Here is a 57,671-nt window from a genome sequence, read left to right on the forward strand (position 1 = left end):
TTTGGGAAAAATTAAACGAAATGCGCTCTGCCCTTGCGGAAGCGGAAAAAAATATAAACATTGCTGTGGCCAAAAGTCAGGCGGAGAACAAACGTCTGAGCTTGTGTTTAAGGAAGCTGTACAAGTTCAAAAGGATTTAATGAATTATGCTTTCTCTAAGCATCAGAGAGCGATCAATCAATTCATTAATGAGTTTACATTTCTTGCGGATATGGATAAAGAAACGCAACAAATCTCAGTCTTTCATTTGAGTGTATGGGGCATCTTCTTCCGCCCATTAACTGATAAGAAAGAAACCATCTTCCATGAATTCCTGACAAAGAAAGCAGAGGATATTACCCGTCCGAAAACAAAACAAGTGGTTCAATCTTGGACAGACATGGAACCATCATTGCTTTTATTAAATGAAAAAGCAGGCGAGTCTCTTTACTTTGAGAATATGGTGACATCGGAGAAGGTTGAAGTTGATGTAAAACCGGATCAAACAGTGCTGCCAGAGAAGGGGAGTCTCGTGCTTGGTTTCCCTGTTCAGTTTGAAGAAAAAGCAGAGTTTTTCATTCAATATACGATGTTTGCGAAAGAGTTTACAGATACCCTTCTTCTTCAGGTTCGCCAGCTCGTTGAAGCATATGAAGCAAATGGAGGAGCACGCAGCACATTTATGAGAGAATCATTCCCAGAAGTGCTGAAGTGCATGTTTGCAAAGCAAGAGGTAGAAGAAACAGAAGCACCTGCTCAAACGGTAGGCGGCACAGGCCTATCAGCAGATCGTATGGACTGGGCAAATGACGTTCAGCTGGAGACAGCCAAGCTGATTGAAGACGGGATGAAGGAGCACGGTGATCAAAGCCTGACAGATGGCGCTTTAACAGTTTGGAAAGCCTATTGTGATCAGAAATCACCTGTAATCCGTAAAGCAGCGTCGTTTGCTGCGGGAATCGAATACTACATTCATTCACTTGCAAGTGATGCTCCACTTTCTCAAGCACAAGTAGCGAAAAAGTATGGCATCAGTGCGTCTACTGTATCGAGCCGTTTTAAAGATATCGAAAAAGCGGTCAAAGAAGAGCAAGAGGCGACTGTATAACGTAATGAAAAAAGACGCGGCACCTTCAAGGGGCCAGCGTCTTTTTTGTTTCTTATTATCTCGTTTTAATAAAGCCGCTCATGTACTGCGCTGTATTATAATCGTTGAGGTCAATTTTCCACTGACCATCCCCATTACGTTTCATTTTCACTTCATATTCAGCTGGGCTGGAGACTGGAGGAAGCTTTTCGAATTCAGATGCGTACATGCTTAAGCTTTTCTTATACAATTCTTCTTTAGAGCGGATTTTGCCGTTGTAAAACTCATCTCTTTGCTTGTCTAGCTTGTCTTTTAAGTTAGACGCATCAATGCCTGTTACTTGTGCGACAACCTTAGCTTCGTCATCTGAGATGGTTTTCACACTTGTTTCAACTTTGGCTTTATCCTTCATCGTGTTTTGAATGCGTTTGTACATGGAAAGAATATCACGGTCACTGACTTCATTTCCATAAATTCCTGCACTTCTCTTGAAATCTTTCACAAACATTTCATGATATTTATTGACGACATCTGATTGGTTGTCGCCCGTTAATTCTGAGAATTGATCGTTCTTTTTGTCAAAGACAATAATGTCGGTATAAGCGGATAGCGCTTTTGCTGGGTTATCCAGTTTTTTCGCTGTATCGAGTATCTTTTTGCCATCAAGTTCAATTTCGATAGAATCACTGTTTTTCTTGATGCTGTCGTGGTAGACGAACTGATATTTTTTACCTTTGTCCACTAGGAAATAAAGCGCACCTGATAGTGACTTTCCTTTGTTCAATGAACCAAGGTCAAGGCGGTCTTTACTGCCGTAGAATTTCAAATCAGATACTTTGGCATCGTCCTGATAAAGGGAGAAGTCAGAGTTATATAATGAAAGGGCTTTGTCACCTTTGTTTGTGATCGTTAGGTTGACTTTTAACACCATTTCATTGTCTCGTAAGGTAGTTGTTGAGTCTTCTGGTAACGTATATTCGTAGCTATTGACTTTTACCTCTGCTGTTTTCGTTGATTTTTGATCAGCATCGGTTGATTTTGCTGAGCTCTGGCAGGCTGCAGAGATGATCATCACGAATGAAATCATGAGGAGTGCACTTATTTTTTTAAGATTCACAGTTGATGCTCCTTTACTTTTCTTTCGTCATTTTATTCCCGCTATCTGACTAAGAAAAAAGAAACAGATAGAATGGTATATTCGGGTGTTAAAGGGGAAAATCTCCTTATGACGATTTGCACTATTCATTCTATCGAAATTCATTCAGGATACGGAATAGGTTTTAGTCCCTATCTTTGATAGATTTTTACACAAATACCTATAAAAAAAGGAATTTTGTGAGCATAATATACCGGTTAATAAGAATTAATTTATCGATTTATCATGGGTTTTAGATGTTTTTTTTATGAAAATCTTGAAATGAAGGTGTTGAATACGTCGCAAGAATCTAATTTCGAAGACAGCTTAAATGAATTTATCATTCGTACCATCTATTTCGCAGCGTCCATCCCTTAAGAGAGCAGTATACTTGAATTTTGAAAATGATTCGTGGGAAAATAAGGATGATTAAGCAGATAAGGGAGATGAGCTTTTGAAAAAGGTAACGCTTGGACGAACTAATTTACAGGTGAATCCGATAGGGCTTGGTACGAATGCGGTAGGTGGGCATAATTTATTCCCGAATCTGAGTGAAGATGCTGGACGGGAGCTTGTGGAAACGGCTCTTGATCAAGGTGTCAATTTCTTAGATTCTGCCTTTATTTATGGGCTGGGCCGTTCAGAAGAATTGATCGGTGAGATCATTGCCAAAAGAGGCGGTAGAGATGAGCTTGTCCTTGCGACAAAAGGAGCTCATAAAGAAGTAAACGGGCAAATTGAACTCGATAATAGTCGTGATTTCTTAAGAGAGCAGGTCGAAAATAGCCTGAAGCGACTGCAAACAGATTATATTGATTTGTACTATATGCATTTCCCAGATGGGCGCACGCCGCTGGAAGAAGTAGCAGGCACATTAAAGGAATTGAAGGACGAAGGGAAAATCAAGGCCATTGGTGCATCAAATCTTGATTTTGAACAGCTTCAAGCCTTTAATCGAGATGGTTACTTAGACGTGCTTCAGTCGGAGTATTCTCTGCTGAAACGTCAGGCGGAGCAGGATCTTCTTCCATACTGCGTTGAGCATGGTATTTCCTTTATTCCTTATTTCCCATTAGCATCAGGCTTGTTGACTGGGAAATTTACAAAGGATGCGACATTTGATGATATTCGAGCAAAGGACCCGCTTTTCCAAGGCGATGCGTTCCTTCAAAATCTCGAAAAAGTAGACAAGCTGAAGGCCATTGCCCAATCGAAGAATGCAGAAACGGCACACGTCGCACTGGCATGGCTTTTAGCGCAGGACGGCATTGATGCCATTATTCCTGGTGCAAAACGAGCAGAGCAAGTCTTGCAAAACCTAAAAACAAACGATGTTCAATTAACAGAAGAGGAAATCAACCAAATCGACCAGATCTTCTCTTAATATATAAAAAAATAAGGTGCTCAGCTGCACCTTATTTTTTTATGTCACCCGTGAGAGGGATTTTGATCACGAGCCGAAAGTTTGGAGAACGGTAAGTGAAATCAAGCATACCGTCTGCTTTTCCAACAAGCTGATGGATAATATAAGTCCCCATTCCTTGATGCTCGCCGCCTTTTGTGGAACGGCCAAAGGTTTTGAACAAATGATCTAATACGTGTTTCTCCATTCCTTTTGTGCTGTTTTCACAATGGATTAAAAATAGCCCGCTTCGAATAGAGGTCGTAACCGAGATGCTGGCCTCTTTCCCGGCTTGCTTCGCTTCAATTGCTGCATCAAGGGCATTGTCAAGCAGGTTGCCAGTAAAACTAACCTGATCCGCCTTTGAAAAGGGAAGCGATGAAAAGGGTGCTTGAAGATCTAGTGAAAGTGCAATGTCCTCTTTTTCAGCCCGCTGGAAAAAGGGATGAAGGGTTGAGGCCAGATAAGCGTTTTCCCCTTTGATCCAAGGGAAATGTTTCACGTATTGCTGAATCAAATCCTTGATCTCATGCTCGTCGTTCGACGTGGAAAAGGCATTTAAATGTCTGGCTGTTTCATGATGTTTACTGCGCAGCTCAAGCAGCAATTCATTGGTTCTTGATTCTGCGTTTGTCAGCTCTTGAAGCCGCCCGTTTAACCGGTGCTCCGTCTGCATCATCTTCAATGAAAGGAGATCTGCTGTGATCATGATCATGAAAGCCAAAAGATGGCCCAGCCCGTTCCCTTGAGGGAGAAAAAGCGAAAGCCCTGCGCATGTGATCAGCACAAAAGCGCCTAATATCACGTATCCACTGATACTAGGCCAAAACCTTTTGTAAATGAAGAATGTATAAAGACAAATGACACAAAAAGTGAGGAGCCACAAAACAACAGACGTCAACGGAAGAAAAGCTTCAGCAGTTGCTCGAAACGAAAGACCTAGCCATATGAGAGCATATATGCGGAATCCAAGATAGAAAGCGTTCACGTTCGTTCTCCTTAAAAGTAGTATTTCTTAAAGTATTCTAATTGCTGCTTGGTCATCATGGCTTTTTTATCAGTGCCTTCAAAAGACACGATAAATGAATTTTTGGCATACGCCGAAAAGTTTTTAATGTAATGAATATTGATGATAAACGAGCGGTGGGAACGGATAAAATCCTTCTCAGCTAAATCGCCCTTTAACTCGTTTAATGTCTGGTATGTTTGGATATCTCCTGTTGTTGTGACAATGGTCGTTGACCGGCCGGTTCGTTCAACAAAAATGACATCCTTCTTCTGTAGCACATGGATATCTGACTGTTGCTTGATGAGAAGCCGTCCGTGAATGCTTTTCTCCTGCTTGGTTGACATGTAACGCTCTAAGGATTTGGCGATTCGATCGGCATGGTAGGGCTTCATAATATAATCATGTACATTCAAATCAAACGCATGGACAGCATATCCGCTGTTTCCTGTCACAAATACAACATCGACATTCAGTGCGTGAGAGTGAATGAGGTCCGCTAGTTCATAACCTGACATTCCGGGCATTTCAATGTCTGCAAACAACAGATCAATGTCTCCTTGTTTGACCTTCTCATAGGCATCCTCTGCTGACTGCGTGACAAAGACAATGTCAACAGCCTCCATTCTGCCTACAATGGCGTGCAGTTTTTCTAAATCTACTCGGTAATCATCAACGAGACCTACTTTTATCATAAAAATCACCTATGACTCTTCTTATTATTTGTCTATTTTACCATTTGTTTTTTTAAAATAGATCATTTCAAGACAGAAAAAGGACGTTTCGCGACATTTTTATGTCAGGCAAGCGTTATTTTTTCTATCATAGACTTAGGAAGTCGAAAGGGGCGAACCAAATGATTACTCTCAGCGATTGCAGCTGCTGGTTTAAAGATAAGAAAAAAGTCGTGAAAGCAATGAAACATATGACGTTCTCTGTGAAAGAAGGGGAAGTGGTTGGCATCCTAGGAGAAAATGGTGCAGGAAAAACCACATTATTGCGTGCGGTGGCGACTTTATTGGAGCCTACTCATGGAACAGTTAATGTAGCGGGCTTTGATACAGTGAAAGAAGCAACAGAAGTGAAAAAGCGAATTGGTGTCTTGTTTGGCGGAGAGACGGGGCTTTATGACCGTTTGACGGCTCGAGAAAATCTTGAATACTTTGGCAAATTATATGGCTTAGATCAGCATGAAATCAAAGCAAGAATAGAGGATTTAGCCAAACGTTTTGGGATGAGACAATATATGGATCGCAAGGTGAAAGGTTTCTCACGGGGGATGAAACAAAAGGTGGCGATTGCCAGAACATTGATTCATGATCCTGACATTATCTTATTTGATGAACCAACAACAGGCCTAGATATCACGTCGAGTAATATTTTCAGAGATTTTATTCATCAGCTCAAACAGCAAAATAAAACCATCCTATTTTCAAGCCACATCATGGAAGAAGTCAGCCTGCTTTGTGACAGTGTGATGATGATTCATCAAGGAGAGCTTGTGTACAAAGGCACACTCCCAGAATTATATGCACAGGAACAAAGTGAAGACTTGAATTATATCTTTATGTCGAAGCTCGCAAGGGGGATTTCATAATGTGGAAAACCGTATTTTTAAAAGAAATGACAGATGCGCTAAGGGACCGGAAAACGTTACTCTTAACAGTGCTGATTCCTCTTTTGACGATGCTTGGGCTTGTGTTCTTTTATGAAAGCATGATCGCAGATCCAGGGGATGAAACCTATACGGTCGCAGTCAATGAAAAGCTTCCATCCGACATGAATCAAATGATCAAAGTGGTCAAAAACATCAATCTTGAAACATTTGATGACCCGCAGCAAGCCGTCAAGGATGGTCAGGCAAATGCATACCTAGAAATGCCGAAAGATGCGGACGAAATGCTTCAGCATCAAAAGTCATTTGCAATTAAAATCCATGGGCATACAACGGACGATGATTCGGTCATAACGGTTCAAATGCTGCAATCATTGCTGGAGCAGTATCAAAACCAAGTGGTGGAAAAGCGTTTAGCAAACGATCAGATCAACACGTCCGTGATTCATCCGTTTGAGGTACAGTCCGTTGATGTAGAAGAAGGCGAAGAAGGGGAAAATGGAATGACCGCTATGCTTTTGTCGATTCTCCTTCCGATGATTTTGGTAACTTCCGTCATCTCTGGCGCTTTGCCAGCTGCGCTTGATATTGTAGCGGGTGAAAAAGACCGGAAATCCATTGAAGCGTTGTTCCTGACACCTGCCAGCAGACTCCAGATTCTCATCGGAAAATGGCTTGCTGTCTCCATGTTCGGTATTTTAAGCGGAATTGTGGCGATCGGCATGCTGCTTTTATCCACGCTGCTCTTTACAGAAAAGCTAAAACAAGCACTGAACTTTGGTGATCAAATGTGGAGCATTATCGCCGTCATGTTTGCGGCGCTTATCATCTTCTCCTTCATGGTATCCATGATTGAATTGCTGCTCAGCGTGATTTCTGGCTCAGTCAAAGAAGCGCAGTCGTACATGTCCATGATCATTACACTAGGTGTGATCCCAATGTTCTTTACCATGAGAGCGGGTGCTACGCAGCTAGATACGTATTACTTTGCGATCCCATTCCTTAATATTCACGCACTGTGTAAACAATTGATGTTTGGTATCATCGATCCAATGTCCATCACCTTGACACTCGGTTCCTCGGCTCTCGCAGTCGTCATCTTGTTTGTCATCGTGAGAAGCTTGTTTATGAAAGAAAAGTGGATGCTTGCCAAATAAAGAAACGCCCTCTATCTTAGAGGGCGTTTTCAGGTGAATGTCGATCACCGTATTTTTCAGTTTAAGAAACCGAATTGATCCAAGTTCTCTAAATAAAATTGAAAATACTCGTCATGAATATCAACTGGATATTCTTCTAACCCATTTTCAATAATTGCACCTACAATTAAAGCATTTATATACCTATCAAGCTTTTCGCAACTAGCTCTTACTTGAGATTCTGAAATATATAACCCATCTTTACTTTCTAAAATGATATCAATTCTTCTACCTTCTTGTTCATCACGCAATAAGTGATTATACTCCCAATCTTTGACTCTTTTAGGGTTTAACGGATGAAGACGATTATAAAGTATGTCTTCATGTTGATTCTTTTTTTCCTCATTCGAAAACAATTGAATCAATATACTCGGATCATCAATGACAAAACATTTATATATCTTAGTATATTCAAAGTGATCATCATTCACTAAATCTAAAATCTTTGTTTTTGAAAATTCTCTAGCTTTAAATTTAGACGTTATCATCTCAACGACTTGTTCTTTAGTAAAAATCAATTGATCTTTTTTATATAAATACTGTTTGTATAGCTTTTCGTAATTATACATTATTCACCTCTATTAACTATTTAACAGGCCCTCCGTAGAAAGCATGAGCTTTTGGAGTCCTTTTATAGGGATGCCAGTGATAATAATAACTTTTCTTGGGCTTACCATCGTATTTATCTACTTCATTTATTGGTTTACCATTTCGATTAGCTCCAGCTGCAACACCTTTTGCCTGATTAGAAGAAATAGACCAAATATCCTTTTTTGACTTCATTCTAGCGATTACCTTAAAAAATGATTTAATTTCATGGTAAATTTTCTCTTTGAAGTGGTTACTAATTCTAGCATAATCACAATGATAAAAAAGTTTAAAATTACCTTAAAATAAGCATAAAGAACCTTTTTTTGAATATTTTATAAAAATGGAATTATTTATATTTCGAAGAATTTTATTAAGGAATAACTTAAATAGAAAAAAGAGTTGGTGAATGAAAATGATGGTTTACTTTTATAATGAGTTAGGAAAGAAGCTAGATCTATAATATAGTTCAATAGAAATAAAGAATGAGGAGTACATTTTTTTACTTTGAGTTTACATTTCATCTTTAACACAAATAAGCAGAAAAACATCTTAAGTACAAAAAAGAATAATCAGGATTGAATATCTCATAGTGATCAAGCTAAAGAAATGGAACACTGATTATAGAAAGAAATGTTGTCAAGGGTAAGATAACTTGACTATATTCTGTCTTTTTATGATAGAGGGGGTTTACGTTCGCCAAACCAGATGATAAATCATAACAAAAAAACCCCCGGGACAGGGGGTTTTTCTTTAGTTCTTGATGAACTTCTCAACTAATGAGCTTGTTTTGTAATCGTTCAAATCAAGTTTCCATTGGTCGATATCATTTTTCTTCATGTTGACTTCTACTGTTTCTTCAGAAGAGGATGGTCCTAATTTTTTAAACTCTTCTGGATAGATAGAAAGTAAATATTTTTGTGCATCATCGTAAGACGCTGTACGGTTTTTGCTGTAGAACTCAGTTGCTTTCTCTTTCAAACGATCGACAAGCGGGCTTGCATCAATCGGTGTGAGGGTTACAGTCACGACTGCTTTATCACCACTGATGGATTTTGTTTTTGTTGATACTTTTGACTTTTCAGCTAATGTTTCTTTCACAGCTTTTAGAAGCTTATCAAGGTTTTCGTCCTTCGCTGAGCTAGAAGAAATACCTGAGGAAGAGATATAGCCTTGTTTGAATGATTTATCAAATTCGTTCACAACTGTTGATTTGTTATCGCCAGTTAATTTTTCGAAATCTTCGTTTTTCTTACCAAAAATCATGACATCAATATAAGAAGAAAGAGCTTTTGCAGATGCTTGAAGCGTATCTGCCTTTTTCATTAAGTCTTTTCCTTTAATATCGAACTCTAGTGTTTTGTCATCTTTTTTCGATCCACTGCCTGGCTCTGTGTAAACAAGCTGATAGTCTTTATCTTTATCAACAACATAGAAAAGACCGCCTTTTGATACTTTGTCTGCATTTAGAGAGCTTGAAGATAATACTTCGTTGTAGTCATCTGGAGAAATCGTAGACACCTGTGCGTCATCTTGGTAAAGCGTAAAGTTGCTTTTATCAACATTCAGAGGTTCTTTGCTGATGTTTTTTACAGATACGTTCACTTTTAGTACATACTGATCATCCTGTACAGATGTATCGTATTGAGGTGGTAATGTGTACTCAGCACTTTCTACCTTTACCTCTGCTGCATCAAGGGATTTTTTTGTATCGTTTTCTTTCGCAGCTGTTTTGTCTTTTCCACCACTACAAGCAGCAGCGATAACAGTTACACACAACATTAGAAGAAACAGGGATAATTTCTTTTTAAACATGACATGTTTTCCTCCTCGGGATTATGATGAATTTCATTGGAAATCTTTAGTTCATATCATTCTTTTTGCACAAAAAGAAAAATACTGTATGTTTTTTACTGTAGAATGAAGCGAAAGTACTGTCAATACCTCAGTGCGTTTCGGAGGATGATGAGCTTCAAGTAGTAAAAATGACACTAAGTTGAGAGGAGAAATGTGTATTTTATCGTTTGATATCTCCTGTAAAAACTCAACATTTTATATTTTAAGGTTTTGAGTCGGATTATTGAATAGGTTCAAATGACTGTTTTTGAAGAAGGTGTAGCAATTAGAAGGATTTTTATGACTTGTAAATGAGTCTATGGTAATGAATATTTTTTCCTGCTATGTGTATGATTACTTGGTTTGTGTGTTGTTGACAGATAGACACATGTCCAGCGAAATTTTGAGATGTTTAGACAGGCTGTCGACACTGAACGTGCTTTTTCATGCCAAAATGGCAGTCATCTACACAGAAACGCCACATAAAATAAAAGAGAAATGAGAAGGAGGTGGATGTATGGCAGTGGTAAGAGCGACAAGCTCTGATATCGATTTAATGGCCAGACTGCTGAGAGCGGAAGCGGAAGGTGAAGGGAAGCAAGGGATGCTGCTCGTAGGAAATGTGGGCATCAATCGTTTGCGTGCCAACTGCTCTGACTTTAAAGGGCTGCGTACGATTCCACAAATGATTTATCAGGAGCATGCGTTTGAGGCAGTCACGCATGGTTACTTTTATCAGCGGGCACGAGAAACTGAAAAAACACTTGCGCGGAGGAACATTAACGGAGAACGATTTTGGCCGGCAAAATTCAGCCTTTGGTATTTTAAACCGCCTGGAAATTGTCCACCCACTTGGTACAATCAGCCGTTTGTGGCAAGGTATAAGTCGCATTGTTTTTATCAGCCTACAGCTGAAACGTGTGAAAATGTCTATAACACTTTTTAGATTGATGAACAGCACAATCCTCTCGGAACGAATAGAGGGGATTGTGTTTTTCTTTTTTTATAAATGGGTAACCATTGTGTATCAACAAGATGAAGCACGTGATTGGAGGAAATGAAGATGTATCAAGATTTAAAAGGGAAAACAGCCATTGTCACAGGTTCTTCTAAAGGAATTGGACAAGCGATCGCCTTGCGGTTTGGTCAGGAGCAAATGAATGTGGTTGTGAACTATAAAGGTGATGAAGATGGAGCTGAAGAGACGGTACAAGCCATTCAGCAGCACGGAGGTCAAGCGGTGAAAGTACATGCTGATGTCTCCAAAGAGGAAGGGATTCAAGCCATAATGGATACGGCATTGGAACATTTCAGTGCAGTGGATGTGTTCGTCAACAATTCAGGCTTTAATGGCGAAGAAGCGATGCCGCATGAGATGACGCTGGACCAATGGCAAAAAGTCATTGATGTGAATATCACAGGTGCTTTTTTAGGGGCAAAGGCTGCAATCGCCTATATGATGGAGCATGACATCAAAGGATCGATTTTAAATATATCAAGTGTACACCAGGAGATTCCGCGCCCGTTCAATGTTCATTATTCCACTTCAAAAGGCGGAATGAATATGATGACGAAGACGCTGGCTCTTGATTATGCTGAAGCGGGCATTCGGGTCAATGCGATTGCGCCAGGTACAATGGCAACCGAATCGAATGATGATTTGCAGGATGAACAGAAAAAACAAAAGCAGCTCGAGAAGATTCCGATGAGAGCCTTTGGTGATCCGAAGGAGATTGGGTCCGCCGCTGCATTCCTCGTATCCAAAGAAGCTGCCTATATCACAGGCACCACATTGTTTGTAGATGGAGGAATGACGCTTTATCCTTCTCAAATGAATGATTAATAGAAAAACATCCGCCCGATTAGCCGGCGGATGTTTTTTGCTCGTAGCGGTGTGCTGCTTTGGCTGGTTTGCCGAGCAGCATAGGATACTTGGTTAGGAAGGAGATGCATGGCACCATGAGCAGCAATGTGCCGATCGTATAAAACAGTGTCCAAGAGAGCTGCGCTGTATCAGCGATATTGATGCCAAGTCCATAATAAACAAATGCTTTCATGATATCGATGCCGGCAAACTGCAAGACGAGAATGACAATGGAATTTCGTCCGAGATACGTCAAAATAGGGGATGTTTTCAATTTAAAGCTTAAATAAATAACAGCAGCTGAACCGAGCAGTGCACATACATAGAAAATAAATAGATCGCCATAGTCGTTCACACGCATATCGATCCGTGAATTAAAGCTTTGCATGTAAGCCGTCAGCACAAGCAGACCTGTACATAACAGAAGAGTTGGATCTGTTTTTAATTCCACAAACCATTGCTTTGCCAAAAATCCAATTGAATAAAACACAACAGCCGTCAAGGCAACATTGGCATTCCAAGGAAGACTCTGATCTAAAAGCAACGTAGAAGCATATCCAGCACCTCCGCAAAGAACAGTCAGGAAGATCAAGGCGGTGGGTTTTCCTTTTGTTAGGCGGTGCATAAAGAAAAAGAAGATTTCCACTAAAAAGAGCGTCGTTAAAAACCAGATCGCTGGGTTATGTGTCAGCCTTGCTTCATCTGCATTGGATATAAAAATACCTGTAAATGGAACGAAGGGATCAATATCCGTTTGCCCTTTGAATGCGAAAAAACGGGTAACGGAGAACCAGAAAACATACGTAATGATGGAGAAATAGAGATAGGGCAAGAGTAAGCTTTTGGCTTTCTTCTGAATAAATGACATAGCAGGGCGTGAGGATGATCGAAACATCATGCCTGATAGTAAAAAGAAAAGCGGCATATGAAAAGAGTAAATGAATTGCTTTAACAAATCTGGAATGGGTACATGTGCCATGACTACCAGCAGAATGCCGATTCCCTTTGCCGCATCTACCCAATCGAGTCTATTTTTCATTGCCTATCATCTCCTTCCTTCTCAGCATCGTAAACCGTTCATTCAATATGTACCTCTACTATATAAAAGGTACACCTTTCATGCGTTTACAGTTCGCTAACGATTAGAAGACACATTTGCGATCAGATGACAGACGGAAGGATTTTGACATCTCTATGTTACATTTCCCATTTTTTATGACAATGTAAAAAGAAGCCAAGAGGATTGGCTTCAAAATAGTTCTGCTATTCGTTTGAAGGAACGCTGTTTTTCTAGTGGATCAAATGAATTGTTCAGAATCATGATGTCATCCGTTTGATAGCGATCCATCAAGATCTGTAATTGCTCTTTCACGGTTTGCTTCGAGCCAACAATCATTCGCTGGCGGTTTTGTAACACTTTTTTCTTTTCCTGTGTGGTGTAGTGATATTCAGCTGCTTCTTCTAAAGAAGGAACGCGGCTATCTAGTCCCTTTTCAACACGAAGCAGCCATAAATCTGTACTGCTGGCGATCCGGTCAGCCTCCTCATCTGTTTTACCACAGATCACAAAGACAGCAAACATAGATTGTGGCTGGCGGGAAAAAACAGACGGAGAAAAGTGTGACCGATACGTCTCAAAAGCCTGCTTGCCACGTGCAGGGTGAATAAAGTGGCCAAAAATATAGTTGATGCCAAGCGCCGCTGCCTGCTTGGCACTATTTTCTCCTAGTCCAAGCAGCCAAACTGGCGGATGAGACTCAACAAGCGGAGCCGCTTTCACCCCTGCATGCGGATGACCGGAAGGCAGACTGTCTGATAAGTAAAAAAGAAGATCCCTCAGCTGGCGGTCAAACTGAGACAGATCTTTATTCACGCCGTCCGTCAAAGCGAGTCTTGTCCTTTCAATCCCGCCTGGAGATTTGCCGACACCGATCTCAATCCGTCCAGGATAAAGGGCTTCAAGCTGCCGCGTGACCTCTGCTACTTTAAAAGGACTGTACTGAGGAAGTAAAATGCCGCCAGACCCGGTACGCAAGGTTGATGTATGCGCCGCAATATGAGCCATTAATATTTCAGGCGCCGTACTAGCGAGCCCTCTTGTGCTGTGGTGTTCAGCGAACCAATAGCGCTCATACCCAAGTGTTTCAGCCAGCTGAGCCAGCTGCGTTGTGTGAATCAAAGTCTCCTGCGCTGTCTGACCCTTAGGAATGGCGACTTGATCTAATATATGAAGTGATGGCATCATCAACATCCTTTCATCAACACGTTGAATGTTCTCTATTCACAAGTATAAAGAAATACATGGATGGAAGGAAACGAAAGGGTTTATCCTCCAAACGAATGCAATGATATTTTCTATATCAACATATGAAACCTTGCCCACACTCCGTTCATCAGTAAAGACTATTTACCGGAAGCATTCGACAATGTTTCACATGAAACACTTCGTTTACGACATGGATATTTCTTTAAAAAAATATTATGTTGTTGAAACCTATCATGAACATAGATCGTATATACTAGTAAATAGAAAAAAGAGTAAGAGGCTCCAATGTCATTTCATGAATTTTGTCGAATTTTCATGTATGATGATTTTAATAGGGTCCATCGCTTAATAAATAGATTTTTATTATGCTGGAGGAGTGATTGATTTGGCGATTACATTAGAAAAAGGTCAACGTATTGATTTAACAAAAGGGAAAGCAGGACTAACGAATATTCTTGTTGGACTTGGCTGGGACCCTGTATCACAAGGCGGCGGTTTTTTAGGAAAGCTGTTTGGCGGAGGAGGCGGCGCTGATATTGATTGTGACGCTTCAGTGCTCATGCTGAAAAATGATAAGTTTGTTGAAAATAAAGATTTGATTTATTTTGGCAACTTGAAAAGCAAATGCGGCAGTGTCGAGCATACAGGTGACAACCTGACAGGAGAAGGAGACGGAGATGACGAACAAGTCCTCGTCAACTTAAGCAAGGTGCCAGGCAATGTGAATAAATTGGTGTTTGTGGTGAACATCTATGATGCCCTTAGAAGAAACCAGCACTTTGGTATGATTCAGAATGCTTACATTCGCATCGTTGATCGTTCAAACAATCAAGAATTAGTGAAATATAATTTAAAAGATGAGTATGCAGGAAAAACATCATTAATCGTCGGAGAGCTTTATCGTCACGAGAATGATTGGAAGTTTGCGGCTGTTGGAAATGGTACAAATGATGCGAAGCTAGCCGATATTACGAGAAACTACATTTAACCAGAAGGGAGAGGTTCCTAGTGGGAATTTCTTTAGCGAAAGGTCAAAAAATTGATTTAACAAAAACGAATCCAGGTTTAACAAAAGTGGTAGTAGGTCTTGGCTGGGACGTAAATAAGTATGACGGCGGACAAGACTTTGATCTAGACGCAAGTGTATTCCTTTTAGATGCGGCAGGTAAAGCGAGCTCTCCATCTGACTTTGTCTTTTACAATCAAACAACTGGTGGAGGCGGGAGTGTCGTACATACAGGCGATAACCGCACTGGAGAAGGAGACGGAGATGACGAGCAGGTCAATGTCGACCTTTCAGCTGTGCCAGCGAGTATTGAGAAGATTTCATTTGTCATTACGATTCATGATGCAGAAGCACGCAGTCAAAATTTCGGACAAGTGTCTAACGCATATGTACGTATTTTAAATGCGGCATCAAATGAAGAGCTCATTCGTTATGATTTGGCAGAGGACTTCTCAATAGAAACAGCGATTATTGTAGGTGAATTATACCGTCATGGCGGGGAATGGAAGTTCTCAGCTGTCGGTTCGGGCTATCAAGGCGGACTTGCACGTATTGCAACGGACTTCGGCTTAGATATCGGGTAACGACTAGTTTTCATATTTTCAAAGACAGGAGAGAAACGAATATGGCGATTCAGCTTTCAAAAGGACAACGTGTCGATTTAACAAAAACCAACCCAGGGCTGACAAAAGTAATGATCGGACTTGGCTGGGATACGAATAAATATTCTGGCGGAGCCGAATTTGATTTGGACGCTTCGGCTTTCTTAGTGGATGCAAACAATCGTTGTCAGCAAGATACAGACTTTGTGTTCTATAATAATCTTCAGCATCCGAGCGGCAGTGTCACTCATACAGGTGATAACCGAACGGGTGAAGGAGATGGAGATGACGAGCAAATTCTCGTTGATTTCTCAAAAATTCCTGCTAACATTGATCGTATCGGAATTACAGTTACGATCCATGATGCAGAGACGCGCAGCCAGAATTTTGGACAAGTCTCGAATGCATTTGTTCGTGTTGTAAATGAAGAGGGCGGGGAAGAATTGATTCGCTTTGATTTAGGGGAAGACTTCTCAATTGAAACGGCTGTCGTGGTGTGTGAATTGTACCGACACGAAAGCGATTGGAAGTTTAACGCAATCGGAAGCGGATTCTCTGGCGGACTTGCAGCTCTTTGTCAAAATTATGGGTTAGAAGTGTAAAAAAGAGAAACAAATCAATTCGAGAGGCGCTGCCAATGACTCATATGAGGGCCTTTTCCAAAGTGAGAAAGAAACAGCGATCAAGAATAGCAGCAGGCGAAAGCCTGCTGATGCTTCTACACTTATAGGAGGAAAACCAGTTGGACATTTTGAAACATATGTTGGACACGTATGCCTCGTTTTTTGATTGGCATATGTGGGCAGAGGTATTATCAGACCCTGTCTCTTGGGGGCTCATAGGGACCCTAGTTGTGCTTGAGGGATTGTTATCAGCAGATAACGCACTTGTACTAGCTGTCATGGTGAAACATTTACCAGAAAAGCAGCGTAAAAAGGCATTAACCTACGGATTAATTGGCGCTTATTTCTTCCGTTTTCTATTCATTGGCGTAGGGATGCTGCTGATTAAGTTTGCTTGGGTGAAAATCCTAGGAGCTGCATACTTAGCATGGCTTGTCATTAAGCACTTCTGGTTAGGTGATGGAGATGACGAAGCGAAGGAATTGAAAAAAGAAGGCTGGATGATACGTGTATTTGGTGTCTTCTGGGCAACCGTTATTTCTGTAGAAATTATGGACCTTGCGTTCTCGGTTGACAGTATTCTTGCTGCATTCGCTGTATCTGAGGAAGTATGGATTCTTCTATTAGGCGGAATGCTTGGCATTCTGATGATGCGTACAGTAGCACAGTTATTCCTTGTTCTCATTGACCGTATACCAGAGCTTGAGAATACAGCGTTTATTCTCATTGGGATTATCGCAGCCAAAATGGCATTGAGTGCTGCTCATATTGAAATCCCGCATCTCGTATTCTTTGCGATTATCATCTTAGCCTTTATCGGAACGTTTATTGTTCATAAAATCAATAAGAAGAAACATCAAGATGTGACAAACGAAGCTGCGGCTTCAAAAGAAGAATAGGACCAAAAAAGGAATGGAGTTGACTAGCGGCTCCATCCTTTTTTGAATCATCAAGTCATTTGATCAATTTTCTCTAACAACAGGAGGTGGCACAGCATGCGATATTTTCGGTTTTTATCAGAGGCGAGGCAGCACGATATTTTTTTGAAGCGGCCGGCGGCGATTCATTCATTGACGCCAAAGCATGTACTTGCGCATGCACTAGGTGCTACTTTGTATATGCCTGCGACAAGACAGGATGTAGCAGACATGCTGCTTTCGCAGAAATATGAAGCGCTTTGCTCTGTTGTGTTTTGTTTAGAGGATGCCATCGGTGATCAAGAAGTGGACATGGCCGAACGCAATGTAGTGGCACAATTGGCCAGTCTCAAGGAGAAATTAACTCATTGTCCTGAAACGGCTGAACATTTGCCGCTTTTATTTATTCGGGTTCGTTCGCCGAAGCAGCTGCTCAAAATGGCAGACTTGCTCGGTTCATCTCTTCATTTACTTACGGGTTTTGTGTTCCCGAAGTGTTCCGTTCATAATGCAAAGGAATATTTGGACAGCCTGAAACGGGCTTCGGCACAAACGAAAATGAAACTTTATGGAATGCCCATTTTGGAAACACCCGATTTATTAGAAAAAGAAACAAGATATGCGGTGTTGTCTGAGTTAAAGCAGATCATGCTGAATGACGAGGAATATATTTTGAATATTCGCATTGGGGCAACGGATCTTTGTGGATTATATGGCATTCGCCGTGATCGCGAGACCACTATCTATGAGATCAGGCTCATTGCTGATTTGATCACAGACATCATCAATTATTTTGGCCGTTCTTTTGTGGTATCTGGTGCTGTATGGGAACATTTTGGCCCGGTACGAAAAGAACAGAAGCCATTCATCCGTGCGCTTTCTAAGGGCGTCGAGTCTTTTTCATCTGAGTTTGATCATGTACAAGGCTTACTCAAAGAGACAAGGCTGGATGTAGCAAACGGCATACATGGAAAGACAGTGATTCATCCAACACATCTAAAGCCAGTTCAAAGCATGTACGTTGTGACAAAGGAAGAGTATATGGATGCATTAAGCATTTTGGAACATGCAGATGGTACAGTTGGCGTGATGAAGAGTGCATTCTCTAATAAGATGAATGAAACGAAGCCCCATTATCGATGGGCAGAGCACATTTTAATTAAGTCAGATATTTACGGGGTGTTTCATGAAAATAGAAGCTATATCGACATACTCACAGAAGCAGAAGCAGCATACGCTGAACATCTTGGAACATATGGAGGTTGACCTTGACCTCAAAGAAGGTGTGCTTCAGCTGGAAAAAGAGCATCTTTTTGAGATGGCGGCAAGGGTGAATAAAAAACGAGCCTTTTTATTTGTTAGTAAGGTGCTCGGTAAACATATTCCCGTTCATCCAGTGAAACCGCTCCTTGTCTCGGGTCTTTTGGCAATGGCTTATGCAAAAGAGCAAACGGGCAAGACGCCCCTGCTTCAAGACCGTCTAGTAGAGGCACTCAAGACAGAGGATCACACGACGTTAACCGAAGCCTATGAAGCGCTTAAAAAAGAGAAGCTTTCGGCAGGCAAACAGCCTATCGTGATCGGTTTTGCTGAAACGGCAACAGCACTTGGTCATGGTGTGTTTGACGTGATAGAAGGAGCATCTTACATTCATACGACACGTGAACAGCTGCTAGATCTTGATCCTGCATTGGTATTTGAAGAAGAGCATTCGCATGCAACGGATCAGCTTTGTTATGCCGACGAAGCATTACTTCGTACAGACCGCCCCATTGTGTTAGTGGATGATGAAGTCACGACAGGCCGCACAAATATCAACATCATTCGGGACCTTCATGCAAAGTACCCGCGGAATTCTTATACCATTCTTTCCATTTTGGATTGGCGGACAGAGGAGCACGAGGAAGCCATGCGTCAGCTTCAAGAAGAGCTTGGTATTCACATCACAGCATTGTCTTTATTAAGAGGGCAGATGGTTTTTCGAGGCAAAACACTAGATGAGCCTGCTTATTCATATGAAATCACTGAACAAGAGAATAGACCAGATCTCTCTTTTCATTCCCTTCAATCCTTCTTTAGGCAAGTTCCTTATTCACTTTCTCATGCAACAAATTTGGCTGGTCATACGCCATATATACATGAAACAGGTCGTTTTGGTTTAACCGCAGCGGATACGGCAGCCATCGACCAAGCAGCTGCTGAGGTTGGGCTGAAACTAAAGCAGGAGCGAAAAGGGAAACAGACACTCTGTTTAGGAACAGGTGAGCTGATGTATGTGCCGATGAGACTGGCCGCACATATGGGGGAAGGCGTTCTCTATCATTCAACGACGAGAAGCCCGATCCATCCGGTCGAAAGGGATGGATACGCTGTTCAGAATGGGTTTGCCTTTGTGAGTCCAGAGGATGCTCGAATTCAGCACTACGTGTACAACATACCAAAAGATCAATACGATGATGTATTTCTTTTTTTCGAGAAAAAGGTCTCTCAGGAGGCATTGCTTCCGCTTGTTCACTTATTTGCCGAGCGGCATGTAAAGCATGTGCATATTGTGACTTTATCAGACGAGGTGAAGGTGAATGGCTAATGTGTATACAAAAATGGGGAGCTATCCAGAGCAGGATGTAACCTTCTTACTCAAGGACTTATCATCAATTGAAATGGAGAAAAGTACTGAGGAGCGAGAACGTTCTATTCAGAGCGGTGCGCATTATTCAGAAATGCTGCCAATTGAATATAAGCCGACGGCATCTTATATGACCTTATTCTATCAATCTCTTGAAGAAAGTAAGCATAAGGTAGCGGAAGCAGTAGCCATTGTGGCAGAACAAATTGTGAAAAAGCGAGGTTTCCAAACCGTGCTTTGCAGCTTGGCGCGGGCTGGTACACCGATCGGGGTACTTATCAAACGATATATTCGCAAGACGTATGGTCTCAATCTGCCTCATTACAGCATCTCTATTATTCGAGACCGAGGAATAGACGAGAATGCGCTGCATTATATGCTCAAAGAACATCCAGGCTTTGAGATTGCCTTTATTGATGGCTGGACTGGAAAAGGTGCTATTTCCAAAGAGCTTCAAAAAGCTGTGATTGATTTTGAAAATAAATATGGGATTCGTCTTTCTAGTGAGCTGGCTGTACTGGCTGACCCTGGCTATTGTACAAATGTTTACGGAACGAGAGAAGACTTCCTCATTCCAAGTGCTTGCCTGAATTCGACGGTATCAGGACTTGTTAGTCGAACGGTATTAAACAACCGCTGGATTCATGCAGATGATTTCCATGGAGCCAAATATTACGAAGAGCTGCTGGATGAGGACGTGTCCAATCTGTATGTGGATACGATTGAAGAAGCATTTTCTTGTCTCGGACCAAATGTAAAAGAAAAAGCAGAGACCATTCTCGCGCAAGGGGCGCCTGCTGACTGGCAGGGGATGACATCTATTGAAGCAATCGGTCAGGAATTTGGAATTGAAAATACACATTTGATTAAGCCAGGTGTTGGTGAGACGACCCGTGTGCTGCTCAGAAGAATCCCTTGGAAAATCCTGATTCAGCCTGGGTCTCAGGAGAAGCTGAAGCATATTTTGCTTTTGGCAGAGGACAGAGGCGTTCCAGTCATTGAATATGCGAATATGTCTTACACGTGCTGCGGATTAATTCGCCCAATGGAGCAATCGTCATGAAAACATTTGCGTTTGCCAGTGATTTAGACCGGACGCTGATATACTCACATCGAATGCTTGAGCAGTATGCGTATGAGGGATCATATGATTTAGTTGAGGTGCTAGATGAACGGCCGCTTTCCTATATGTCTGTTGAAACGAAGAATTCCTTACAGAGGATTCATCAAACAGGCTGGTTCATCCCAGTGACGACAAGAACGACTGCACAATATGAACGGATCACCTTCTTTCAACAAGAGCTCAAACCGGAGTATGCCGTCACGACAAATGGCGGCTGTATCCTCCATCACGGTAAGCCGCTTGAGGATTGGCAGGCGATTGTAGATGAGAGACTCAGAGAGTGTATGTCAGTTAGAGATATGCTGCGAGCCATCTCTGAACTTCCGGTTGCGGCATGGGTCAAGCGCACCCGGACAGCGGAAGGAAGATTTCTTTATTTGATCATGAAAGACGAGTATCTTTCTCACATTCCGCTTGCTGAATTGAAGCTGTGGGGCGAGGAGAGAGGCTGGCAGGTTTCACTTCAGGGCCGGAAGCTCTATTTTATTCCACAGCCGCTCAATAAGTGGGCTGCTGTTGCTTTTCTAAAGGAAAGGCTTCCGCTTGAATACGTATATGGTGCAGGCGATTCCCTGTTAGATGCAGATCTCATACGTCAGGCCGATACGGGCTTTGCCCCAAGGCATGGGGAAGTTCTCGACTTTGACCCATCACTTGAGCCGACGGCAGCATCTGGCATGGCTGCGGCAGATGAAATCACCGCTTGTGTCATCAAGCAGATGAACACTGCAAAAAAGCCTTCGATTCGATAGCAGAAGAAGAAGGCTGAATGATATGATAGTAGTAGCAATTGAAAAAATATAGGAGAAAGGAAGGAGCGGCGTGAGTTATAAAGAAATCAATGTTACCCATACACGGGCGGATCAGGAAGCCTGGAAAAACGTGCTGAAAAAGCCGCTCTCTGAACGAGATGGCTATATAAAGGACGAGCATACGTTATCCTTGCCGCGTCTCGCCGCCCGGGTCCTTGGAACTCCGCATGATGCAACCGATTATTTTATTTATTTACATGAATTATTTGAAACAGATGGCATGCATATTTTAAGTGAAACACTCAATCGCCATATTGAGCCGGAGCACTTTCAAGCTCTCCAACGGATTCATTTAATTAACCAAGAAGAAAAGGGATTGTCCGTGAATCGCTTTGTGGCTTTTTTAGATGGCGAACAGCTGATTGTACGCCATCCAAATCCTGTGATGAACAGGCATATCCGCCTTTCTTTGATCAAGGTGTTTGAGCATTTCAAACAACTACATGAGGGCGGATTTCAGCATCCCGATTTTCGCCGCGTCCTACTAGATGTGGTGAAGTTTTCAAATAACCATCTAGGACCATGGCTGAAGGAAGTAAATGTAGAAGAAAAAATGCCGGCAGTCATTTGGTATGGAGAGGCGAATAAAAGTCAGCTTTATTTTCTTTATTATGTCATGCTGATTGGCTGTGATGTTGTGTTATTTCATCCAGAAGGCAAGGATCCGTTCCGCGAATTAGATCCAGAAGAAAAGCTGACTTTTATTGATCAGTATCCGGGGACTTCAAAGCTTGAACCGTTCCCTACTGAAAAGCCTGAGAGGAAATCCACGGTGGCGTACCGCTCAACAAGAGAGCTTGAAGAGGTGCTTCACACAGAAGATTCAATGCTGTATAAGCCGTGGCAATTCAGAGATCATACACCTCATTCCATTACGTTAAAGACAACGTATGACGAGCTGTTTTTAATTGCGAAAGAACGATCTTTTATCCGCCCTAATTTCAAAGCAGACCGGGACACGATACAGATTCCGAATCTTTTTGCGAAAATGATGGGGGTCACGCGAGACAAGCGTGAATACTGGGATCGTATCCACACATTAATGGAGGGAAAAGAGACAAAGATCATTCGCCATTTCCCTTTTACGAAAGAAGTGTCCTCGAATTATCAATTTCATTATCAGCATGCACTTTCTCCTGCGGGAGAGATTGATCCTGAATTATTAATGAAAAGCAATGTGTGGCAGTTTTCTCAATTATATGAGGGCACGCAGCGTGCGATGGCAGAGGCGATATCTCGAATCTGTCAGCATCCGAAGCTATTAAAAGAAGGCCAAGAGACCGAATTAGATGTTCGTATTTATTTATTCAAGCAGGTTCTGCATATTAGCCAGGACCTCATTGAACTCATTCAAACCTTTGATTATGCACAAACCGTACCGAAAGTGATTTTATACCATACGGAATACAATGGTGAGCTGACTCGTTCTGATGCGGCTGCCCTGATTTTTCTGAATGAAATGGGTGTGGATCTCTTCGTGTATCATCCGGCGGGATATCAGTGTATAGAGCGGTATATAGATGACCAATTATTTGATATACATTGGCTCGATGAAATGGTCATGAACCAAGAGTTTAAAGAGCCGTCCATCGTCAGAAAGTTATTTCAATCCATTAAAAACCGATAAGGAGATCAAAGCTTATGACAAATACAAACGGAAATGACATCATTTCAATTGATAAAGAAGAAATCAACATTGAGAAGGCAGACGACATTCGTGTTCAGCTTCGAAATGAACCAGAAGTACAGAACATTGCGAGACAGATTGATGCGAAAAATCAGCTGGAGCTGCTTGAATACGGAAAGCAGCCTGCTGTCGAAATCTCTAAGTTCTCTGACCGTATCCTTTCCATGATGCGTTCAACAAGCGTTACAGACTCAGGGACGATGCTTACGCAGCTTGGAAAGATTATGGATCGTTTTGATAAAAATGATTTTGATGAACCAAAGGGTGGTTTATTGTCAAAAATCTTTAAGCGTGGCGGCGGCATGATTGAAAAGATTTTCAGTAAATATCAAACTCTCGGTACAGAAATTGAAAAAATCAATGTGGAAATCAGTAAATATAAAGACGAAATGACCAAATCGACTGTGACGCTTGAAGAAATGTACGAGCATAACATTCAATACTATATGGAGCTTGAAAAGTATGTCGTAGCAGGTCAAATGAAAATCGAAGAATTAAAGCAATTGGTTCCTTCTTATGAAGAAAAAGCGGCTAGTGGAAACCAGCTGGCACAAATGGAGCTGGATACGCTTCGTAATGGTATTCAAGCGCTTGAAGAGCGTGTATATGACCTTGATATGGCACGGATGGTGGCTCTCCAAACGGCACCGCAAATCCGTTTACTGCAGCGTGGTAATACGAAATTGATCGGAAAAATCAACTCTGCCTTCATCATCACCATTCCAATTTTCAAAAATGGAATCATTCAAGCTGTCACAGCGAAGAGACAAAAGCTTGTGGCTGATTCAATGAGTGAGCTGGACAGAAGAACAAATGAAATGCTGAAGCGAAATGCTGAAAATATCTCTAGTCAAAGTGTTGAGATTGCCAAGTTATCCGGACGTCCAAGTATCGACATTGAAACGATCGAATCTTCCTTTAATACGATTGTACAAGGGATGAAAGAGACGAAGCAGATCGAAGAGGAAAACAAACGATTACGCGAAGATGGAACAAAACGTATGCTCGAGCTTCAAGATAATATTAAGCGGGCTGCCCTAGAGTCCTAAAAAAATAAGCTGTCTGTAACAAAAGTTGCAGGCAGTTTTTTATTCATTTGATTAAAATTTGAGAGAAAAGGTTTTTATGTGACCATTTTCGGGTAAATCCTGTTCAGAGGAATGGTTCACCCATGAATGAAAAAGTCCGGTGTCATGAGCATTCGACTTATTTTTTAGCATAATTAGGAAATTCCAGTAAAATATTGTCTGATGAGAGAAAATACCCCGTAAAATATGTAGTTTATGAAGCATTCTATAGGATTTAAGAGTAATACGGCGTATAAACTCTAATCACCAGACCTCTATATGGAATTCATACATATTGTGCGGAAATAAGCGAATTCTAAAGATTGTTCGCATCATAACGCTTATGTTACGGTTATAAAGATGCTAATTTGGAGGGAAAATATGAATTCTGAAGAGAGAAATATCAAAATCAAGATAAATAATGTATCTAAAATTTTCGGTAAAAATGCTAAAAAAGCATCTCAAATGCTTGAAAAAGGGAAAACAAAAAGAGATATCCTTAAGGAGACCGGCGCAACTGTTGGTGTCAATCGAGCAAATTTTGATGTTTATGACGGCGAGATATTTGTCATCATGGGGCTATCAGGGAGCGGAAAGTCCACACTTGTGAGGCTGCTAAATAGGTTAATCGAACCAACCTCCGGAGAAATATATATTGATGGGGATATGATAACAAATATGTCAAAGGATCAATTGCGTGAAGTGAGACGGAAAAAGATCAGCATGGTCTTCCAAAACTTCGCATTGTTCCCGCATCGTACAATTCTTGAGAACACAGAGTACGGACTTGAATTGCAAGGTGTAGAGAAAGAAGAGCGCCGGTCTAAAGCGCTTGAATCTCTAAAACTTGTTGGACTTGAAGGCTTTGAAGAGCAGTACCCAAATCAATTAAGTGGTGGGATGCAGCAGCGTGTTGGATTGGCACGTGCACTAGCAAATGACCCTGACATTTTATTAATGGATGAAGCATTCAGTGCACTAGATCCATTAATTCGTAAAGATATGCAGGACGAATTGCTTGAGCTTCATACGTCTGTAGGAAAAACGATTATTTTCATTACCCATGATCTAGATGAAGCGCTTCGCATTGGCGATCGCATTGTTCTCATGAAGGATGGAAATATCGTTCAAATTGGGACACCAGAAGAGATTTTGATGACCCCTTCTAACGAATATGTTGAACGTTTCGTTGAAGATGTGGATCTTTCTAAAGTATTAACCGCTGGTCATATTATGAAACGTGCAGAAACAGTTCAGATCGACAAAGGGGCACGTGTTGCGCTCACGCTCATGAAGAACCTTGGAATTTCGTCTATCTATGCAGTGGATAAGAAAAAGCATTTATTAGGTGTCATTTCTGCACAAGCAGCGAAAAAAGCGGCAGAAGCGGGCGCGTCACTTGAAACGGTTCTTGATAAAGAATTCACGACGGTATTGGAATCGACGTATTTGACAGAGATCTTTGATGCGGTGTCTGATGCGGCAAACATTCCAATTGCAGTTGTAGATGAGAAAAACAGAATGAAGGGTATTGTGGTCAGAGGTGCATTGATTGGTGCATTATCAGGTAATGATGAGTATATCAACATGTCTGACAACCCAGAGGAAACCAAAGCACAAGAGCCTTCTGCACAGGAGGTAGAATAAGATGTTTAGTATGAGTGATTTACCTAGAATTCCGTTCGCGGATTATATCGATCGATTTGTTGACTGGTTAACATTAACCTTTGGTGGTTTCTTTGATGGGATCACAAATGGATTAGCAGGAACGGTTAATGGGATTGTCGCAGCACTTGGCGTGATTCCATCCATTATTTTAACACTTATTTTTGCCGGAATCGCTTGGTGGATCAGCACAAGAGGAGTTGCTCTTTTCACACTTATTGGATTTTTGCTGATCGACTACTTAGGCTACTGGCAGCCAATGCTTCAAACTCTTGCACTCGTTCTGACAGCTGTGGTCATTTCCATCGTGATCGGGGTTCCGATCGGTATTTGGGCATCACAGAAGGAAACTGTGCGTAAAGTTGTGACACCTATTTTAGATTTAATGCAGACAATGCCTGCGTTCGTCTATCTATTACCAGCGATCTTCTTCTTTAACATTGGAGTTGTTCCTGGGGTTGTGGCATCGGTTATTTTCTCCATGCCGCCAACGATTCGTATGACGATTCTTGGAATTAAACAAGTACCAGCAGATTTAATTGAAGCGACAGAAGCGTTTGGTTCAACGACATTCCAGCGTTTATTCAAAGTTCAGCTTCCGCTTGCAACAAAAACCATCCTAGCAGGGATTAACCAAAGTATCATGCTTGCCCTATCAATGGTCGTTATTGCGGCAATGGTAGGTGCACCAGGACTTGGATCTGAAGTATACAGTGCTGTGACACAGCTGAAAACAGGTATTGGTTTTGAAGCTGGTATCGCCATTGTCATTGTTGCAATTACACTGGATCGTATTACACAAAACATTAAAACGAAAAAAACCAGGGGGAATGCTTAATGTGGAAAAAGTCTCTCTACATTGGGATGACCGCCCTGCTCGTCTTTTTACTAGCCGCTTGTGGTGCACAATCAGATTCAAATTCGAGTGCAGCACAGCAGGTCAATAAAACCATTATCGGGATTGATCCGGGTTCAGGTATTATGGCTCTAACGGATCAAGCGAAAAAGGATTACGGCTTAGAGGATTGGACGGTTGTGTCTGCATCAAGTGCAGCCATGACAGCGACGTTGAAGAAATCTTATGATCGTAAAAAGCCAATCATCATCACTGGCTGGAATCCTCACTGGATGTTTACCCGCTATGATTTAAAATATTTAGATGATCCAAAGAAATCTTACGGTGAAGCGGAAGAAATTCATACCATTTCACGTAAAGGATTTGCAAAGGATCAGCCGGAAGCTGCCAAAATGCTTAGTCAGTTTAAATGGTCTCAAGATGACATGGGCGAAGTCATGATTGATATCCAAGATGGTACCAATCCAAAGGATGCCGCCCTTAAATATGTGAAAAAGCATAAAGATCAAGTGGCTAAATGGACAAAAGGCGTGAAAAAGTCAAATGGTGACAAGGTCAATCTTGCCTACGTTGCGTGGGATAGTGAGATTGCAAGTACCAATGTTGCAGCAGAAGTATTGCGTGAACTTGGTTTTAAAGTGACCTTGACTCAGGTTGAAGCAGGTCCAATGTGGACAGCAATTGCAACTGGAAGTGCTGATGCATCATTATCTGCTTGGCTGCCAAATACGCATAAAACGTATGCAGCGAAGTTTAAAGGAAAATATGATGATCTCGGTACAAGCATGAAAGGTCTTCGAATGGGTCTAGTTGTTCCGACTTATATGAAGAACGTGAATTCCATTGAGGATTTGAAAAAATAGCTAATTATGTGATCGTTCCCTTATAATAGAAGGGAGCATATGGAAAAAGCAGTCTGCTCAAAAAGCGGCTGCTTTTTTCTTATACATAAGGATGGTGGAAGAGTTGTCGATGATGGATAAGCCAATCATGATTTTCCTGCATGGCGGAGGAGTAAGCAGTTGGATGTGGCAGGAACAGATCGAAGCATTTAAAGAAGGATATGATTGCTATACCCCTGATCTCATCGGTCACGGGACAAGAGCAAATGAACAGCCGTTTTCTATGAGAGAAAGCGCCCGTGAGATCATCTCATGGATTGAGGAGCATGCGCACGGCCGTACAGTCATTCTCGTTGGATTCTCTCTAGGTGCACAGATTGCCGTTGATGTGTTATCGAGAGAGCCAGACATCGTAGACATAGCCGTGATCAATAGCGCCCTTGTGATGCCATTGCCGTGGCTCTATTTGATGGTGAAGCCTATTTTACCTCTTACGTACCCGTTATTAAAGAAAGATTGGTTTATCCAGCTCCAAGCTGAAAAGATGGGAATTCCAAGTCATGTACTGGAACATTATGCGGCTGATTCGAAACATTTGCAAAAGGAAATCCTTCATACAATGTTTCAAGAAAACCTTCATTACAAGCTCCCAGACACGTTTCAGCAAGCGAAAGCACGGATTCTTGTGACAGTGGGAGAAAAAGAAAGAGGCATCATGAAACGGTCAGCGAAAAAAATAACGAATGCACATCCAAAGGCAGCAGGATTCATCGTTCCAGACATTGGACATACGTTTACTTTTGAAAGGAAAGACCTCTTTACTGAAATGATCAAATGCTTTGTAGAGGCGCGTGAGTTACCAGCAGAATTAAAAGAAATCAGGTAGTCATGCTATGAGGAAGTGAAGACAGGCATAAAAGGGGCAACCGTGTCTTAGAACTTGTATGATATAGGTATAAAACGCTTACAGCTGAGCAGTTGTACGACTGGAAGCTCGTGAGCCATAGAAGGAGGAGCTAATAATGAGTAAAAACTATATCATATTCGGTGCAAGTCAAGGATTAGGGGATGCTTTTGTGAAAGGTCTTCCTTCAAGTGGAGATACAGTTTGGATTGTGTCGCGAAGTGAACCAAGCAGTTTGAATATAGATGACGGAGTACATAGAATTTGGCTGAAAATCGATTTATCAAGCCAAACACATATCCCTTTTATGCTCGAAGCATTGGAGAACAAGACCATTGATGTACTGATTTATAACGTGGGTTTATGGGAGAAACGAGGCTTTGAAGACGATTATTCTTTCGATCAGGACCAGCCAGAGGATATCGCTCATTTAATCAATGTGAATGTTACCTCAACCATTACCTACATCCAAGCATTGCTTCCGCATGTAAGGAAATCTGAGAATGGAAAAATCATCGTGATTGGCTCGACTGCGGGACTCGACCATACGAACCTGCCACAGGTTTCCTTTGTAGCGTCTAAATTTGGATTGCGTGGGATCGTGAATGCACTTAGAGAGCATGTGAGAAAGGATAAAATATCCGTCACCTGTATCAATCCAGGAGAGCTGGCGGCGGAAGTCCCATATGAAGATGGAGTGGAAAAAGCCATCACCCTATATGATGAAACGAGAATACCTGTACAAGATATTGTGGAGCTTGCGAGATGCGTGATTCATTTATCAAGGGTATCCTGTGTGAAAGAAATCAACGTCCCAGCGATGACAGATTTGAATGCTTAAATGATCGTGATCAAGTAAACCACCCGCTTTAAGAAAAGACGGGTGGCTTTTTTATTTTACGATGAATGCTGCTGAAGCGTTTTGTATACAGCCTCAGTCAAAATCTCAATGCCGGTAAAGATAGCAGAGCGATCGAATGTCATATAAGGATGATGAAGCCCTGGCTTTAAATCACAGCCTAATCCGAGCATCGTGGATTTGATATGCGGGACTTCTGCTGCATAAAAGTGAAAATCTTCTCCGCCTGTTGTCACGATCGGTGGATCGAGATGTTCTTTGCCTAAAACGTGTTCAATCGCATCAGACATGATCAGGACGGCATCCTCATTTAATGTCGCAGCAGGCAAACGATGATCTGTTGAAAGTGTAATAGAAGCGCCAAAGGCGTCCGCTACAGAATGACATGCTCTTTCAATTTCCTTTTCTAGTTCATCCATCACTTCGTTTGTTTGTGCCCGCACATCTAATGTAAAAGAAGCCTTTCCAGGTATGATGTTCGAGCTGCCGCCGCCTGCATTCAAATTGGTCATTTTCACAGAATGTGCTACTCTTGGATCGACATGTATATGCGCTAGTCTTTGCACGAGGGTAGCAGCGACTTCAATGACGTTGATACCGAGGTGTGGGCGTGCACCGTGCGCTTCCTCTCCAATAATTGTCCCGATGTAATGATTACTGGACCCGTGTAAAATCGCTGGTGCGCAGCGTCCGTTTAATGTTTCTTGAATTGGGCGCACGTGCACTCCGTATAAGTAATCGACATCTGCTAACACACCTTTTTCAATCATCTTCAGAGCGCCGCCGCCTCTTTCTTCAGCTGGCTGAAAAATGAACCGGATCGTGCCGTTCGGTCGTTCTTTTTCCTTTAATGCCATGAAGGTGCCGAGCGCCATCGTCATGTGCGCATCGTGGCCACATGAATGATTGGCTTGAAACTCACCATCTACTTCCTGCCAAAGTGCGTCAATATCGGCTCTCACAGCGACCACTGGTACGCCTTCTCCAATTTCACCGATCACCCCTGTACAGTCTTCAAATGTTCGTGTCTTGCAGCCCATTTTCTTTAATATGTCTTCGATATAAGCAGTTGTATTCGTCTCTTCCCAGCTTATTTCTGGGTGGGCATGCAGGTGTTCAAAGATGTCTGTCACGGTTTGTTTCATTTCGTTTGTCAAAGTTGTCATGCGAAGCCTCCTTGCTGACAGATAATCTGCCAAAACATTCTTTTAGTGAAATAATATTGATCTTAAATATCATCAGTGTTTATAATATAACACATCATTTGATTATTCAGAATATTAAGTGAAATTTCGATCGGGACAAAGGGGTTTTGACAGATGAAAACAGCGACAGTATCAGCACCTAAGAAACAAAAACGAACACTTCAAATGCCGGATGCCTATGTGCTCTTATTTATGATTGCACTAATTTGTACCATTGCAACATATTTTGTACCAGCGGGAGAGTTTGACCGAAAGACATCAGGGGAGATCACAACAGCCGTTCCTGGCAGCTATCACCGCATTGATCAATCACCAGTGAGTGCGGTTGGCTTTTTCACAGCCATTCAAGAAGGAATGGTGGGGTCATCTTCTATTATTTTTCTGATTTTATTTACTGGCGGAACCATTGCAATCTTGGAGAAGACAGGTGCAATTAACGGGATGATTCACCATGTCATCAGCCGCTTTCAAACGAAGCAATTATTGTTCATTTGTATTGTTGGAGGACTATTTTCGGTGCTTGGGACGACCGGAATTGTCGTGAACTCTGTCATTGGCTTTATTCCGATCGGCATCATTGTGGCACGGTCCTTGAAGTGGGACGCTGTGGCGGGAGCGGCGGTCATTTACATCGGCTGTTATGCCGGCTTTAACGCAACGATTTTATCCCCATCTCCATTAGGTTTGTCTCAAACGATTGCAGAACTGCCGATCTTTTCTGGTATTGGCCTGCGTGTCATTATTTATCTTTGCTTTCTTATTTCTAGTATTGTGTACATCTATTTATATACAAGACGCCTGAAGAATAAAGAAAAGGGAAGCCTTCTTGGGGATGAGTGGTTTCCTGCTAAGGGGCTTGGAGGAGCTGAAGCGGAATCAGTGGACAAGCCTGCCTTTACCAGCAGACATAAGCTGATTTTAGCGGTGTGTGGTTTGTCGCTTGGAGGCTTTTTATATGGCGCGCTTCAGCTTGGCTGGACCGATAAGGAAATGGCGGGTGTGTTTATTTTTATGGCGATCGCTGCTGGACTGCTCGGCGGATTAGCAGCCAATGATATTGCGAAAACGTTTATTGTTGGCTGTCAAAGCCTTGTATACGGTGCACTTATTGTCGGGATGGCGCGCTGCATTTCAGTCATTCTAGAAAACGGTAAATTGCTTGATACAGTGGTCAATGGTTTGGCGAGTATGTTAACAGGATTTAGTCCAATTGCTGGTGCGATCGGGATGTATATTGCAAGTGCGCTTCTTCATTTTTTGATTTCATCAGGGTCCGGAGAAGCTGTTGTCTTTATTCCGATTCTTGCGCCGCTGGCTGATTTAATGGGCATCACTAGACAAGTAGCTGTAGAAGCGGTCATGCTCGGTGAAGGAGTAGTCAACTGTATCAATCCTACTTCAGGTGTGTTGATGGCTGTGCTTGCTGCAAGTGGTATTCCTTATGTGAAGTGGCTGCGTTTTATGGTGCCGCTTGCGCTCATTTGGTTTGTCATCGGTCTTGTGTTTATCTGTATCGGAGTAATGATCAACTGGGGACCTTATTAAATATGTATTACGCTGCCGAAGAGAGTTTGGCAGCTTTTTTCTTATGGAAATATGTATGGAGACAGCGGTTTGAAACCACAATAAGTGTGTTCACAAATTCGCTACATATTTTTTTAAAGCAACCCCCTTGCAAAAGTTTGTGAAGTATTGCACAATAGAAATGTGAAATACTTCACAAACAAAAAAGCAACCTAGTTTTACTCAGGAGGATGAGATAAATGACAAACGAAAAAGTAAACAAAGTAGCACTTATTGGAGCAGGTTTCGTCGGCAGTAGTTATGCCTTTACATTAATAAATCAAGCGATCACAGATGAATTGGTTGTGATTGATCTGAATCAAGACAAAGCAATGGGTGACGTAATGGATTTAAACCACGGGAAAGCATTTGCCCCGCATCCTGTGAATACGTGGTATGGAGATTATAAGGATTGTCAGGATGCAGATATTGTGTGTATCTGTGCTGGAGCGAACCAAAAACCAGGTGAAACAAGACTTGATCTTGTTGAGAAAAATTTAAATATCTTTAAAGGCATTGTAGACAATGTGATGAAAAGCGGATTCGATGGCATTTTCTTAGTTGCCACAAACCCTGTTGATATTTTGACATATGCAACTTGGAAATTCAGTGGACTTCCAAAAGAACGAGTGATTGGTAGTGGGACCACTCTTGATACCGCAAGATTTAGATACATGCTAAGTGAGTATTTTGAAGCAGCGGCACACAACGTGCATGCGTACATCATTGGAGAGCATGGTGATACAGAGCTTGCTGTTTGGAGTCATGCGAATATCGGGAGTGTACCGATTACAGAATTAGTGAAGAGAAATGATCAATACAAACAAGAAGATTTGGATGAAATCATGGAAAATGTGCGTCACGCCGCTTATCAAATCATTGAGAAAAAAGGTGCCACTTACTACGGCGTCGCGATGAGTTTAGCCCGCATCACAAGAGCGATCTTGCACAATGAAAACAGCATTTTGACTGTCAGCACTTATTTAGATGGAGAGTATGGAGCAGAAGATGTCTACATTGGTGTACCTGCCCTTGTGAACAGAAATGGTGCAACAGAAATTATGGAGCTTGCACTGAACGAGACGGAAAAAGAAAAGTTCGCACACAGTGTGAATGTGTTAAAAGAGATTTTGGCTCCTCATTTTTAATCAATCAAAGGCAACCTATCTGAGCAGAAAAGGATGAATCACTATGTGGCAGCAAATATATGATCCGTTTGGTAATGAATTCGTGAGTGCATTGGTCGCAATGCTTCCAATCTTGTTTTTCCTACTTGCATTAACTGTATTTAAGTTAAAAGGTGTTTTAGCCGCTTGTTTTACCTTAATCGTCAGTTTTGTGACAGCTGTTTTCTTCTTTCATATGCCAATTGAAAAGGCACTATCTGCTGTACTGCTCGGTATATCTAATGGGCTTTGGCCGATTGGATATATCGTCATCATGGCCGTATGGCTCTATAAAATTGCTGTGAAATCTGGGAAATTTGATGTCATTCGTTCTAGTATTGCTGGAATCTCTCAAGATCAACGTCTTCAGCTCTTATTAATTGGTTTTAGTTTTAACGCATTTTTAGAGGGAGCAGCTGGGTTTGGGGTACCGATTGCGATCAGTGCCGCTCTTTTAACAGAGCTTGGATTTAAACCACTGAAAGCCGCAATGCTCTGTTTAATTGCCAATGCTGCGTCTGGCGCGTTTGGTGCAGTGGGCATCCCAGTCATTACAGGGGCGCAAATGGGCAATATGACGCCGCTCGCTTTATCTCAAACCCTTGTGTATACGATCCCATTTATTTCTTTCTGTATCCCGTTTCTACTCATTCTGATTGTAGACGGCTTCAAAGGGATCAAAGAAACGCTGCCAGCCTTGCTTGTTGTCAGTGGAAGCTATGCGATTTTGCAAGCTGTGACGATGGTGACGATGGGCCCTGAGCTTGCCAACATTATTTCAGCCTTAGCAAGTATGGGAATTTTGGCTTTATTTCTTCGGAAATGGCAGCCAAAACACATTTATCGTGAAGAAGGAGCGCCAGCCATTGAACAAAAACAAACGTATCGCGGAGTTGAAATCCTGAAAGCATGGTCTCCGTTCTATATTTTAACTGCCGTTATTACTGTATGGAGTCTGCCAGCATTTAAAGCATTGTTTGCTGTAGGAGGACCACTCAACTGGACGACGATTTTAGTGAAAATGCCGTTTCTACATCAGCAAATTGTGAAATTACCACCAATTGCACAAACAGCAACCCCCATTGATGCGATCTTTAAAATAGATGTCATTAGTGCAACAGGTACTGCTATTTTGATTGCGGTCATGCTGACAGGATTGTTTAGCAGACATATTAGGTTAACAGAAGGCGCTGCCTGCTTAAAAGCAGCGGTGAAGGAGCTGTGGGTACCTGTTCTCACCATTTGTTTTGTCATGGGCTTTGCCAACTTGGCAAACTTTGCCGGACTTAGCTCTGCAATTGGTCTTGCGCTTGCCAAAACAGGCGATTTGTTCCCGCTTGTCAGCCCGGTGCTTGGCTGGATCGGCGTGTTTATTACTGGGTCTGTCGTGAGTAACAATGCATTATTCGGTAACCTTCAAGCGGTCACTGCTTCTCAAATCGGATCACAGGCAGGTTTGTTAATCGGGGCGAATACGACCGGTGGTGTCATGGCGAAGTTAATTTCTCCACAATCAATCGCCATCGCTACAGCAGCCGTTGGAGAAACAGGTAAAGAATCTGAGCTATTCAAAAAGACAGTGAAGTACAGCTTCATCTTGCTTGCCATCGTGTGTATATGGACATTCATTCTTGCTCAATTTGTATAGGTTCATAGATAGGTTTTAAAAAAGACTGAGATGGCTCTCAGTCTTTTTTTGTTTATGTAGATTCTCTTGTCACGAGCCGAGTAGGCAGTTGGATATGATCACGCTGTAATGGTTTTTGGTCTTGCAGAAGCTGGATCATTTGCTGCACAGACCGCTGGCCAAGTTCTACGATCGGGATGTCAATGGTGGTGATCGTTGGGGCCATCACCTCGCAAATGTCTTGGTTGTCATAGCCGATAACCGCTAGATCCTCGGGGATTTGATAACCATATGAAATGGCCTGTTTAATGAGCCCTGCTGCGACTTGATCATTGCCGGTAAAAATGGCATCAGGTGTATCCGGCATGCCATGGATCAAATCCATTAAGCGAAAGCCGTCTTCAATGGTAAAGGCCTCCCCAAACAGCCAATCTTCATTTAGCGGCAAACCGTGAGCAGAAAGCGCATCCAGATAGCCCTTTCTTCTTTGTTTCTGTGCCTCACTACTTTCTGTATCAAAGCAAAACCCAATCGATTTACGCCCTGACCGAATCAAATAGTCAACAGCCTTATAGGCGGCTTCGCGCTCATCGTATCCAATAATCGGGATATCTGCTGTTTGATGATATTCATTTGCCATGACAATGGGGCCGTTTGATAAAAATGGCTCGATCTTTTCCCACTTATTTTCTAATGCCCCCAATATGACGCCATCTACTTCTTTTCTTTTTAATAATTGAAGCCCTTCAAGCTCTAGTGATTCTTGGTAAAACGTCTGGAGCACGATAGCTTTATACCCTTGATCCAGTGCTTCCTTTGAAATGCCTTTAATCAATTGTGCAAAAAAAGGATGGTCCACAGCCGGGACAGACACAGCAATGGTCTTTGTCTGATGTGAACGAAGGGTGCGAGCCGCTGAACTCGGTGTATACTCCATTTCCTTCATCACCTGTAAAATGCGCTGACGCTTTTCCTCTGACACATATGGATGATGATTCAGCACCCTGGAAACAGTGGTGGTTGAAACCCCGCAGCGCTTGGCAATTTCATAAATTGTACACATATTAACAAATCCTTTACACAAAGTTATTGTTCTGAAATCGATAACATCATTTACAATGTGAAACAAGTTAAATATTAACAAATGGAATTGATTAATTGGAGGGAATGGAATGCAAATATTGACGAAGATATCAGGTAAAAGCAAGGATTATCTACCTTTGCTGGATATGATCAATCAAGGTGTTCAAGTAAAGTCTGATTCAGTAGAAAAGCATCTAGCGAATGAAAAGCTGGTGACGTTCCTTGAACAAGATATTGAGCACACAGGTTTGGAAAAAATTCTCTTCCATTATAAACAAAATAAGGAAAAAAAGATACCGTTCCTGCCAGTTGATAAACTGATTTCAGAGGATGAGATCGATGATATTATGCAGGTACTGAAAGAAGTATTGAATTCTGGCCGTTTTACTTCAGGGCCATATATTCCACGTTTTGAAAAAGCGCTCGCTGAGTATTTAGGGAAAAAATATGTCATTGCCACGTCAAGTGGGACAGATGCCCTCATGATCAGCCTCATATCAGCAGGCGTCCATCCAGGAGACGAGGTCATTCTGCCAGCCAATAGCTTTGCTGCAACAGAAAATGCAGTGCTTGCTATTGGGGCTGTTCCAGTCTATGCCGATATTGACCCAGATACCTACTGCCTGGCACCGAGTGAAATAGAGAAGCATATCACGGATAAGACGGTATGCATTCTGCCGGTTCATTTATATGGAAAGCAAGCGGATATGAAGGCCATTTCGGCGATTGCGAAGCAGCATGGTCTAAAAATCATTGAAGATGGCTGTCAGGCGATTGGCAGCAGCAGCCTTGGGGCATTTGGAGATGGACTTGTTCTCAGCTTTAACCCATACAAAAACCTTGGAGTCTGCGGAAAGGCAGGAGCCATTGCCACAAATGATGAAGCCTTAGCCGAAAAATGCATGGAGATCAGCTATCATGGGTTTGAAGTAGGAAAGAAAAATGTCAAACGCAGTGACTACGGCTTTAATTCCAAGATTGATAACTTGCAGGCAGCGATCGGACTAGAACGGATGAAGTATTTAAGTTTGCAAAACTTTAAGCGTTTTTACTTAGCAAAGCGATACATTGATCAGCTACAAACGCTTGAGGATGAAGGAACCATCAAGCTTCCGAAGCTGACAGATGATCATGTATGGCACCTATTTCCTATCAGGGTGATCAAAGGAGATCGAGATGAGCTGGCGGAGCAGTTGCTAGAGCTGGGCATTGAGACCGATGTCTATTACCCAATTCTATCGCATCAGCATCAAACAAATCTTGTCTCCCAAAAATATAAACAAGCGACGCTTCCGCATACGGAAAAAGCAGCACGGCAGTTGCTCCATTTGCCGCTTTACCCGGGAATGCCGCTGCAAGACCAGGAGAAAGTCATCGAGGGGGTCCATCATGTTATCAAATCTTCCATTCAGTAAAAAGCTGCTGAATCAGCCGGAAAACCCGCAGTGGATCGTCTTCTGTGACTTTGATGAAACCTATTATTCTCACGGAATGACAGAGAAGCAGAGAAAGGATGTAAAGCATCTGGAAGCATTTGTGGCAGAAAAGAGCGAAGCAGGACAGCTCATACTGGGCTGGGTGACCGGGAGCAGTCTCGATTCTGTCACGAGCAAAATGGAAAAAGGCGGCTTCAGCCAATTTCCGCATTTTATTGCGTCGAACTTAGGGACTGAGATTGTGTATACGTCGGATGCTCATTTCGGACAGCCTGATGCGAAATGGATGAAACGGCTGGATGCGCAAGGCTTTTCAGATGAAAAAATCGAAGAAATCCTGCAAACCGTACGTGAAAAGGGGATTACCCTCAGGCCTCAAACACAGCTGGGCAGCTCAGGATATAAGAAAAATTTCTATTATCAGGAGCAGGATGAACGGACAGATCTTCATCATCTCTCGTTCATACAAACACTTGCCAAAGAGCGGGGTGTGGCGGTCAACATCAACAAATGCAACCCGCTCGCAGGGGACCCTGCGGATTGCTATGATGTCGACTTTTTACCAGTCGGGACAGGGAAGGATGAAATTGTCCGCTTTATGCTGAGTCAATATGATCTATCAATAGACCAAGGCTTTGCCTTTGGTGATAGTGGGAACGATTTGCGTATGCTTCAATCCGTCACGCACGGGTTTCTCGTCCAAAATGCGACGGCCGAGGCCAAACGGCACCATCACCAAATTTGTCATCATGGGTATGCAGAAGGAATCTACGAAACACTGAAAACAGTGATGTATAAACATGAGGAGGCACATTCATGAAGAAAATCGGAATTGTTGGAGCAGGGAATATTGCAAAAGCACATGCAAGAGCTTTATCAACGATCAAAGGTGCAGAATTATCCGGCGTCTATGATTTGCACGAATCAGTAGCACAGGGATTCATTAAACAGTACGGCGGACGGGTGTATTCAAGTATCGATACGCTAGCCGATGCATCTGATGGGCTGATTATTGCTTCCCCTAACTTTTGTCACAAGGACCATGCCCTTCAGGCGCTAAGAGCGGGACAGCCGATTTTATGTGAAAAACCGATGGCTGTCTCGTTGAAAGAAGCGAAGGAAATGGTGGAGACAGCCAAACAGTTCCAGGTTCAGGCCGGTATGGGCTTTAACTATCGTTACTTATCCTTTGTGAATATTTTGAAGAACTTGATTGCCAATGGTGAATTGGGCCGAATTTTAACGGTTAGAACCCATTTTAAGAAAAATAGTGCCCTCAGAAGAAAGACATTTTCATGGAGAGACAGCGGCGAGAGTCTTCGAACAAGCGGTGCACTAGGGGATCTTGGCATTCATTTGTTTGATATGCTGTGGTACTTATTTGGCAGTGGAATGAAAAAAGAATCTCTTAACACGAAGATGCTGACACATGTAAAGGAAAAAGAAGAGAAAAAGGTAGAGGTGGATGATCATACCGAAATTTTTGGGCAAATGGAGAATCAAGTGTTCTTTCATTTGGTGACGTCCAAAAGCTCGCAGCCTGAGGAATGCGGATTTAGTGTAGAAGTGATTGGCCATGACAAGGTATTCAAATACCATACGAACATGAAAAACGAATATGAGATCACTGATGGCTTAAGTGTAGAACGTCATCAAATGCCGCAAACCCTGCTGACTGATCCGCCAAATGAATTTTATGGATGGTCCGATACGTTCCGTGATCAGCTGATGCATTGGGTGAATACAGATCCATATCCATCTCATATGAAGGTGGCTGATTTTGAAGATGGATTTCGCGCGCAGGCTGCGTTAAATACATGCTTCGAGAGGGAAGAGGCTGTCGTCTCTGCCCAGGCATATTAAAGAGGTGGAGCGGAGAATTTCAACTCCGCTCCTTTTTAGAGGAAGTGAAAAGATGAAAAAGGTGTTTTATTTTGGCTGTGTCTTTTATTTTTTTATTGGGACCATTCATGTGTTTTTTGGAAGCTTAACTCCTTATTTGCTGTCTAGTTATGATAAGGGTCCCGGGGAATTATCTTCTTTAATCTTTTTTCAGTTTATTGGTTTTTTGACAGGTGTTCTTTTATCCCCCATTCTTGTGAGAAAAAAAGGCTATGGCGCTGTTTTGACCATGGGACTGCTGCTCATGATTGGTTCACTTCTCCTTGGGCTTTTGGTGCCAGGCTGGACGACGCTTGTGCTGGCAGGTTTTTTTCTTGGGAGCGGTGCGGGCAGTCTTGAGACAACAGCCGGGGCGTATGTGATTTCAATGGCAAACAGTGCAAAGCGAATTAGCATCATGGAAGTCTTTTTTGGATTAGGTGCACTGCTATTCCCTCTTTTGATTCTGCTGACCGTCACAGAACAGACGTGGCATTATGTGTTTTTATTCCAGGTAGGTGCGCTGACATTTTTCCTCATGCTCTGGCTTGTCTTTATGAGTAAATTGCCTCGTGGGCAGATGGCTGCTCCTTATCATGAGAAGAAGAAACCGTCTTTACTTGTTGATCGCAGCAATCGAATGATTGTCGTGCTCATGATATGCTTTGCTTTTTTCTACGCAGGAATTGAAACGAACTTTGCGAACTTTTTGCCGTCGATCATGCTGGAAAAAGGGGGAGACAATTGGGGTCTCTTTGCTGTCTCCACTTTTTGGACGGCGATTGTCATCGGCAGAACCGTGATCGCGAGAAAAGCAGATCAGCTGCATCCGCTGCGTTTTTTAAAGCTAAGTGCGGCTCTCATGATCCTGCTGCTCGTTGTATTTGCACTGACAACCCACATAGCCGCCCAGCTGATTCTCATCTTTTTCATTGGTTTGTGCGCAGCTGGCATGTTTCCAATCGCGCTGACTGCCTCTGCATTAATGATTAAAAATGCTATTGACGAAGCAACGAGTTATTTTATTGCTGCTGCGAGTTTAGGTGGAGCCTGCTTGTCCTTTTTCATTGGATTTAGTCTTGAATGGGCAGGAGCGGCAAGTGCCGTCTTTGTTTTCGCCTTCTTAGCCGTTCTTCTGTTTGCAGCTGCGATTCAAATGAATCGCTCCAGGAAAAAAACGGACCTTCCGCAACAGTCGGCGCTGAAAGCAGATCGGTAAGCAGCTTATCCAATTTGCTCGTCCTTTCTTTTTTAAGTCCAACTGAAAAGATGACAAAGGACTTGTACTAAAACACAAAAGGTTTGAATAACATGTACAAGTCAGCATCAAAAGGAGGACGTCTATGTGGCGGTGTTTTTTGGTTATATCTTTTTAGGGTTGTCACTTTCAGCGCCTGTTGGGCCAGTCAATGCAGCCCAGATTGACAGAGGGATTAAAAGTGGATTTTGGCACGCATGGATTTTTGGTGTGGGGGCTATGGCTGCGGATATTGTCTATATGCTCCTCATATATTTTGGTGTCGCCCAGCTTTTGACCGCACCTCTTGTGAAAACTTTTTTATGGCTGTTCGGTTTTTTCGTTCTGACCTATACCGGTATTGAAAGCCTACGTAAAATCAATTTGCAGGAGAGCCCGAAAAAGGACGGAGGAAACACATCGGTCGGACATTCGTTCATGACGGGGTTTTTCATTTCCCTTTCCAATCCGCTCAGTATTTTATTTTGGCTTGGAATCTATGGCAGTATTTTGGCCAATACGATCGAAAAGTATGGGGCTTCCCAAATGCTGATGTACAGCATCGCTATTTTCATCGGCATGCTTCTATGGGATTTTTGTATGGCACTACTGGCCAGTACGTTTAGACGTTATTTAAGTGAACGGGTCCTTCATGGTTTATCGGTTCTTGCAGGTCTATCTTTACTCGGCTTCGGTGCCTATTTTGGATATCAAGGCATCATGGCGTTGATTGGTTAGAAGGACTACAAAAAACAGACTGACACGTTCAGTCTGTTTTTTTGTAAGGATTGACAGACATAGAACATTCTTGAATAATAGTGGAATATAAAATGGATTCAAGGAGCTTTTGCCATGCGTATGTTTCTGCCAGTATTCAACTATGCGTGTATGCTGATTTTGTCTGTCATCTCAGCGACATTCGTTTATACCATCCTATTCACCCCGCCTGAAGTGGGCTTCAGTTATGTGGAGATAACTAGTTTTTTTATTTTGATCGCTTATGTGTTATTTGCTGCACCGATACAAATTGTTTTACATCGAAACCCTAAAAAGTTTCGAGGCCGTGATTTGCTCATTTATTTTATTGTGGCGTGGGTTGTTTGTTCGGCGTTGGCTTTGTGGATTGATTATGGACTTGTCGTGTTTATTAGCTACAAAGTCTATCTGTTTAGCTTCTCTGCAGCTCTCATTTATTGGTTTTTGGATTCCGTCTTTTTAATGAACAAGAGAGCATAGGTTTTTTTCGAGGTCATCCGCTTGATTCAAAAGTTCTCTATTAAAAAAATATGATGGTTACAATACATTCACCCGTTCATAACATGATTGGAACAAATGGGTCAATACTTGCTCAAGTGATTTAAAAAATACACCTTGTGTATGCGCAAGGAAAGTCGTTGAAGGACAGTCACCAGAGTTCTTCTTCCTCATAGGCTATGAAAAAGAAGCTTAAAACGAGGTGGAAGGAAATGGCCCAGCTGTATGCAAAAAGTTGCCTTGATCAAAATCTACGATCACTAGAAGAATGGAAGCAGGACGCTTTCACACAATTTGGAGAGATGGTCGGAGATGAGGCAGATACATTCCCTTGTGTACCAGGAAGACAAGGATTTTTCCTTGATCATTTACGTTATGGTTTTGTCGGTGACCCGAGGGGAGAAGAAGCAGTCAATGAGCTTGCAGAGCTGTTAAGGGCTTATCAAAGCTGTTCAAGACAAACCGGTCAATATGCTTCATTCATCTGCTTTTTTGAAACGCCTCAGGACTTGCAAGAAAGTTCGATTGAAGAGTTTGAGGATCAGTTTTGGTCGCTCGTTCAACGATTACATCAAAAAGATGAAATGAAATGGCCTGATGACATTCCGGCAGATCCTGAACATCATGAATGGGAGTTTTGCTTTCATGGGGAGCCTTATTTTATTTTATGCGCGACACCTGCTCACAAGCTCAGAAAAAGCCGTCACTTCCCTTATGTCATGATGGCGTTTCAGCCAAGGTGGGTGTTTGAGAAGATGAATGGTTCGACCACATTTGGACAAAAAATGAGCAAACTTGTTCGTAAGCGGCTCAAGGCGTATGATCAAGTAGACGTACACCCTGCGTTAAAATGGTACGGGGATCAGAAAAATTTAGAGTGGAAGCAATATTTCCTCTCAGATGATGAGGCGGAGAAACCCGACTCCGCCAAATGTCCATTTACTGCTTTAAAAAACATGATGAAATTATGATGCGGTCTGATCCTGTTTCCATTTTTTCTTCATAAATAGCACCATGATGGCAATCACTGCAATGATCCCAATACTGATAAAAAAACCTGGTCGTCCGCTTGCCTCTGTCAATGTGCCTGAAACGGCGGCTCCAATTAAGAGCAGCGCAAGAATCATTTCGCACGTTTGGCGAGTGGATGGCTTTGATAGCTTTTTACTTGAGAACAGGATGAACACCCATGTGTACAGAAGGGTAAGACCGGCTGCTGTTGTGAGATGCTCATAGATGTGTTTGGACAAAAAGAGTGCAAGCAAAATCGAGACAATTAATCCAGCAGCAGTTAAGATAATCGAAGACCATCTGACATGAGCTGGGTCTTTTTGTTTAAAACAAGCAGGTGCATCTTGATGCTCCGACATCGTGCCAAGTAGCGTCGTGACCGCATAGAGAGAGGCAACCAATGTAGAAAAACCGGCAATAATGAAAATGCCATTAAAGATATGAAGAAAGATCGACAAATGGAACGGTTCTAAAGATGTAATAAATGGACTGCTGTTCTCGTTAAAGGCTGTCACTGGGACAAGCAAGAGAGCAAGTCCGATTGAGACGATATAAATGACCGCTAGAATGATCAGCATGACTCGTCCAGACTTTGCAGCATCCTTCGGGTCCTTTAAATGAACCGCCATCAGACCCATGACTTCAATTCCCCCAAATGCATAAAACGCATAAATCAATCCATTCCAGAGACCAAGCGGACCAAGCGGCATCCATTCGTGATCTTTGTTAGGCAGATGGAGGGCCGGTTTATGATCTGTGAGAATACCGCATAAAACAAGGACGGCAAGGATCATAAACAGCAGAATCGCTCCGGTCTTCAGCACCGCAAGGACATTTTCAGTCTTTTGAAAAGAAGAAAGCCCAATGATAATCACGAGCAGGGCGAGAGCGGAATAAATCGCCGAAAACACCCAAAGCGGAACGGATGGAAACCAGTGACGGGTAAAAAGAGAAATCGCCGTCAGCTGACTCCCTGTAATCAGCATTTCTGCAAACCAATACACCCAGCCATTGCTAAAACCTGCCCAGCGTCCATATGCTTTACGAGCATAAGAACAAAACGACCCTTTATCAGGATTTTCGGCTGTCATCGCAGCCAAATGTTTAAAGACGAGATATGTGCCGACTGCAGCAAGCAAAAAAGAAATGCAGACGGAATAACCGGACTTTGTAATGGCGATGCTGGAACCAAGGAAGAACCCAGTGCCAATTGTACAGCCGACTCCGATGAGAGAAAGCTGCCACCAAGATAAAGATTGTTCTTCTTTCAATGCAAGTGCAACACCTTTCTATTTCAATGACATTAGCTTGTGACCGCCTCTTTTTTTTATACATGATCAAAGGGACGTTTTGGGCATACTGTCATGGAAAGGAGTGCATGTGATGAACGCAGAATATGTGATTTTACCAAAGGATGGACACGGCTTTCGTTTAGGAAAAGGCCAATGTATGCGAGTAGTCGATGTCGAAGGTCAGCAAGTAGCAGATGTGATGGCTTATCATGAAAAGGATTTTTATGAAAAATTTGATCAAGGCGCTACAATGGACAGCCTGTTCTCTTCCAAAGTGAAAAAAGGCGATAAGCTCTATTCTAATTTATATAAACCGATGTTTACGGTCATTGAAGATACAGTAGAATGCCATGATTTATACATGCCTGCGTGCCGGCAAGAAATGTATCAGCTCTTATATGGCCGGACACACTTAGAGGTCATGCATACATGCTACGATAATCTTCGTACAGCCTTTGAGCCATTTGGTATTCCGAAAGAAGATATGTACTATCCTTTTAATGTCTTTATGAATACAGTCATTGATGAAAAAGGAAAGCTGTCTGTAGAACTGCCAAAATCACTCTCCGGTGATTACATTCGACTCCGAGCAGAAATGGATCTCATTGTGGCAGTGTCCGCATGTCCAGCAGATATAGGAAAGTGCAATGGTGCAAGCTGTACATCCATACGGGTAGAAATTGATTGAAAATGAAAGGCCAGTCAAAAAAGACCTTGGTCTCTTTCGTTTGTGAATGTTTGATCATTTATGAAAAAGGGGAACGTCTAATAAAATATCCTTCATGAAAACATGCTATAATGAAGACTCTAAAATCGTTGTCAAACCAATTAAATTGAGAGTAAAACCTGTTCTCTTCATGTAGAGGATGCTTAGGAGGAAAAGTGTATGAGTTTGCAGAAAAAGATCAGCCAAGAGTTGCATGTGCAGCCCTCAATTGACCCAAAGCAGGAGATCGAAAAACGGGTTGGATTTTTAAAGGATTACTTGAAAAAAACCGGCGCAAAAGGCTTCGTCCTCGGCATTAGCGGCGGACAGGATTCAACGCTTGCTGGTCGTCTCGCTCAGCTGGCTGCATCTGAGCTGCGTCAAGAAGGAAAAGAAGATGCTGTCTTTATTGCGGTTCGTCTCCCGCATGGCGTGCAGCAGGATGAAGACGATGCTCAGCTGGCTCTATCATTTATACAGCCGGACAAGTCGTGGAAATATGATATTGCGCCTGCGGTGACTGCATTCAGTGATCAGTATCAAAAGGAAACAAACAAGCCGCTGTCTGACTTTAATAAAGGGAATGTCAAAGCACGCATGAGAATGATCGCACAGTATGCCATCGGTGGAGAGGAAGGGTTACTTGTCCTCGGTACAGATCATGCGGCTGAAGCAGTGACTGGTTTCTTCACGAAGTATGGAGATGGTGGTGCAGATGTTCTGCCGCTCACAGGTCTGACGAAACGCCAAGGACGGACGCTGTTAGAAGCTCTTCAAGCGCCAGAACGCTTGTACTTAAAGAAACCAACAGCCGATCTGCTGGATGACAAGCCTCAGCAAACGGATGAAACAGAACTCGGTATTACGTACAATGAAATTGATGATTACTTAGAAGGAAAACCAGTTTCAGATTACGCTGCTGAAGCAATTGAAAAACGCTATGTTCAATCAGAACATAAACGCCAAGTACCAGCTTCAATGTTTGATGACTGGTGGAAATAAGAAAATGTCTGAAACCTCTCCTGTGACGGAGAGGTTTTTTAGTTTCAGTAAATTTGACAGAATAAGCAGAACATGTTTCATTAAATTAGTAGAACGATATACTTACGTCTGTTTTACTAAATAAAGGGTGGATTTTTGGATAAGACAGTGAAATGATTAGTTCGATTCACTTAATTTATCACCAAATGACTGTATTTTCAGAAAAAAGATTGACGGCAAAAACGAATGCGCTTACAATGAAATCACATTCCAAAAAGTGAAATTAGATTCCACTAGACGGAATAAGAGGAGCTTCATCTCCAAAAATAAGCTAAAGGAATGAGTCACACAATGAAAAATCGCAGTGCACTGGAAATATACAAAGAAGGGGGCGCTTGGTGGGAGACAGAGATTAGTGATATTCAGAAAAACTCAATTGAGCTACGAGGGTATCCAATTGAAGAGCTCATTGGCGAATTGTCATATCCACAGATGCTTTATTTATTGCTTGTCGGAGAATTGCTAGATGATTCCAAAGCTGCCCTTTTTGAGAGTGTTCTTGTCGCAGGTGCAGACCATGGACCAAGAGCACCATCTATTGCTGCAGCAAGAATGGCCGTTACTTGTGGCATTTCATTTAATTCTTCTGTAGCGACAGGGATGAATCTATTAGGTGATATTCACGGCGGTGCCGGCGAAAAGGCAATGCGTATGCTGTACGAGGCAAAATCAATCTACGATGAAAACAAAGATGTAAAATATGCGGCAAAGCAAGTGTGTCAGGATTGGTTAGCCCGTAAAGCCAAGATACCAGGTATCGGCCATCAGCTGCATGATGATGATCCGCGGGTGAGACGTTTATATGAATTGAGTCAGTCATATGTCGAGCACGGTCATATTAGTGGGATTTACTTGCGGTTAGCGGAGGCAATCAGGCACGAACTTGAAAACCGAAAAGGGAAAAAAATAACGATGAACATAGATGGCGTATCAGCTGCGATTCAATGTGAATTAAACATCCCGGCTGAAGCAGCAAAAGGCATCTTTTCCTTATCAAGAGGAATGGGCATTGTGGCGCACGCATACGAGGAGCTAACAAAGGGAGCCCTTGTAAAAGGACCTTGTCCAAATGAAGAAAAACTGGTTCGTTACGTTGGGCATGGAACGCGTCATTTGAAGGAGGGTGAGACAATTTGAGTGAATTGAAAGCGTTGTCATATGTGGATGGAGATTGGCTTGAAGCAAACCGTGAAAAAGAGGACATCATCAATCCTTACTCTAGAGAGACAATCGGCACATCTTATTTAGCGTCAACAGAAGATATAGAACACGCACTGACTGTTGCACAGCAAATCAAAAAACAACTAGTGGGTATGTCAGCGTTAGAGCGTTCGACTCTTTTGAAAAAAGCAGCTACATTGCTAGAAGATCAAAAAGAATATTTTGCAAAACTCATTTCTTTAGAATTAGGAAAGCCGCTTAAAAACACACGAGATGAAGTCTCGCGATCTATTGAAACGTTAGTGCAATCAGCCGAAGAAGCCAATCGATTAATAGGGGAGACCATTCCTGGTCATGTATCATCTCGCGGACAAGGAGCAATGGCGATGACATTTAAAGTGCCAGTTGGTGTGGTGTTAGCCATTACCCCTTTTAATGCACCACTCAATCTCATTTGTCACAAAATTGGTCCTGCTTTTGCAGCAGGGAATGCCATTATTTTAAAACCGGCTCCGCAAACATCAGCGGTTGCCACAGCATTTGTCAAACTGCTGCTTGAAGCGGGATTCCCTGAAAAAAGCGTGCAGCTCATTATCGGTGGAGTAGATGCCGGAAGACAATTAGTGACGGATGAAAGAACAAATCTTGTTTCTTTTACCGGAGGCGCAGTCGGCGGGGAACATATTACTAATTCCGCTGGATTGAAAAAGGTACTACTAGAGCTTGGTGGAAATGGAGCTACTATTGTCCATCATGATGCGGATATTGAAAAAGCTGCATCCCTTTGCGCAAAAACGGGTTTCAGTAATTCTGGTCAAAGTTGTATTTCCGTTCAACGAATTTATGTCCACAAGGAAATCCTGGAAACATTTACTGAGACACTAAAAGCAAAAGTGGATCAGCTTATCGTTGGAGATCCACTGTCCAGTGAAAGTGATATCGGCTGTATGGTTGATGAACAGGCAGCAAAACGTGTAGAAGTTTGGATACAAGAAGCAGAGAAAATGGGCGCTAGCATCATTTCTGGAGGACAAAGAAATGGAGCAAGCGTTAGACCAACCATTTTGCTAAACCCACCGAAACAGGCCAAAGTCGTGTGTGAGGAAGTATTTGGTCCAGTTGTCAGCATCCTTCCTTATGAAGATTTAAATGAAGCGATCAAAGAAGCAAATGATAGTCGCTACGGTTTGCAAGCCGGAATCTTTACGAGCCAGTTGGATGTGGCGTTACACGCAGCGAAAGAGCTTGAAACTGGGGGCGTGATCATCAATGGGACATCGAATTTCAGATTGGATCACTGGCCATATGGCGGTATTAAGCGAAGTGGTATTGGAAGGGAAGGTCCACGTTTCGCCATTGAAGAGATGACGGAAACCAAAATGGTCGTCCTTCCAGAAGGTATATAAGGGGGAAGCAGGTATGGATGGAAATGCATTTCAGCACAAGCTGAAAGTCGTGCAGGCAGGTGGTCGGCCGATGGTTTGTACTCCATTAATAGGGCAAACAAAGGAAGAACTGCTTCATGAACTAGAGGTGTTAGCCGAGAAGAGACCAGATGTGATTGAGTGGCGGGCGGACTTTTTTACGAACCTCCATGATAAGGAACAAGTAATAGAGACCCTTCATTGGCTGAAAGACAAGGCACAGGGAATTCCAATTTTGTTCACCATTCGTTCTGAAAAGGAAGGTGGCGAAGCAATATCGCTTTCAACGGAAGAAAAGGTAACGCTGCTTGAAACGATATGTGCCACTCAGCTTGTGGAGGCCATTGATTATGAATTGATGCATGATGTGACATATATGCAGAAAGTCAGTCAAGCGGCCAAAAAGAATGGAGTGACCTTGATTGTCTCTTATCATGATTTTGACAGTACGCCTGAAATCACTCGTCTCGAGCAAATATTCGCTAATGCGGAATCGGTTGGCGCTGACATTGCGAAGATAGCTGTGATGCCGCATTCATATGAGGATGCATTAAAGCTGCTCTTTGCAACCAATAATGCCAAAAATCAATTGAAGGTGCCTCTCATCTCAATGGCAATGGGAGAGTATGGAACTTTTACAAGAATGATTGGAGGACTTTTTGGGTCAGTGATGACCTTTGCAGTGGGGAAGGAAAGCTCAGCCCCTGGTCAAGTCGCAATACAAGAGTTGAATACCGTTTTATCTGTTGTGTTTTCAAAGAATGAGTGAGTAGTAGAGTCATAGCGGCACCAAGAGAGGAGAGAAATATGAAAAAGAATATATCATCACAGGTCATTCAGTATTTAGAAAGCCGGGGAGTCGAGCATATTTTTGGCCTCTGTGGTCATACGAATATTGCTTTTCTATCAGCGCTTGAAAAAAGCAGTATCAAATTTGTGAATGTGAGACATGAACAGATTGCTGCACACGCGGCAGATGGATATGCAAGAGCGAAGAAACAGACATCTGTTGTTCTCAGTCATTTAGGACCGGGACTTACGAATGCGGCAACAGGAGTGGCGAATGCAGCACTTGATTCCATTCCAATGGTTGTTATTGCAGGAGATGTCCCAAGTCATTACTACGGAAAGCACCCACACCAAGAAATTAATCTTCATTCCGATGCTTCTCAATATGAAATTTATCGACCGTTTGTGAAAAGAGCATGGCGTGTCGACATTCCAGAGTTATTCCCAGAGATTTTGTCAAAAGCATTTCAGTTAGCCGAAAGCGGTCGTCCTGGACCAGTACTCATTTCAGTTCCGATGGATGTGTTTTCAAAGGATTTAGATGTATCTCTATTTAAACAGATTGAACATCATACACACACAATAGAGAAACCATCTATTGATGATCATACGGCAAATCGTATCATGGACCGATTACTGCAGGCTGAAAAACCACTTTTATATGTAGGAGGAGGCATTTTACTAGCCGATGCCGCAGAGGAATTAAAGGCATTCTCTGAGCATCTCAGTATCCCCGTTGCCCATTCCTTAATGGGGAAAGGAGCGATGCCGGATGATCACTCAATGACCCTTGGAATGACCGGATTTTGGGGCACAAAGTTCATCAACGATCAGTGTAAAGAGGCGGACTACATTGTCGCCTTAGGAACACGTTTTGCTGAAGCGGATGCAAGTTCTTGGGAATCGGAATATACATTTAACTTCTCAACAACCAAGCTGATCCATATCGACATTGACCCGAATGAAATTGGACGGAACTATCCAGTAGAAATTGGAGCTGTAGCTGATCTAAAGCAGGCGTTAACCGTGCTGAACCGTGTGGCGAGAGAAAGACTGCCAGAAGGTTTGGATCGACCTGAATTGAAAAAAGACATTGCTGCATATCGTGAGGAATTTCGCGAGAGCAATTTGACGAATATTCAAGATGAATCCTTCCCGATGAAGCCGCAGCGTATTTTGCAGGAAGTACGTGAAGTATTGCCTGCAGATGCTTTTATTACAACCGATGTTGGCTGGAATAAAAATGGAGTAGGACAGCAATTCCCTGTGTATACACCAGGTACAATATTAACACCAGGTGGGTTTGCGACGATGGGATTCGGAGCACCCGCAGCACTTGGAGCAAAGGTTGCACAGCCTGATCGTGTCGTTGTGTCACTTGTTGGAGATGGCGGGTTTGGTCAAAACCCATCTGTTCTGGCAACAGCCGTGGAAGAAAACATTCCTGTCGTGTGGATTGTGATGAATAACAGTGCGTTTGGGACGATTGCCGGCTTACAAATGGCACATTATGAGACGACGTATGGCACGGTTTTTAGAAAAGATGGTGAGAGCTATTCTCCTGACTTCGCCGCCATTGCTAGAGGTTATGGAATGAAAGGGATAAAAATCACCCGAGCTGCTGAATTCAAAGAGGCATTAGCCGAAGCGATCTCATCTCAAGAGCCGTGTGTGATAGATGTGGCAATGAAAAATGATCCTGTGCCTACCGATGGTCACTGGAATATTAATGATATTTATTCACCAAATACAAAACGCTCACATGTCAGTGTGAATTAAAAAATAGGAGGAATTATCAATGAAAATTAAAGTATTGAATCCGTTTAAAGATGGGCATCCATTATGGTTAGGTTTAGATCATCCTGAAGAGCAAATGGTTCGAAAAGTATTTCAAACCATTACACCAGATACGGTTGGATCGGAACATATGATGGCAGGTCTCACCATTTTTGAGCCGGGGGAAGCAAGCTCTGTTCACAATCACCCAGGTTCAGAGGAGTTTGATTATGTGATTAGGGGATCTGGCGAGGTCATTTGTGATGGAGAAAGACAGTCCTTTAAACAAAATGACTTTATGTTTATTCCAGATGGTGTCTCGCATCAGCATGTGAATACAGGGGATGAACCTTTATGGCTCATTTGGCTGTATACACCACAAGGACAGCTGCCAAAGGATTAAGAATCACCCCCTGTATACCTTGGGCAAAAAAGCTCAATTCAGGGAGTTTGAGGTCCCAATGAAAGAAGACAAAGGGCTAAAACGGGAATCATTTTAGCCCTTTATCACATGAATGAAAGGAAGTCTTGTAATGAATAAGAATACGCCGCTTGAAGGAATAAAAATATTAGATGTCTCTACGATGATAGCTGCACCCTATGGCGCAGTTCTTCTAGGGGATTTTGGTGCGGAAGTCATCAAAGTCGAAATTCCTGGTAAAGGGGATACGCTGCGGCATGTTGGTCCTTTTGCGGATGGTGAACCGCTAAGATGGTCAGGGCTCTCAAGGAACAAAAAATCCCTCACACTTGATCTTCACAAAGAAGAAGCGAAAGACATTTTTAAAAAGCTTGCAGGACAGGTCGATTTAATTATTGAGAATTTTCGTCCAGGAACACTTGAGAAATGGGACGTTGGCTACGATGTATTAAAGGAAATCAACCCTCGCTTAATTATGATTCGTGTATCTGGCTATGGGCAGACAGGTCCGTTTAAGGACAAGGCGGGGTTTGGAACCCCTGCGACGGCGTTTAGTGGCTTTACGTATCTTCAAGGGTTTCCAGATCGTCATCCAGTCAGTCCGTCCTTTTCACTGACAGATTATATTGCGGGCATCTATGTGGCGTTTGCTGCTGTGACAGCCATGTATTATCGGGACACACATCCAGAAGGTACGGGGCAAATGGTGGATCTAGCACTCTATGAATCTGTGTTTCGTATGCTGGAGTTTTTGGTTGCAGAATATGACAAGCTTGGTAAGGTACGCGAGCGTTCACCGGGGCTAAGCGGTCATTCGAGTCCTGCTGGCACTTACGAAACAAAGGATGGACATTATCTCGTCCTTGTGACGAGTACAGATTCGACCTTTAATCGATTGGCAGAGGCAATGAATCGATTAGATTTACTAGAAAACGAAAAATTCTCGGTGAATGCAGCTAGGCTGAAGCATAACGACGAAATGGATGCCATCGTCTCTCAGTGGATTGCATCCAAATCAAGGGATGAAGTATTGGACATTTTAGATACTCACGGCGTACCTGTGAGTCCAATCCTCAGCATTCGGGATATCTTTGAACACCCGCAATTCAAAGCACGAGAGAATATCGTCGAGGTTCATCATCCTCGTCTTGGAAAAGTGAAAGTCCCTGGCATCATTCCGAAGTTTGAAAAAACACCAGGGAGTATCCGCCATATTGCGCCTGATTTAGGTGAACATAATTATGAGATTTTAACGAACATGCTCGGACTGACAGAAGAAGAGTGCAAGCAGTTAGAAGACAAAGGGGTTATTTAAGGACGCTCAACCGACCCGCACGGTGCGGAAACAAAGGAGGATGGTTATGAAAGTGCATTCAGAACTGAAGGGGAATGAACTGCAGCCCACTTATATGAAACCAACGAAAGCCCGTTTTGGTATATTGATTCTGTTGTTTTTTATTACTGCCATTAATTATATTGATAGAGCCAGTGTGTCAATTGTTGCACCAGCTATTCAATCTTCCCTGCAATTAAATCCTGCATTATTAGGCCTGATTTTTTCGGCGTTTAGCTGGACGTATACAGCCATGCAAATACCAGGCGGATTTATTCTTGATAAATTCGGATCAAAGGTTACGTATGGTATTTCACTCATTACTTGGTCTATTTTCACTGGTTTACAGGCGTTCGCAAACAGCTTTGCTTTTTTATTCGGCTGCCGTTTGTTTATTGGAATTACAGAATCTCCAGCATTCCCTGCCAACAACCGCATTGTGACAACGTGGTTCCCTAGAAGAGAGCGGGCTTTTGCTACAGGCGTTTACACTGCTGGAGAATATGTTGGCCTAGCTTTTGCAACTCCTCTTCTTTTTTGGATCATGACCACTTTCGATTGGAGAACTGTATTTATCACTGCAGGTGCGCTCGGTATTATATTTGCTTTTTTTTGGTATAAGTTTTATCACGAACCGAAAGAACATCCGAAAGTCAATGAAGATGAGCTAGAGTTGATTCGTCAAGGGGAAGGGCTGACAGTGGCCTCGCAGGAGAAATTGAAATGGGCAGACTTTGCCGCCCTTTTAAAATATCGCAAATTGATTGGGCTCTATATTGGTCAATTTTCTGTGGCGTCCACACTCTTTTTCTTTTTAACATGGTTTCCTACTTATTTAGCTGAGGCGAAAAATATGGCGTTTCTAAAGGTAGGTTTTGCAGCTTCTCTTCCATACATTGCGGCATTCTTTGGAGTGCTGATTGGCGGTTATGTGTCCGATTGGCTGCTCAAAAAGGGTGTGTCTGTCAATGTGGCAAGGAAGCTGCCTGTCGTTGTTGGTTTGCTCCTGACAAGTACCATCGTGTTGGCGAATTTCACGACAAGTATTCCGCTTGTACTGACCATTTTGTCCATTGCTTCCTTCGCACAAGGGCTGTCAAATATCTCATGGACCATGCTGTCTGAGGTAGCGCCGAAAGAGATGGTAGGCCTTGCTGGCGGCGTGTTTAACTTTTTTGCTAATTTATCTGGGATCATCACACCGCTGATCATCGGTGTGATCGTATCCGTGACAGGCTCGTATAACGGAGGTATTTTATTTGTCAGCCTTGTCGCATTAGGTGGGGCGTTATCCTACATATTCATCGTAGGTAAAATTGAACGCATCCAATTAAAACCATAGAGTGAAAGAGAGCTCATCTTAGTGATGAGCTCTCAGCGTATAGACAAATCCTCACATTCGTTGTCAGGTCTGCTCTCCGGTACTCGCCCTACCTAGACGTCAAGGGTTTTCATATCACGCTTAAAAAAAGAAGACAAAGGGCTAAAATAAAGATCATTTTAGCCCTTTGTCAACAATCTGGGAGCTCATCCCAAGATGATGAGCTCTTTTTATTATGAATAAAAGATGACGGTGATAACCGTTGCACATATGATTCCCATACTGATGTAAAAGCCAGCAAACCAAATATTCCAGCGAGTGATACGGTAAGGATTGACCTTCATCAAATCTGCTAATAGTGAGACGGAAACATTAAATGGACTAAACATGACAGTCGATGTTCCAGCTGTAATGAGCATGATCGCTATTGGAAGTGCAGGCAGCTCATGAATGACAGGCGTCAACATGCTCACTAACAGAGCAAGCGAGACAAGTGGATGGAAGCCGCAAAGAGCAGTGATCAGAAAATACAAGCCAATGACACAATAAACCCATATCGCATGGTCTGATATACTGACAATAAATGTTTGAACAGGCTTTAGACTGTTAGTAACGAGCAGCATATCGACAAAGAAACCGGCACTTAAAAATAGACACATATAATTGGAGAGTTGACTCGTGCGCTCCTTCCAATGAGGAACCGACACAGCGACATATTGTTTTCGTTTTTTAATGGTAGACGAGAATAGTAGAGCAAATGGAATAATCGCTAACACAACGGCGAATAAATAACCTTTCCCAACCCATACATCAACTAGCGAGACAACTGTGATAAAACTCAGTAGCATAAAAGCAAGCTGAAGAGTTTTTCGCTTAATTCTCTTCGGATTGGTGCTTGTATTCTCTAACTCGATGATATCTGGTAATCGCTTGCTCTGGCGAGAAAATAGGATCCAATCCGTCATCAATACAATCAGCATTAAACAAAAGGTAACAGGTGCAATTTGATAATATTTCAGCTTGGTTGCATCAATGGTCACACTCACCAGCACTTCAACAGGGCTCCAGCTTAGGCAAAGCGCATAGGACCTTAAGAGATTGCGCGTATAGAGCCGCTGTCTGTCATGTTCTTTAAGGGAGTCCAGTGAAGGTTTTAAAGATGTATATAGTAAGGGAATGGTGGCGATATTTAAAAACATTCCAAGGACATGCGTCACAAATGAGCTCTTTCGATAAAGCTGTTTTGTATTAGTAGTATGTAAGGTGAGCAGCTTATTTAATTGTGTATCAAAGTGTCCAACATGTATGAGAGAATGAATAAAAGGCAGCATGAAAAACAGAGCTAGTAAGCCAAGCATGGAATGAAAATGGAGAAAAAAAGTGTGCAAAGGCTGACCAGACAAAAAGAATAACATCAAACCAACTGAGAGAAAAACAACGCCTGTTTTCAAATAAAGCCCATTGGCCTTCTTGAGAGAGATGGTAAGCGAAGCGACAGCTAGTAAACCAACAAAATAGGAGAGAATGGGAGCAGGAAATAGTTGATTGACGATGTAAAAACTAATCAGAAGCGTATAAATCATCACGTACATCAGAACATCTCCTCCGACAAACAACATTGATTATTTTGATTCCGTCTAATGGAATTTGTTTTCTTCTAATGGAACATTTAAAATGGATTATAGCAAAGTTGGCTGTTCATGTCGATAAGAAATCAAAGGGAAAAGGAGAAAGTGAACATGGCTGATAAAAAGTCAAAAGAAGAATCGGGTCTGCGTACCGTTCAGCGGGCTTTGGATATTCTTTATTGTTTTAGCGAAGAACGGCAAGAGTTGACGCTAACGGACATTTCAAAGGAAATGAATTTAGCAATGTCCACCACGACGAGACTGCTCAAGGCACTTGAAATGAATCATTTTGTGGAGAAGAATCAAGATACACTCAAATATCGACTCGGTCAAAGGCTTTATCTGCTCGGTTACATTGCTGGGAAATCCATCAAATTGAGGGAACTGGCAAAGCCGCTTATGTACAACCTTCGTGATGAAACAAAGGAAACCGTCAATCTGTATGTGCTAGATCATACAAGCCGGGTTTGTATTGAACAAGCTGAAGGACTTCAATCTATTCGACATCTTGTCAAGATCGGTGAGAAGCTGCCATTATATGCAGGGGCTGGGGGAAAGGTTTTACTTGCCTTCCAAAACGAAGAATTTCAACAAAAAGTATTCATGTCTGAGGCTGAAAACGTGAAGAAAGATGACTGGCAAAAGGAATGTGCACATATTCTTAAGACGTATACTGCTTGCAGTATTGATGAACGGGAAGTCGGATCTGCGGCAGTGGCAGCGCCGATCTTTAACATTCATGGCGAGGTACAGGCATGTTTATCCATATCTGGTCCAACTCATAGATTTACTGAAGAAGTCATTCCTCAGTTGCAGCAAAAAGTGAAGGAGCACGCACAAAAGCTCTCCGAACAGCTCGGTTACGTCGTCAAACACAATTTTTAAGAATGCCTATCTTTTCGCAGCCCATTTATCATATAATAGAAACATTATGTAGCATTCCTTGTCGTAAGGAGGACGTGTCACGAACATGAAAAACAATAGAGAGATTCCTGTGAGACAGCGAAATATTGTCCTTATTGGCTTTATGGGCGTTGGTAAAACAACCATTGGGCAGCTCGTCGCCAAAAAGTTATATAGAGATTTTATTGATGTGGATCAGGAGATTGAGAAAAAGTACAACATGACGATTCCAGAAATGTTTCAGCAAAAAGGAGAAGATTTCTTCAGGCAGGCTGAAAAGGATTATATCGTCGATTTATGTGAACATACACAGCTGAAGATCGTGTCTCTTGGAGGCGGTGCGTTCAAACAGGAAGAAATCAAACGCGCCTGCTTGAAGCATTGTACGGTTCTGTTCCTCGATCTGTCTTGGGAAAATTGGAAACAGCGGCTTGATATTTTAATCGAAAACCGCCCTGTTCTCCATAACCGAACGATTGATGAAATGAAAGAGCTGTTTGAAGAACGCCGGGAAATTTATGCCCTTCATAACTCAAGAGTCGAAACAGATCATCTAGAGGCTGAGGAAGTTGCCAATTATATTGTGGACACACTCAAGCTTGGCTGGGATTTATACTCGAAATAAAAAGTCTACCGTTTAGGGTAGACTTTTTTTCTATTAGATCATGAGTGGTGTTAAACAAACGTTTAATCACTCCTTGATGACTATCTCAGGAAACCGATAAAATAGAATTTGGCATGATGTACAATGAAATTGATGATGACTTAGAAAGAAAACCCGTTTTAGATCACGAGGCAGAAGAGATTGAAAAACGCATTTTGATTCTTCCATGTTTGATGACAGATGAGA

55 protein-coding genes (1 of these 55 cut by a window edge) are annotated in these 57,671 nt (G+C 42.4%); 43 read left to right on the forward strand and 12 right to left on the reverse strand.

Annotation, left to right across the window (positions count from 1 at the left end; translation table 11 throughout):
* Position 1 precedes the first annotated feature (1 nt).
* On the forward strand, positions 2 to 1,087 hold the full coding sequence (locus C6W18_RS14405) for an SEC-C metal-binding domain-containing protein (protein WP_034320546.1): 1,086 nt from the start codon (positions 2 to 4) through the stop codon (positions 1,085 to 1,087).
* Positions 1,088 to 1,142: 55 nt separating this feature from the next.
* Here C6W18_RS14405 and C6W18_RS14410 read toward each other — a convergent pair whose 3' ends face one another.
* Positions 1,143 to 2,183 carry a DUF4352 domain-containing protein gene (locus C6W18_RS14410; protein ID WP_105927990.1) on the reverse strand — a complete coding sequence of 347 codons (1,041 nt, stop codon included), beginning with the start codon at positions 2,181 to 2,183 and terminating at the stop codon, positions 1,143 to 1,145.
* 472 nt (positions 2,184 to 2,655) lie between these two features.
* Here C6W18_RS14410 and C6W18_RS14415 point away from each other — a divergent pair, with 472 nt between their 5' ends.
* A complete protein-coding gene (locus C6W18_RS14415; RefSeq protein ID WP_034320552.1) occupies positions 2,656 to 3,585 on the forward strand; it encodes an aldo/keto reductase in 930 nt (309 codons plus the stop codon).
* 31 nt (positions 3,586 to 3,616) lie between these two features.
* Here C6W18_RS14415 and C6W18_RS14420 read toward each other — a convergent pair whose 3' ends face one another.
* Both C6W18_RS14420 and C6W18_RS14425 read right to left on the reverse strand, forming a co-directional pair.
* Positions 3,617 to 4,591 (reverse strand): sensor histidine kinase, encoded by a 975-nt coding sequence (locus tag C6W18_RS14420; RefSeq protein ID WP_105927991.1) that lies wholly within the window; start codon positions 4,589 to 4,591, stop codon positions 3,617 to 3,619.
* 11 nt (positions 4,592 to 4,602) lie between these two features.
* Positions 4,603 to 5,304: a LytR/AlgR family response regulator transcription factor gene (locus C6W18_RS14425; RefSeq protein WP_034320557.1), complete on the reverse strand. Its 702-nt coding sequence runs from the start codon at positions 5,302 to 5,304 to the stop codon at positions 4,603 to 4,605.
* Positions 5,305 to 5,465: 161 nt separating this feature from the next.
* On the opposite strand from C6W18_RS14425, the gene C6W18_RS14430 reads away from it, so the two are divergent.
* Positions 5,466 to 6,206, forward strand: a complete 741-nt coding sequence (locus C6W18_RS14430; RefSeq protein WP_034320560.1) for an ATP-binding cassette domain-containing protein — start codon at positions 5,466 to 5,468, stop codon at positions 6,204 to 6,206.
* Positions 6,206 to 7,381 (forward strand): ABC transporter permease, encoded by a 1,176-nt coding sequence (locus C6W18_RS14435; protein ID WP_105927992.1) that lies wholly within the window; start codon positions 6,206 to 6,208, stop codon positions 7,379 to 7,381. Before C6W18_RS14430 ends, C6W18_RS14435 begins: the two co-directional genes overlap by 1 nt.
* 56 nt (positions 7,382 to 7,437) lie before the next feature.
* Here the strand turns inward: C6W18_RS14435 and C6W18_RS14440 are convergent, their stop codons facing one another.
* The 3 genes from C6W18_RS14440 to C6W18_RS14450 form a co-directional block, all read right to left on the reverse strand.
* The gene (locus tag C6W18_RS14440) at positions 7,438 to 7,989 is read right to left on the reverse strand and encodes a hypothetical protein (RefSeq protein WP_105927993.1); all 552 of its coding nucleotides are present in this window, start codon (positions 7,987 to 7,989) and stop codon (positions 7,438 to 7,440) included.
* 16 nt (positions 7,990 to 8,005) lie between these two features.
* Positions 8,006 to 8,203, reverse strand: a complete 198-nt coding sequence (locus tag C6W18_RS14445) for a hypothetical protein (protein ID WP_105927994.1) — start codon at positions 8,201 to 8,203, stop codon at positions 8,006 to 8,008.
* 558 nt (positions 8,204 to 8,761) lie between these two features.
* Positions 8,762 to 9,823 carry a DUF4352 domain-containing protein gene (locus C6W18_RS14450; protein WP_034320570.1) on the reverse strand — a complete coding sequence of 354 codons (1,062 nt, stop codon included), beginning with the start codon at positions 9,821 to 9,823 and terminating at the stop codon, positions 8,762 to 8,764.
* A 538-nt stretch (positions 9,824 to 10,361) separates the two neighbouring features.
* On the opposite strand from C6W18_RS14450, the gene C6W18_RS14455 reads away from it, so the two are divergent.
* Both C6W18_RS14455 and C6W18_RS14460 read left to right on the forward strand, forming a co-directional pair.
* On the forward strand, positions 10,362 to 10,790 hold the full coding sequence (locus C6W18_RS14455; protein ID WP_003217242.1) for a cell wall hydrolase: 429 nt from the start codon (positions 10,362 to 10,364) through the stop codon (positions 10,788 to 10,790).
* A 117-nt stretch (positions 10,791 to 10,907) separates the two neighbouring features.
* A complete protein-coding gene (locus C6W18_RS14460; protein WP_105927995.1) occupies positions 10,908 to 11,687 on the forward strand; it encodes a glucose 1-dehydrogenase in 780 nt (259 codons plus the stop codon).
* 19 nt (positions 11,688 to 11,706) lie between these two features.
* On the opposite strand, the gene C6W18_RS14465 is transcribed toward C6W18_RS14460, so the two are convergent.
* Positions 11,707 to 12,747 (reverse strand): acyltransferase family protein, encoded by a 1,041-nt coding sequence (locus tag C6W18_RS14465; protein WP_105927996.1) that lies wholly within the window; start codon positions 12,745 to 12,747, stop codon positions 11,707 to 11,709.
* A gap of 210 nt (positions 12,748 to 12,957) precedes the next feature.
* Positions 12,958 to 13,950, reverse strand: coding sequence for an LLM class flavin-dependent oxidoreductase (locus tag C6W18_RS14470; RefSeq protein WP_105927997.1), 993 nt, complete (start codon positions 13,948 to 13,950; stop codon positions 12,958 to 12,960).
* A gap of 409 nt (positions 13,951 to 14,359) precedes the next feature.
* On the opposite strand from C6W18_RS14470, the gene C6W18_RS14475 reads away from it, so the two are divergent.
* From C6W18_RS14475 to C6W18_RS14545, 15 genes are all read left to right on the forward strand, one after another.
* On the forward strand, positions 14,360 to 14,962 hold the full coding sequence (locus tag C6W18_RS14475) for a TerD family protein (RefSeq protein WP_034320581.1): 603 nt from the start codon (positions 14,360 to 14,362) through the stop codon (positions 14,960 to 14,962).
* Between the two features lie 20 nt (positions 14,963 to 14,982).
* Entirely contained in the window at positions 14,983 to 15,564 is a 582-nt protein-coding gene (locus tag C6W18_RS14480) for a TerD family protein (RefSeq protein WP_034320584.1), read from the forward strand.
* A 41-nt stretch (positions 15,565 to 15,605) separates the two neighbouring features.
* Positions 15,606 to 16,184: a TerD family protein gene (locus C6W18_RS14485; protein WP_003216935.1), complete on the forward strand. Its 579-nt coding sequence runs from the start codon at positions 15,606 to 15,608 to the stop codon at positions 16,182 to 16,184.
* Positions 16,185 to 16,324: 140 nt separating this feature from the next.
* The gene (locus C6W18_RS14490) at positions 16,325 to 17,104 is read left to right on the forward strand and encodes a TerC family protein (protein WP_105927998.1); all 780 of its coding nucleotides are present in this window, start codon (positions 16,325 to 16,327) and stop codon (positions 17,102 to 17,104) included.
* Between the two features lie 96 nt (positions 17,105 to 17,200).
* Positions 17,201 to 18,388: an HpcH/HpaI aldolase/citrate lyase family protein gene (locus C6W18_RS14495; protein WP_105927999.1), complete on the forward strand. Its 1,188-nt coding sequence runs from the start codon at positions 17,201 to 17,203 to the stop codon at positions 18,386 to 18,388.
* Positions 18,378 to 19,709 (forward strand): phosphoribosyltransferase family protein, encoded by a 1,332-nt coding sequence (locus C6W18_RS14500; protein ID WP_105928000.1) that lies wholly within the window; start codon positions 18,378 to 18,380, stop codon positions 19,707 to 19,709. The genes C6W18_RS14495 and C6W18_RS14500 overlap by 11 nt, the downstream gene beginning before the upstream one ends.
* On the forward strand, positions 19,702 to 20,811 hold the full coding sequence (locus C6W18_RS14505; protein WP_105928001.1) for a cysteine protease StiP family protein: 1,110 nt from the start codon (positions 19,702 to 19,704) through the stop codon (positions 20,809 to 20,811). Before C6W18_RS14500 ends, C6W18_RS14505 begins: the two co-directional genes overlap by 8 nt.
* A complete protein-coding gene (locus tag C6W18_RS14510) occupies positions 20,808 to 21,623 on the forward strand; it encodes an HAD family hydrolase (protein ID WP_105928002.1) in 816 nt (271 codons plus the stop codon). The genes C6W18_RS14505 and C6W18_RS14510 overlap by 4 nt, the downstream gene beginning before the upstream one ends.
* Before the next feature lie 70 nt (positions 21,624 to 21,693).
* Positions 21,694 to 23,310: a YceG family protein gene (locus C6W18_RS14515; RefSeq protein ID WP_105928003.1), complete on the forward strand. Its 1,617-nt coding sequence runs from the start codon at positions 21,694 to 21,696 to the stop codon at positions 23,308 to 23,310.
* A gap of 14 nt (positions 23,311 to 23,324) precedes the next feature.
* Positions 23,325 to 24,419: a toxic anion resistance protein gene (locus tag C6W18_RS14520; RefSeq protein ID WP_105928004.1), complete on the forward strand. Its 1,095-nt coding sequence runs from the start codon at positions 23,325 to 23,327 to the stop codon at positions 24,417 to 24,419.
* Between the two features lie 399 nt (positions 24,420 to 24,818).
* Positions 24,819 to 26,084, forward strand: coding sequence for a glycine/proline betaine ABC transporter ATP-binding protein OpuAA (gene opuAA / locus C6W18_RS14525; RefSeq protein ID WP_034320604.1), 1,266 nt, complete (start codon positions 24,819 to 24,821; stop codon positions 26,082 to 26,084).
* A 10-nt stretch (positions 26,085 to 26,094) separates the two neighbouring features.
* Entirely contained in the window at positions 26,095 to 26,940 is an 846-nt protein-coding gene (gene opuAB / locus C6W18_RS14530; RefSeq protein ID WP_105928119.1) for a glycine/proline betaine ABC transporter permease subunit OpuAB, read from the forward strand.
* Positions 26,940 to 27,821 (forward strand): glycine betaine ABC transporter substrate-binding protein, encoded by an 882-nt coding sequence (locus tag C6W18_RS14535; protein ID WP_105928005.1) that lies wholly within the window; start codon positions 26,940 to 26,942, stop codon positions 27,819 to 27,821. Before opuAB ends, C6W18_RS14535 begins: the two co-directional genes overlap by 1 nt.
* A 112-nt stretch (positions 27,822 to 27,933) precedes the next feature.
* On the forward strand, positions 27,934 to 28,686 hold the full coding sequence (locus C6W18_RS14540) for an alpha/beta fold hydrolase (protein WP_223251719.1): 753 nt from the start codon (positions 27,934 to 27,936) through the stop codon (positions 28,684 to 28,686).
* 136 nt (positions 28,687 to 28,822) lie between these two features.
* Positions 28,823 to 29,545 (forward strand): SDR family NAD(P)-dependent oxidoreductase, encoded by a 723-nt coding sequence (locus tag C6W18_RS14545; RefSeq protein ID WP_105928007.1) that lies wholly within the window; start codon positions 28,823 to 28,825, stop codon positions 29,543 to 29,545.
* Positions 29,546 to 29,601: 56 nt separating this feature from the next.
* Here the strand turns inward: C6W18_RS14545 and C6W18_RS14550 are convergent, their stop codons facing one another.
* Positions 29,602 to 30,729 carry a M20 peptidase aminoacylase family protein gene (locus C6W18_RS14550; RefSeq protein ID WP_034320614.1) on the reverse strand — a complete coding sequence of 376 codons (1,128 nt, stop codon included), beginning with the start codon at positions 30,727 to 30,729 and terminating at the stop codon, positions 29,602 to 29,604.
* A gap of 153 nt (positions 30,730 to 30,882) precedes the next feature.
* Between C6W18_RS14550 and C6W18_RS14555 the strand changes: the two genes are divergently transcribed.
* From C6W18_RS14555 to C6W18_RS14565, 3 genes are all read left to right on the forward strand, one after another.
* Entirely contained in the window at positions 30,883 to 32,313 is a 1,431-nt protein-coding gene (locus tag C6W18_RS14555; protein ID WP_105928008.1) for a YfcC family protein, read from the forward strand.
* A 218-nt stretch (positions 32,314 to 32,531) separates the two neighbouring features.
* Positions 32,532 to 33,479, forward strand: a complete 948-nt coding sequence (locus C6W18_RS14560; protein WP_105928009.1) for an L-lactate dehydrogenase — start codon at positions 32,532 to 32,534, stop codon at positions 33,477 to 33,479.
* A gap of 43 nt (positions 33,480 to 33,522) precedes the next feature.
* Positions 33,523 to 35,145 (forward strand): L-lactate permease, encoded by a 1,623-nt coding sequence (locus tag C6W18_RS14565; protein ID WP_105928010.1) that lies wholly within the window; start codon positions 33,523 to 33,525, stop codon positions 35,143 to 35,145.
* A 52-nt stretch (positions 35,146 to 35,197) separates the two neighbouring features.
* Here the strand turns inward: C6W18_RS14565 and C6W18_RS14570 are convergent, their stop codons facing one another.
* Positions 35,198 to 36,187: a LacI family DNA-binding transcriptional regulator gene (locus C6W18_RS14570; protein ID WP_105928011.1), complete on the reverse strand. Its 990-nt coding sequence runs from the start codon at positions 36,185 to 36,187 to the stop codon at positions 35,198 to 35,200.
* 109 nt (positions 36,188 to 36,296) lie between these two features.
* On the opposite strand from C6W18_RS14570, the gene C6W18_RS14575 reads away from it, so the two are divergent.
* The 7 genes from C6W18_RS14575 (at position 36,297) to C6W18_RS14605 (ending at position 42,986) form a co-directional block, all read left to right on the forward strand.
* Positions 36,297 to 37,622, forward strand: a complete 1,326-nt coding sequence (locus tag C6W18_RS14575; RefSeq protein WP_105928012.1) for a DegT/DnrJ/EryC1/StrS family aminotransferase — start codon at positions 36,297 to 36,299, stop codon at positions 37,620 to 37,622.
* Positions 37,597 to 38,463, forward strand: a complete 867-nt coding sequence (locus tag C6W18_RS14580; protein WP_105928013.1) for an HAD-IIB family hydrolase — start codon at positions 37,597 to 37,599, stop codon at positions 38,461 to 38,463. Before C6W18_RS14575 ends, C6W18_RS14580 begins: the two co-directional genes overlap by 26 nt.
* Positions 38,460 to 39,506, forward strand: a complete 1,047-nt coding sequence (locus C6W18_RS14585; protein WP_034320633.1) for a Gfo/Idh/MocA family protein — start codon at positions 38,460 to 38,462, stop codon at positions 39,504 to 39,506. The genes C6W18_RS14580 and C6W18_RS14585 overlap by 4 nt, the downstream gene beginning before the upstream one ends.
* A gap of 52 nt (positions 39,507 to 39,558) precedes the next feature.
* Positions 39,559 to 40,743 carry an MFS transporter gene (locus tag C6W18_RS14590; protein ID WP_105928014.1) on the forward strand — a complete coding sequence of 395 codons (1,185 nt, stop codon included), beginning with the start codon at positions 39,559 to 39,561 and terminating at the stop codon, positions 40,741 to 40,743.
* 126 nt (positions 40,744 to 40,869) lie between these two features.
* Entirely contained in the window at positions 40,870 to 41,499 is a 630-nt protein-coding gene (locus C6W18_RS14595) for a LysE family translocator (RefSeq protein WP_105928015.1), read from the forward strand.
* 114 nt (positions 41,500 to 41,613) lie between these two features.
* A complete protein-coding gene (locus C6W18_RS14600) occupies positions 41,614 to 41,997 on the forward strand; it encodes a UPF0715 family protein (RefSeq protein WP_105928016.1) in 384 nt (127 codons plus the stop codon).
* A gap of 230 nt (positions 41,998 to 42,227) precedes the next feature.
* Positions 42,228 to 42,986, forward strand: a complete 759-nt coding sequence (locus C6W18_RS14605; protein WP_105928017.1) for a YqcI/YcgG family protein — start codon at positions 42,228 to 42,230, stop codon at positions 42,984 to 42,986.
* On the opposite strand, the gene C6W18_RS14610 is transcribed toward C6W18_RS14605, so the two are convergent.
* On the reverse strand, positions 42,981 to 44,297 hold the full coding sequence (locus tag C6W18_RS14610; protein WP_189318101.1) for an amino acid permease: 1,317 nt from the start codon (positions 44,295 to 44,297) through the stop codon (positions 42,981 to 42,983). The genes C6W18_RS14605 and C6W18_RS14610 overlap by 6 nt on opposite strands.
* A 112-nt stretch (positions 44,298 to 44,409) precedes the next feature.
* Here C6W18_RS14610 and C6W18_RS14615 point away from each other — a divergent pair, with 112 nt between their 5' ends.
* The 9 genes from C6W18_RS14615 to C6W18_RS14655 all read left to right on the forward strand — a co-directional run bounded on the left by C6W18_RS14615 (position 44,410) and on the right by C6W18_RS14655 (position 54,311).
* Positions 44,410 to 45,006, forward strand: coding sequence for a DUF1989 domain-containing protein (locus tag C6W18_RS14615; RefSeq protein ID WP_034320650.1), 597 nt, complete (start codon positions 44,410 to 44,412; stop codon positions 45,004 to 45,006).
* Positions 45,007 to 45,204: 198 nt separating this feature from the next.
* Positions 45,205 to 46,026 (forward strand): ammonia-dependent NAD(+) synthetase, encoded by an 822-nt coding sequence (gene nadE / locus C6W18_RS14620; protein WP_105928018.1) that lies wholly within the window; start codon positions 45,205 to 45,207, stop codon positions 46,024 to 46,026.
* A 318-nt stretch (positions 46,027 to 46,344) separates the two neighbouring features.
* Positions 46,345 to 47,202: a citryl-CoA lyase gene (locus C6W18_RS14625; protein WP_105928019.1), complete on the forward strand. Its 858-nt coding sequence runs from the start codon at positions 46,345 to 46,347 to the stop codon at positions 47,200 to 47,202.
* Positions 47,199 to 48,632 carry an aldehyde dehydrogenase family protein gene (locus tag C6W18_RS14630; protein ID WP_105928020.1) on the forward strand — a complete coding sequence of 478 codons (1,434 nt, stop codon included), beginning with the start codon at positions 47,199 to 47,201 and terminating at the stop codon, positions 48,630 to 48,632. Before C6W18_RS14625 ends, C6W18_RS14630 begins: the two co-directional genes overlap by 4 nt.
* A 13-nt stretch (positions 48,633 to 48,645) precedes the next feature.
* Complete coding sequence (gene aroD, locus C6W18_RS14635) at positions 48,646 to 49,419, forward strand: type I 3-dehydroquinate dehydratase (RefSeq protein WP_105928021.1); 774 nt, start codon at positions 48,646 to 48,648, stop codon at positions 49,417 to 49,419.
* A 38-nt stretch (positions 49,420 to 49,457) separates the two neighbouring features.
* Positions 49,458 to 51,218, forward strand: a complete 1,761-nt coding sequence (locus C6W18_RS14640) for a thiamine pyrophosphate-binding protein (protein ID WP_034320662.1) — start codon at positions 49,458 to 49,460, stop codon at positions 51,216 to 51,218.
* Positions 51,219 to 51,237: 19 nt separating this feature from the next.
* Complete coding sequence (locus tag C6W18_RS14645) at positions 51,238 to 51,618, forward strand: cupin domain-containing protein (RefSeq protein ID WP_034320665.1); 381 nt, start codon at positions 51,238 to 51,240, stop codon at positions 51,616 to 51,618.
* Between the two features lie 130 nt (positions 51,619 to 51,748).
* A complete protein-coding gene (locus C6W18_RS14650) occupies positions 51,749 to 52,951 on the forward strand; it encodes a CaiB/BaiF CoA transferase family protein (protein ID WP_105928022.1) in 1,203 nt (400 codons plus the stop codon).
* A 46-nt stretch (positions 52,952 to 52,997) separates the two neighbouring features.
* Positions 52,998 to 54,311, forward strand: a complete 1,314-nt coding sequence (locus tag C6W18_RS14655; RefSeq protein WP_105928023.1) for an MFS transporter — start codon at positions 52,998 to 53,000, stop codon at positions 54,309 to 54,311.
* A 212-nt stretch (positions 54,312 to 54,523) separates the two neighbouring features.
* Here the strand turns inward: C6W18_RS14655 and C6W18_RS14660 are convergent, their stop codons facing one another.
* Entirely contained in the window at positions 54,524 to 55,882 is a 1,359-nt protein-coding gene (locus C6W18_RS14660) for a hypothetical protein (protein ID WP_223251720.1), read from the reverse strand.
* Between the two features lie 147 nt (positions 55,883 to 56,029).
* On the opposite strand from C6W18_RS14660, the gene C6W18_RS14665 reads away from it, so the two are divergent.
* The 3 genes from C6W18_RS14665 to C6W18_RS20110 form a co-directional block, all read left to right on the forward strand.
* Entirely contained in the window at positions 56,030 to 56,803 is a 774-nt protein-coding gene (locus tag C6W18_RS14665) for an IclR family transcriptional regulator (protein ID WP_105928024.1), read from the forward strand.
* Between the two features lie 85 nt (positions 56,804 to 56,888).
* Positions 56,889 to 57,446: a shikimate kinase gene (locus C6W18_RS14670; RefSeq protein WP_105928025.1), complete on the forward strand. Its 558-nt coding sequence runs from the start codon at positions 56,889 to 56,891 to the stop codon at positions 57,444 to 57,446.
* Positions 57,447 to 57,562: 116 nt separating this feature from the next.
* Positions 57,563 to 57,671, forward strand: the 5' portion of a protein-coding gene (locus C6W18_RS20110) for a hypothetical protein (protein ID WP_223251721.1). 68 nt of this gene lie beyond the right edge of the window; the window shows 109 of its 177 coding nt (coding positions 1-109); it begins with the start codon at positions 57,563 to 57,565; the stop codon falls past the right edge of the window.

Source organism: Bacillus sp. LLTC93, from assembly GCF_002993125.1.
Taxonomy (GTDB): Bacteria; Bacillota; Bacilli; order Bacillales; family Bacillaceae; genus Bacillus; species Bacillus zhangzhouensis.

Coding starts and splice junctions, on each gene's coding strand:
- C6W18_RS14650 (WP_105928022.1), top strand. CDS start 51,749: ATGAATAAGAATACGCCGCTTGAAGGAATAAAAATATTAGATGTCTCT.
- C6W18_RS14440 (WP_105927993.1), bottom strand. CDS start 7,989: ATGTATAATTACGAAAAGCTATACAAACAGTATTTATATAAAAAAGAT.
- C6W18_RS14655 (WP_105928023.1), top strand. CDS start 52,998: ATGAAAGTGCATTCAGAACTGAAGGGGAATGAACTGCAGCCCACTTAT.
- C6W18_RS14445 (WP_105927994.1), bottom strand. CDS start 8,203: ATGAAGTCAAAAAAGGATATTTGGTCTATTTCTTCTAATCAGGCAAAA.
- C6W18_RS14450 (WP_034320570.1), bottom strand. CDS start 9,823: ATGTTTAAAAAGAAATTATCCCTGTTTCTTCTAATGTTGTGTGTAACT.
- C6W18_RS14545 (WP_105928007.1), top strand. CDS start 28,823: ATGAGTAAAAACTATATCATATTCGGTGCAAGTCAAGGATTAGGGGAT.
- C6W18_RS14670 (WP_105928025.1), top strand. CDS start 56,889: ATGAAAAACAATAGAGAGATTCCTGTGAGACAGCGAAATATTGTCCTT.
- C6W18_RS14555 (WP_105928008.1), top strand. CDS start 30,883: ATGAAAACAGCGACAGTATCAGCACCTAAGAAACAAAAACGAACACTT.
- C6W18_RS14560 (WP_105928009.1), top strand. CDS start 32,532: ATGACAAACGAAAAAGTAAACAAAGTAGCACTTATTGGAGCAGGTTTC.
- aroD (WP_105928021.1), top strand. CDS start 48,646: ATGGATGGAAATGCATTTCAGCACAAGCTGAAAGTCGTGCAGGCAGGT.
- C6W18_RS14460 (WP_105927995.1), top strand. CDS start 10,908: ATGTATCAAGATTTAAAAGGGAAAACAGCCATTGTCACAGGTTCTTCT.
- C6W18_RS14625 (WP_105928019.1), top strand. CDS start 46,345: ATGAGTCACACAATGAAAAATCGCAGTGCACTGGAAATATACAAAGAA.
- C6W18_RS14535 (WP_105928005.1), top strand. CDS start 26,940: ATGTGGAAAAAGTCTCTCTACATTGGGATGACCGCCCTGCTCGTCTTT.
- C6W18_RS14605 (WP_105928017.1), top strand. CDS start 42,228: ATGGCCCAGCTGTATGCAAAAAGTTGCCTTGATCAAAATCTACGATCA.
- opuAA (WP_034320604.1), top strand. CDS start 24,819: ATGAATTCTGAAGAGAGAAATATCAAAATCAAGATAAATAATGTATCT.
- C6W18_RS14510 (WP_105928002.1), top strand. CDS start 20,808: ATGAAAACATTTGCGTTTGCCAGTGATTTAGACCGGACGCTGATATAC.
- C6W18_RS14615 (WP_034320650.1), top strand. CDS start 44,410: ATGAACGCAGAATATGTGATTTTACCAAAGGATGGACACGGCTTTCGT.
- C6W18_RS14590 (WP_105928014.1), top strand. CDS start 39,559: ATGAAAAAGGTGTTTTATTTTGGCTGTGTCTTTTATTTTTTTATTGGG.
- C6W18_RS14485 (WP_003216935.1), top strand. CDS start 15,606: ATGGCGATTCAGCTTTCAAAAGGACAACGTGTCGATTTAACAAAAACC.
- C6W18_RS14495 (WP_105927999.1), top strand. CDS start 17,201: ATGCGATATTTTCGGTTTTTATCAGAGGCGAGGCAGCACGATATTTTT.
- C6W18_RS14570 (WP_105928011.1), bottom strand. CDS start 36,187: ATGTGTACAATTTATGAAATTGCCAAGCGCTGCGGGGTTTCAACCACC.
- C6W18_RS14520 (WP_105928004.1), top strand. CDS start 23,325: ATGACAAATACAAACGGAAATGACATCATTTCAATTGATAAAGAAGAA.
- C6W18_RS14550 (WP_034320614.1), bottom strand. CDS start 30,729: ATGACAACTTTGACAAACGAAATGAAACAAACCGTGACAGACATCTTT.
- C6W18_RS14455 (WP_003217242.1), top strand. CDS start 10,362: ATGGCAGTGGTAAGAGCGACAAGCTCTGATATCGATTTAATGGCCAGA.
- C6W18_RS14660 (WP_223251720.1), bottom strand. CDS start 55,882: ATGTACGTGATGATTTATACGCTTCTGATTAGTTTTTACATCGTCAAT.
- C6W18_RS14435 (WP_105927992.1), top strand. CDS start 6,206: ATGTGGAAAACCGTATTTTTAAAAGAAATGACAGATGCGCTAAGGGAC.
- C6W18_RS14465 (WP_105927996.1), bottom strand. CDS start 12,747: ATGAAAAATAGACTCGATTGGGTAGATGCGGCAAAGGGAATCGGCATT.
- C6W18_RS14425 (WP_034320557.1), bottom strand. CDS start 5,304: ATGATAAAAGTAGGTCTCGTTGATGATTACCGAGTAGATTTAGAAAAA.
- C6W18_RS14665 (WP_105928024.1), top strand. CDS start 56,030: ATGGCTGATAAAAAGTCAAAAGAAGAATCGGGTCTGCGTACCGTTCAG.
- C6W18_RS14640 (WP_034320662.1), top strand. CDS start 49,458: ATGAAAAAGAATATATCATCACAGGTCATTCAGTATTTAGAAAGCCGG.
- C6W18_RS14565 (WP_105928010.1), top strand. CDS start 33,523: ATGTGGCAGCAAATATATGATCCGTTTGGTAATGAATTCGTGAGTGCA.
- C6W18_RS14500 (WP_105928000.1), top strand. CDS start 18,378: ATGGAGGTTGACCTTGACCTCAAAGAAGGTGTGCTTCAGCTGGAAAAA.
- opuAB (WP_105928119.1), top strand. CDS start 26,095: ATGAGTGATTTACCTAGAATTCCGTTCGCGGATTATATCGATCGATTT.
- C6W18_RS14585 (WP_034320633.1), top strand. CDS start 38,460: ATGAAGAAAATCGGAATTGTTGGAGCAGGGAATATTGCAAAAGCACAT.
- C6W18_RS14600 (WP_105928016.1), top strand. CDS start 41,614: ATGCGTATGTTTCTGCCAGTATTCAACTATGCGTGTATGCTGATTTTG.
- C6W18_RS14540 (WP_223251719.1), top strand. CDS start 27,934: ATGGATAAGCCAATCATGATTTTCCTGCATGGCGGAGGAGTAAGCAGT.
- nadE (WP_105928018.1), top strand. CDS start 45,205: ATGAGTTTGCAGAAAAAGATCAGCCAAGAGTTGCATGTGCAGCCCTCA.
- C6W18_RS14430 (WP_034320560.1), top strand. CDS start 5,466: ATGATTACTCTCAGCGATTGCAGCTGCTGGTTTAAAGATAAGAAAAAA.
- C6W18_RS14575 (WP_105928012.1), top strand. CDS start 36,297: ATGCAAATATTGACGAAGATATCAGGTAAAAGCAAGGATTATCTACCT.
- C6W18_RS14580 (WP_105928013.1), top strand. CDS start 37,597: ATGTTATCAAATCTTCCATTCAGTAAAAAGCTGCTGAATCAGCCGGAA.
- C6W18_RS14505 (WP_105928001.1), top strand. CDS start 19,702: ATGGCTAATGTGTATACAAAAATGGGGAGCTATCCAGAGCAGGATGTA.
- C6W18_RS14645 (WP_034320665.1), top strand. CDS start 51,238: ATGAAAATTAAAGTATTGAATCCGTTTAAAGATGGGCATCCATTATGG.
- C6W18_RS14470 (WP_105927997.1), bottom strand. CDS start 13,950: ATGCCATCACTTCATATATTAGATCAAGTCGCCATTCCTAAGGGTCAG.